The 41,779-nt window shown below is 56.6% G+C and carries 35 protein-coding genes; 7 read left to right on the top strand and 28 right to left on the bottom strand.

Annotated features, from left to right (window positions below; translation table 11 throughout):
* The 4 genes from A3GO_RS25865 to dgcN all read right to left on the bottom strand — a co-directional run.
* A partial coding sequence (locus tag A3GO_RS25865) for a transposase (protein ID WP_211245085.1) occupies window positions 1-169 on the bottom strand: 169 nt, incomplete at its 3' end.
* 330 nt (window positions 170-499) lie between these two features.
* Complete coding sequence (locus A3GO_RS0117715) at window positions 500-1,357, bottom strand: D-amino-acid transaminase (RefSeq protein ID WP_029134539.1); 858 nt, start codon at window positions 1,355-1,357, stop codon at window positions 500-502.
* A gap of 39 nt (window positions 1,358-1,396) precedes the next feature.
* Complete coding sequence (gene dgcA / locus A3GO_RS0117710; RefSeq protein WP_029134538.1) at window positions 1,397-2,377, bottom strand: N-acetyl-D-Glu racemase DgcA; 981 nt, start codon at window positions 2,375-2,377, stop codon at window positions 1,397-1,399.
* The gene (dgcN, locus tag A3GO_RS0117705) at window positions 2,371-3,375 is read right to left on the bottom strand and encodes an N-acetyltransferase DgcN (protein ID WP_029134537.1); all 1,005 of its coding nucleotides are present in this window, start codon (window positions 3,373-3,375) and stop codon (window positions 2,371-2,373) included. The genes dgcA and dgcN overlap by 7 nt, the downstream gene beginning before the upstream one ends.
* A 257-nt stretch (window positions 3,376-3,632) precedes the next feature.
* On the opposite strand from dgcN, the gene A3GO_RS0117700 reads away from it, so the two are divergent.
* On the top strand, window positions 3,633-4,970 hold the full coding sequence (locus tag A3GO_RS0117700; protein WP_157606863.1) for a multidrug effflux MFS transporter: 1,338 nt from the start codon (window positions 3,633-3,635) through the stop codon (window positions 4,968-4,970).
* Between the two features lie 125 nt (window positions 4,971-5,095).
* The gene (locus A3GO_RS0117695; RefSeq protein WP_029134535.1) at window positions 5,096-6,514 is read left to right on the top strand and encodes a protein adenylyltransferase SelO; all 1,419 of its coding nucleotides are present in this window, start codon (window positions 5,096-5,098) and stop codon (window positions 6,512-6,514) included.
* Window positions 6,515-6,921: 407 nt separating this feature from the next.
* On the opposite strand, the gene A3GO_RS0117690 is transcribed toward A3GO_RS0117695, so the two are convergent.
* A complete protein-coding gene (locus A3GO_RS0117690; RefSeq protein WP_029134534.1) occupies window positions 6,922-8,118 on the bottom strand; it encodes a methionine gamma-lyase in 1,197 nt (398 codons plus the stop codon).
* A 202-nt stretch (window positions 8,119-8,320) separates the two neighbouring features.
* Here A3GO_RS0117690 and A3GO_RS0117685 point away from each other — a divergent pair, with 202 nt between their 5' ends.
* Window positions 8,321-8,797 carry an Lrp/AsnC family transcriptional regulator gene (locus A3GO_RS0117685; RefSeq protein ID WP_029134533.1) on the top strand — a complete coding sequence of 159 codons (477 nt, stop codon included), beginning with the start codon at window positions 8,321-8,323 and terminating at the stop codon, window positions 8,795-8,797.
* Between the two features lie 216 nt (window positions 8,798-9,013).
* Window positions 9,014-9,274 carry a hypothetical protein gene (locus A3GO_RS0117680; RefSeq protein ID WP_157606862.1) on the top strand — a complete coding sequence of 87 codons (261 nt, stop codon included), beginning with the start codon at window positions 9,014-9,016 and terminating at the stop codon, window positions 9,272-9,274.
* A gap of 105 nt (window positions 9,275-9,379) precedes the next feature.
* Here the strand turns inward: A3GO_RS0117680 and A3GO_RS0117675 are convergent, their stop codons facing one another.
* The 4 genes from A3GO_RS0117675 to A3GO_RS0117660 form a co-directional block, all read right to left on the bottom strand.
* Window positions 9,380-11,257: an AsmA family protein gene (locus tag A3GO_RS0117675; RefSeq protein WP_029134531.1), complete on the bottom strand. Its 1,878-nt coding sequence runs from the start codon at window positions 11,255-11,257 to the stop codon at window positions 9,380-9,382.
* A 356-nt stretch (window positions 11,258-11,613) separates the two neighbouring features.
* Complete coding sequence (locus tag A3GO_RS0117670; protein WP_157606861.1) at window positions 11,614-11,871, bottom strand: hypothetical protein; 258 nt, start codon at window positions 11,869-11,871, stop codon at window positions 11,614-11,616.
* Window positions 11,840-12,316, bottom strand: coding sequence for a HipA N-terminal domain-containing protein (locus A3GO_RS0117665; RefSeq protein ID WP_245621777.1), 477 nt, complete (start codon window positions 12,314-12,316; stop codon window positions 11,840-11,842). The genes A3GO_RS0117670 and A3GO_RS0117665 overlap by 32 nt, the downstream gene beginning before the upstream one ends.
* Window positions 12,313-12,570 carry a helix-turn-helix domain-containing protein gene (locus tag A3GO_RS0117660; protein WP_029134528.1) on the bottom strand — a complete coding sequence of 86 codons (258 nt, stop codon included), beginning with the start codon at window positions 12,568-12,570 and terminating at the stop codon, window positions 12,313-12,315. Before A3GO_RS0117660 ends, A3GO_RS0117665 begins: the two co-directional genes overlap by 4 nt.
* Before the next feature lie 83 nt (window positions 12,571-12,653).
* Here A3GO_RS0117660 and A3GO_RS25860 point away from each other — a divergent pair, with 83 nt between their 5' ends.
* The 3 genes from A3GO_RS25860 to A3GO_RS24410 all read left to right on the top strand — a co-directional run bounded on the left by A3GO_RS25860 (window position 12,654) and on the right by A3GO_RS24410 (window position 15,463).
* On the top strand, window positions 12,654-13,124 hold the full coding sequence (locus tag A3GO_RS25860) for a plasmid pRiA4b ORF-3 family protein (protein WP_169720423.1): 471 nt from the start codon (window positions 12,654-12,656) through the stop codon (window positions 13,122-13,124).
* A 388-nt stretch (window positions 13,125-13,512) separates the two neighbouring features.
* Window positions 13,513-14,595: a type IV toxin-antitoxin system AbiEi family antitoxin gene (locus A3GO_RS24415; RefSeq protein WP_051302578.1), complete on the top strand. Its 1,083-nt coding sequence runs from the start codon at window positions 13,513-13,515 to the stop codon at window positions 14,593-14,595.
* Window positions 14,558-15,463, top strand: coding sequence for a nucleotidyl transferase AbiEii/AbiGii toxin family protein (locus A3GO_RS24410; RefSeq protein WP_051302576.1), 906 nt, complete (start codon window positions 14,558-14,560; stop codon window positions 15,461-15,463). The genes A3GO_RS24415 and A3GO_RS24410 overlap by 38 nt, the downstream gene beginning before the upstream one ends.
* On the opposite strand, the gene A3GO_RS0117640 is transcribed toward A3GO_RS24410, so the two are convergent.
* The 19 genes from A3GO_RS0117640 to hypE form a co-directional block, all read right to left on the bottom strand.
* Complete coding sequence (locus A3GO_RS0117640) at window positions 15,430-17,922, bottom strand: S8 family peptidase (RefSeq protein WP_029134527.1); 2,493 nt, start codon at window positions 17,920-17,922, stop codon at window positions 15,430-15,432. The two genes, A3GO_RS24410 and A3GO_RS0117640, sit on opposite strands and share 34 nt — an antisense overlap.
* A 3-nt stretch (window positions 17,923-17,925) precedes the next feature.
* The gene (locus A3GO_RS0117635) at window positions 17,926-18,915 is read right to left on the bottom strand and encodes an AAA family ATPase (RefSeq protein WP_029134526.1); all 990 of its coding nucleotides are present in this window, start codon (window positions 18,913-18,915) and stop codon (window positions 17,926-17,928) included.
* 347 nt (window positions 18,916-19,262) lie between these two features.
* Window positions 19,263-19,874: a type IV toxin-antitoxin system AbiEi family antitoxin domain-containing protein gene (locus A3GO_RS0117630; protein WP_037375880.1), complete on the bottom strand. Its 612-nt coding sequence runs from the start codon at window positions 19,872-19,874 to the stop codon at window positions 19,263-19,265.
* Window positions 19,875-20,141: 267 nt separating this feature from the next.
* Window positions 20,142-22,820 (bottom strand): hypothetical protein, encoded by a 2,679-nt coding sequence (locus A3GO_RS26245; protein ID WP_029134524.1) that lies wholly within the window; start codon window positions 22,818-22,820, stop codon window positions 20,142-20,144.
* A 93-nt stretch (window positions 22,821-22,913) separates the two neighbouring features.
* The gene (locus A3GO_RS26240) at window positions 22,914-23,927 is read right to left on the bottom strand and encodes a hypothetical protein (protein ID WP_157606859.1); all 1,014 of its coding nucleotides are present in this window, start codon (window positions 23,925-23,927) and stop codon (window positions 22,914-22,916) included.
* Window positions 23,928-24,163: 236 nt separating this feature from the next.
* A complete protein-coding gene (locus A3GO_RS0117615; RefSeq protein WP_051302574.1) occupies window positions 24,164-25,483 on the bottom strand; it encodes a protein NO VEIN domain-containing protein in 1,320 nt (439 codons plus the stop codon).
* Complete coding sequence (locus tag A3GO_RS0117610; protein WP_037375878.1) at window positions 25,480-25,878, bottom strand: HIT family protein; 399 nt, start codon at window positions 25,876-25,878, stop codon at window positions 25,480-25,482. Before A3GO_RS0117610 ends, A3GO_RS0117615 begins: the two co-directional genes overlap by 4 nt.
* A 142-nt stretch (window positions 25,879-26,020) precedes the next feature.
* Entirely contained in the window at window positions 26,021-27,196 is a 1,176-nt protein-coding gene (locus A3GO_RS0117605; protein WP_029134520.1) for a Fic family protein, read from the bottom strand.
* Between the two features lie 309 nt (window positions 27,197-27,505).
* Complete coding sequence (locus A3GO_RS0117600) at window positions 27,506-27,823, bottom strand: hypothetical protein (protein WP_029134519.1); 318 nt, start codon at window positions 27,821-27,823, stop codon at window positions 27,506-27,508.
* A 3-nt stretch (window positions 27,824-27,826) separates the two neighbouring features.
* Window positions 27,827-28,081, bottom strand: coding sequence for a hypothetical protein (locus A3GO_RS26235; protein WP_157606858.1), 255 nt, complete (start codon window positions 28,079-28,081; stop codon window positions 27,827-27,829).
* A 545-nt stretch (window positions 28,082-28,626) separates the two neighbouring features.
* A complete protein-coding gene (locus tag A3GO_RS0117590; protein WP_029134517.1) occupies window positions 28,627-30,972 on the bottom strand; it encodes a TOTE conflict system archaeo-eukaryotic primase domain-containing protein in 2,346 nt (781 codons plus the stop codon).
* Between the two features lie 139 nt (window positions 30,973-31,111).
* Entirely contained in the window at window positions 31,112-32,026 is a 915-nt protein-coding gene (locus tag A3GO_RS0117585; protein WP_029134516.1) for a nucleotidyl transferase AbiEii/AbiGii toxin family protein, read from the bottom strand.
* The gene (locus A3GO_RS24400; protein WP_037375877.1) at window positions 32,001-32,813 is read right to left on the bottom strand and encodes a type IV toxin-antitoxin system AbiEi family antitoxin domain-containing protein; all 813 of its coding nucleotides are present in this window, start codon (window positions 32,811-32,813) and stop codon (window positions 32,001-32,003) included. Before A3GO_RS24400 ends, A3GO_RS0117585 begins: the two co-directional genes overlap by 26 nt.
* 280 nt (window positions 32,814-33,093) lie before the next feature.
* Window positions 33,094-34,545, bottom strand: a complete 1,452-nt coding sequence (locus A3GO_RS0117575) for a nickel-dependent hydrogenase large subunit (protein WP_029134515.1) — start codon at window positions 34,543-34,545, stop codon at window positions 33,094-33,096.
* Window positions 34,546-34,549: 4 nt separating this feature from the next.
* Window positions 34,550-35,554 carry an NADH-quinone oxidoreductase subunit B family protein gene (locus tag A3GO_RS0117570; RefSeq protein WP_029134514.1) on the bottom strand — a complete coding sequence of 335 codons (1,005 nt, stop codon included), beginning with the start codon at window positions 35,552-35,554 and terminating at the stop codon, window positions 34,550-34,552.
* A gap of 161 nt (window positions 35,555-35,715) precedes the next feature.
* The gene (locus A3GO_RS0117565; protein WP_084610210.1) at window positions 35,716-37,074 is read right to left on the bottom strand and encodes a PAS domain-containing sensor histidine kinase; all 1,359 of its coding nucleotides are present in this window, start codon (window positions 37,072-37,074) and stop codon (window positions 35,716-35,718) included.
* Between the two features lie 237 nt (window positions 37,075-37,311).
* The gene (locus tag A3GO_RS24395; RefSeq protein ID WP_051302569.1) at window positions 37,312-38,808 is read right to left on the bottom strand and encodes a sigma-54-dependent transcriptional regulator; all 1,497 of its coding nucleotides are present in this window, start codon (window positions 38,806-38,808) and stop codon (window positions 37,312-37,314) included.
* Window positions 38,805-40,511, bottom strand: coding sequence for a hydrogenase maturation protein (locus A3GO_RS24390; RefSeq protein ID WP_037375876.1), 1,707 nt, complete (start codon window positions 40,509-40,511; stop codon window positions 38,805-38,807). The genes A3GO_RS24395 and A3GO_RS24390 overlap by 4 nt, the downstream gene beginning before the upstream one ends.
* Window positions 40,512-40,523: 12 nt before the next feature.
* Window positions 40,524-41,567 (bottom strand): hydrogenase expression/formation protein HypE, encoded by a 1,044-nt coding sequence (gene hypE, locus A3GO_RS0117550; protein WP_029134512.1) that lies wholly within the window; start codon window positions 41,565-41,567, stop codon window positions 40,524-40,526.
* Window positions 41,568-41,779: the final 212 nt, after the last annotated feature.

Below are 41,779 nucleotides of genomic sequence, written 5' to 3'. Positions count from 1 at the left end.
TATGACCTTCTTCGATCAGACTCTCCTTTTGCTTTGCCAATCGATGAAATACTTCACCAAGCTCTTTGCGTATTTGGCCAAAAAGCACTTTCCTACGATATTTCGGGATGAACACGATATGGTACTTACACTCCCACCTCGTGTGACTTAAACTTTCTACTCGTCTCATGGTTTCTCCTTTGCGTGTTGCTTGGCGGCTCACGCTTTGGAGTTACTATGAGACTCCCGTTACTGTCAAACTGCTAATGCCTCCCCAGCAAAGCTGGGGGGTCTCTTATATTTGTCTAGAGGGGATCAGTTAACTTCTCTTCACCGTGGTTATCGATAGTGACCGTCCAGAAAATCGGGTGCAACCGCGATTGAATAATTTGCCGTTATCAATTGCCGTTCAAGCGGCTGGCGCAAGCCGGACCGGCCGGCCCATTCGATAACAGGAAAGGCCGTATCTGTCGCCGTACTATTCCGACAGTGGCGATCACAGGCGGGGAACCACATCGTCCTAAGGTTCGATCTCCTGCAGCGCGGTACGGATGTAGAGTTCCCTTAGGCGCCGGGTGACGGGACCGGGCCGGCCGTCGCCCACCGGTTGGCCGTCGATACTCACCACCGGCATCACGAAGGTGGTGGCGGAGGTGATAAAAGCCTCGGCCGCATCCGTCGCCTCCTGAACGGTGAAGGCTCGCTCCTCGATTTTCAGGTCGCTGGTCCGGGCCAGCTCCAGCACCGCCTTGCGGGTAATTCCGGCGAGGATCTCGTTGCCCAGTTGGCGGGTCACCAGGGTGCCGTTACGGGTCACAATATAGGCGTTGTTGGAACTCCCTTCGGTCACCTGGCCGTATTCCACCAGCCAGGCGTCATCGGCACCCGCCCGCTTGGCGATCATCTTCGCCATGCTCGGCGCCAGCAGTCCGACGGTCTTGATGTCGCGCCGCTTCCAGCGGATATCTCTGGTGGTGATCACACTGATGCCACGCTCCGCCTGCGGACTCTGCAGCAGATTTTTCACCTGGGTGAACATCACCAGGGAGGGCCTGACCCCCTCGGGGTAAGCGAAATCCCGGTCAGCGGCACCCCGGGTCACCTGCAGGTAGACCAACCCCTCCTGCACGCCGTTGCGCTCGATCAGGCTATTCTGGATGGCCTCGATCCCGGCATCGCTCGCCGGGGCATCCATCTCCAGCTCCGACAGCGAACGGTGCAGACGAGCCAGGTGGCCGGCATTGTCCACCAGCCGGCCCTGCAGTACCGATGTAACCTCGTAGACTCCGTCGGCAAACAGGAAGCCACGATCAAACACTGATATTTTGGCCTCCTCTTCCGGCAGGTACTCTCCATTGACATAGACGATTCGGCTCATTGCTTCTCCTCTAAATTGATAAAATTAAAATGTCACTGTCTAGCCCCACAGGGCCGGCTCGGGCGAATGGATCATACCCCGGTCGAAACGGAGTCCGTTCGGACGGTCCCGCTCCAGCAACAGCGGTCCATCCAGGTCCACCACCGCCACCCCCTGGGCCACCAGCAGGGCCGGCGCCATGGCCAGGGAGGTGGCAAGCATGCAACCGACCATGATCCGCAACCCCACCGCCTCGGCGGCCTGGCGCAGCGCCAGCGCCTCGGTCAGACCCCCGCTCTTGTCCAGTTTGATGTTGACCATGTCGTAGCGGCCCACCAGCGTCGCCAGCGACGCCCGGTCGTGGCACGACTCGTCGGCACAGACCGGGACGGGACGGGCCATCTGGGCCAGCACCCCGTCTGCGCCCGCCGGCAGGGGTTGTTCTATCATCTCTACGCCAAGGCGCTGCAACTCCGGGACAAAAGCCTGGTAGAGATCCGCTGTCCAGCCCTCATTGGCATCCACGATCAGGCGCGCATCGGGTGCGCCGGAACGGACCGCCGCGACCCGCTCCAGGTCACCCTCGCCGGACAGCTTCAGTTTCAGCAACGGCCGCCGGGCATTCGCCAACGCCGCCTGCTGCATCTTCTCCGGGCTATCCAGCGAAAGTGTGTAGGCCGTCACCTGGGGAGCCATCTCCGCTATACCGGCCAGTATCCAGGCACGCCGGCCGGCCTGCTTCGCCTCCAGGTCCCAGAATGCGCAATCCAGGGCATTGCGCGCGGCGCCGGGAGGCAGGACCTTTTGCAGCTCCACCCGGCCCAGGCCATTTGTCAGGTCACCCTGCAATCCCCCGATCTGCTCCATCACACTATCGCAGCTCTCGCCGTAGCGGGCGTAGGGGACGCACTCGCCCCGCCCCCGGTGCTCACCCGAACGCAACTCCACCGTCACCACCTCGGCCCGTATTTTGCTGCCACGGGAGATCCTGAAGCTGCCGCGTATCGGCCAGGACTCCCGCTTGACGTCGAGGCTTACCACCGTGCCAACTCGTCCACGATCCGCTCCACCCCCTGGCTCATCGGATCTACCGTGATCAGGCCATAGCGGGCCTCGGTCTCCTCCAGGTAGGCCTTCGCTCGTTTCGGTGACAATTTGGAACTGTTCACCGCAATAGCCACGAAACGGACATCCGGATTGGTCAGGCGGGCAGTTCTCAGGTTCGCCTCCATGCACTCGCCCAGTTCCGGCAGCGGAAAGTCGGGCAGGCCGCGCATGTGGGTGCGGGTCGGCTCGTGGCAGAGCACCAGGGCATCCGGCTGGGCGCCGTGAATCAGGCCGGTGGTGACACCGGCATAGGAGGCGTGGAACAGGGAACCCTGTCCCTCGATAATATCCCAGTGATCGGGATCGTTTTCCGGTGCCAGGGTCTCCACCGCTCCGGAGATGAAGTCCGCCACCACCGCATCCACCGGCACACCGGCGCCGGCCACCAGGATCCCGGTCTGACCCGTGGCGCGGAAATCGGCATTCATGCCGCGCTGGCGCATCGCCCTCTCGATCGCCAGGGCGGTGTACATCTTGCCACAGGAGCAGTCGGTGCCCACCGGCAGCAGCCGCTTGCCACTGCGCCGCACCCCGGTCGCTACCGGAAACTGCACCCTGGGATGGCGCACATCGAACAGGGTGCGTCCCAACCGGGCCGCCTTCTCCGCCAGGGCCGGGATTTCGGTCAGCCGGTTGTGCAGGCCGGCCGCGATATCCATACCCAGATCCAGGGCATCCAGCATCACCTCGACCCAGGCCTCGGAGATCACACCGCCCCGGTTGGCGACGCCGATCACCAGGGTCCTGGCGCCGGCCCGGGCAGCCGCCTCCAGGGAGAGGTCGGCAAGGCCGAGATCAGCCTGGCAGCCCGCCATCCGGTACTGCCCGATCGCCTGCTCCGGCCGCCAGTCACAAATACCCTGGGCCACCTTGGCCGCCAGTGCATCCGGCGCATCGCCCAGGAACAGCAGATAAGGGGTCTGAATATGCATGATTAAAGTCTCACCCGGTGCTGACAGCCGGAACCGCTCGTTCCAAACCTCTGCCCATCCTGTCCAAAGACCCGGCCGAACCGGGCCCGCCCGATTGCGTATGCCACACTCTGCGTTATAGCCTACTTTTGCCGTTCCGTACTGGCGCGGCACGCAAGCCAAGGATCACTGGCATTATTCTCCAGATGAATTGCAAGTTGTAACGAAATCACCTGCTCTTTATCAGCCGCAGTAAGACACCGCTGATAAGCGCTATCGTGTATGCTACCGGACCGGGGAGCCTCATTGGTTACGCTCGATATCCCCGGAGAAAATACCGGTATCGTCAAGCTACGCTGACGACCTGCCTTTCGACCATCGACACCCGGGTATCCATGAGCCACGCTTTGCCGCCCCATCGTTTTTTGATTCCCAACCTGCTCGGCCAGATGGCCTTCGGGCTGATTGCGATGACCCTCAGCATCCCCTCGATGCAGGAGTGGGGTGCCATCTTTGGTGAAGACCAGCCCACGGTGCAGATGACACTCAGCGCTTACCTGCTGCTGTACGGCACCGCACAGCTGATCTACGGCCCCCTGTCCGACCGCTATGGGCGCAAGCGCCTGCTGATGCTGGGACTGATTCTGGCTGGCGTCGGTTCCGCACTCGCCGCACTGGCGCCCAGCCTGCCGCTGCTGATCGCCGCTCGGGCGCTGCAGGGCGCAGGCTGCGCGGCCGGCATGGTGCTGGGCCGCGCCATGGTGCAGGACTTCTTCGACGGCCCTGAGCGCACCCGCGTAATGGCTTACACCGGCATGGCAATGGGGCTCTGCCCGCCCCTGGGCACCATCATCGGCGGCCAGATCCATGTGAGTGTCGGCTGGCAGGGCAACTTCGTGCTCTCCGCCCTCCTGGCGCTGGTCATGCTGCTGGCGGCCTGGCGCGGCCTGCCGGTGCACAGGAAGCAACCGATCCGGGTCGACAGCCACTGGCTGAGCGAGATGCTCGCCGCCTACAGGCAACTTCTCAGGGCCCCGATTTTCCTTGGCTACATTGGCGTGATCGGCATGAGCACCGCGGTGTTCTACGTCTTCCTGGGTGGCGCTCCGATCGTGCTCGGCAGCTACGGCGTCGGTCCGGACGGGATCGGCTGGTACATCGCGGCTATCCCCCTCGCCTATATCTTCGGCAACTACGCCACCAGCCACCTGATCCACCGGCTCGGTGAACCGCTCACCATGACCATCGGGCAGGGTCTGGCGCTGGCCAGTATCTGGCTGTTGTTGTGGTTGAGCTTCATCGGCATACATACCCCGCTTGCCTTCACCCTGCCCCTGATGCTGCTGGGCATAGGCCACGGGTTTATCATGCCGCCCAGCCTGGCAGGCACGGTCAGTGTGCTTCCCGCGCTGGCCGGCGCCGCTGCCGCGGTGGCGGGCCTGCTGCAGCAGTTGATGGGGGCTATTGGCGGACTGGTGGTGGGACTGGTGCCTCACGAAGGGACAACCAACCTGGGCTGGATGCTGCTCGGCTTTACCCTGCTGGCAATTATCATGCAGCTGCTTCTGCGCCACGCGCAGGTCGCCGGTGCAGTGCACCCCGGGGAGACCGGTTGAGTCTGCGAACACAACCACTGGCTGCCGGACAACTTCTAGGGGTGACGCCGCTATTACCCCTCGATTGAAAAACCCCATGAATTTTGAACGGATATCTGCCGGCCCATTCGTGCGAAACTCCCGGTATGAAACTCAGCAACAGCTATGCCGAACTGCCGGAACATTTCTACGCCCGGATCCGGACCCACCCGGTCCCCAGCCCCCGCCTGCTCGCCTGGAACGGGAGCCTGGCCGCGCACCTCGGGCTGGAGGAGCTGGGCGGGGACAAGGAGCGCCTGGCGGCGATCTTCAGCGGCAGTGAGCCCCTGCCCGGCGGCAGGACCATCGCCATGGCCTATGCCGGGCATCAGTTCGGAAACTTCGTGCCGCGACTGGGCGACGGGCGCGCCGCCTTGCTGGCCGAGGTAATCAGCCCCAGGGATGGCCGTCGCTATGACATCCAGCTCAAGGGTTCCGGGCTAACACCGTTCTCGCGCAACGGCGACGGCAAGTCGCCGCTGGGGCCGGTGATCCGGGAGTACCTGCTGAGCGAGGCGATGCACCGACTGGGGGTTCCGACCACCCGTTCCCTGGCCGCGGTGGCAACCGGCGAGCCGGTGTTTCGTGACTGGTTGGAACCGGGCGGGGTCCTGACCCGGGTGGCCAGCAGCCATATACGGGTCGGCACGTTCGAGTACTTCGCCTCACGGCGTGACGGCGAGGCGCTGCAAACACTGGTCGATTACGCCATCCAGCGCCACTATCCGGATTGCGCGACAGACGAAAATCACGTCAACACCTTCTTCTCCGCAGTGGTCGCCGCCCAGGCGAGGCTGGTCGCGCACTGGATGGCGATCGGGTTCATCCATGGGGTTATGAATACCGACAACTGCGCCATCTCCGGCGAGACCCTGGACTACGGACCCTGCGCCTTCCTCGACACGTTCCATATCGACAAGGTATTCAGCTCCATTGACCATCAGGGTCGCTATGCCTACGGCCGGCAGGCGCACATGGCGCAGTGGAACCTGGCCCGGCTGGCCGAGTGCCTGATGATGATTGAGGGGGAGCGGGAAGACTACGAGGTCCGCCTGAATGAATTCCAGGCCACCTTCGAGGCTCACTACTTCGCGCTGATGGGCCGGAAACTGGGCCTCTCGCAGCCGGACCCAGAGGACCGGGAACTGGTGACCGCCTGGCTGCAGCTGCTGCAGGACAGACGGCTGGACTACACCCGGAGCTTCCGGCAACTGGCGGTGAGGCTGGAGGCCGACGACGCCCTCCTGTTCGACGATTTCGAGACCCGCTGGCTGCAGCAGATCGACCGACAGCCCGGCGGCCGGGAAACGGCAGCCGGTCTGATGGCCGCGGCCAACCCCCTTTTCATACCGCGCAATCACCAGGTGGAGCGGGCCATCCATGCCGCCTATGAGGACGATCTGAGCCTGTTCGATGAGCTGCACCAGGTGCTGTCGGCGCCGTTCGATGCACATCCGGGGCTGGAGAACTATGCCGAACCACCCGCCGAAAACGAGCAGGTTCTGGCGACTTTTTGCGGGACCTGAACAAGGGCGTCGCTTTCCGCAGCGGGGCGCCGTTCCGGGCCGAATGCGCTGTTCCCTGAAGCGGGGGCTTATTGTAGGAGCGGATTTATCCGCGACATTCGCGGCTGAAGCCGCTCCTACAGGTATGGTTGGCCACCGACGCGGGGTTGACCTGCAGGAGACCCATCCCGGTTAGTGGGTCAGGTTAGCCGAAGGCGTAACCCGACAGGTGCGATGGGCACGCTACGCTTTGCCCATCCTACTTGGCCGTAAGAGGCCCGCCCCGGGCCGAATGCACTACTCCGTGAAGCGGGGGCTTATTGTAGGAGCGGATTTATCCGCGACATTCGCGGCTGAAGCCGCTCCTACAGGTATGGTTGACCGCCGACGTGGACTTACCTCCCCTGGCCGATCGGGCTGTATCGGGATCAGACCCTGGCCAGGGCCCGGTCGATATCCCCGAGCAGGTCGTCCAGATCCTCCAGCCCCGCCGACAGCCGCACCAGCCCCTCGCTGATCAGGTGGGCGGCGCGCTCTTCCGGCGTATAGACCGAGTGAGTCATGCTGGCTGGATGCTGAGCCAGGCTCTCTGCATCACCCAGGCTGACCGCGCGGGTGACCAGTTGCAGCGCGTCCATGAATCGGCAACCGGCCTCCAGCCCCCCTTTCAAGTCAAAAGCCACCATGCCGCCCGGCGCGCTCATCTGGCGCTCGGCCAGCTCACGCTGCGGGAACGACACCAGCCCCGGGAAGTGACAAACCTCCACCTTGGGGTGATCCGCGAGGAACTCAGCGATCCCTTGCGCATTCTGGCAATGCCGGTCCATGCGCAGGGCCAGGGTCTTCAGGCCTCGCAGGATGAGGAAGGCGTCCTGGGACGAGAGCACCGCCCCGGTCATGTCCTTAAGGCCGTAGAAGCGCACCTCGTCCAGCGACTCCTTTGGGCCGACAATGGCCCCGGCGATCAGGTCGCCGTGTCCACCCAGGTACTTGGTGGCGGAGTGCACCACGTAGTCCGCGCCCAGCTCCAGCGGGCGCTGCAGGTAAGGGGTGCAGTAGGTGTTGTCGACCACCACTTTCGCATCATGGGATCGGGCAATGGCCGCCACGGCGGCAATATCCACCAGCCGCATGTTGGGATTGGCCGGGGACTCGAAGAAGACCAGCCGGGTCTTCCCGCTGATCGCCCGGGACAGATTGTCCGGTTCGGTCAGATCGACGTGGGTGATCTTGACCCCAAAACGGGCCAGGCCGTGATTGAAATAGGCGTAGGTGCAACCGTACAGCGTCTTGTCCGCGATCACCTCGTCACCCGGCTTGAGCAGGGTCCAAAGCAACGAGGCCGTGGCCCCCATACCCGAGCCCGTTACCAGCGCCGCCTCCCCACCTTCCAGATCGGCGATGCGCTGCTCCAGCAGCGCCGTGGTCGGATTGCCGACCCGGGAGTAGACATACCCGGCCTGTTCACCGGCGAAGCGTGCGCTACCGTCGGCCACGGTCGGAAAGGTATAGGTCGAGCTCATGTAGACCGGCGGATTCAGGGCGCCATCACCCGCGTAGGCATCGTAACCGTGGTGAATCGCCCGGGTGGAGAAGCCCGGCTTGTCATCTGTTGATCTGCTCATAGATCTGCATCACTCCTCAGGTGGCCGCATCGCGGATCGGATCGATGGCGAAGAATCACCGACGGGAATCCCTTACCCATGATCATTCGACCCAACATTCGCTATATCAACCTAATATAATTCGTCAATTACTGATTTAATAAGTATATTTCTCGCTGTATACTTACTTCCATGAAATAGTTTTCGGTAAACAGGGATCAAAATGACACTCGACCGAATCGACATCGAAATAATCAGGCTTTTGCAGAACAATGCTCGGCTCTCCAACAAGCAGATCGCCGCCGAGGTGGGGCTGGCGCCCTCCAGCGTGCACGAGCGGATGAAGCGACTGTGGGAAAACGGGGTGTTGACCGGCACCCATGCGGAAGTGGACCTGACGAGCCTGGGGATCGGGCTGGAGGCGCTGTTCATGATCGAGCTGGCGAAACACGAACGGGGCACCGTCGACCGGTTCATGGATGACATGCTGCAAATTCCCGAGGTGCGCTCTGCCCACCTGATCACCGGCCGCTACGACCTGGTGATCCACGTGGCGGTGCACGACACCCGGCATCTTAAAAACCTCGCCCTGGACCAGTTCACCAACCGCCCCGGCGTCACCCGCATCGAGACATCGATCATCTACGATACCCGGGTAAATCATGAACTGCCGGATCTGCGGAACAGTAGTCCGCAATAATTCTTCCTGCCTGCCCGCTGTTACCGTGCCATGACTGGCCTGATTTCTGCTGCAACTTTATCCAGCCTCGTCGGAAGTCTTGGCGAGGTACGTGCAATCAATGGGTTAGGTGTTTTGCCGGATGTTAAATGATAACAACAGACATCCTACCTTGGTGCATACCATTGAAACTGCACAAAACCAGTGCACTACGAATCAGCAATGGAGGATAAAACCATGCTTACCTTGAAAGACTGCACGGATTTTTGCGACCTGTCAGATGACGAACTCCTGGGCCTGCTGGCAGGTGCCGACATGAGTCCGATTGAAGTCTGTGCCATGGTGCAGCAGTTTGCCGACACCCCGAGCGAATGCAGAAAGATGCTGGGGTTTTTACAGACCTATCTGGAAAAGGTGGAAGGCAAGGGGGATACCAAGCGGGCTCACGAAGTCCACGAAGCGATCCACCACTTTGTCTCTAACCACTCTATGATCTAGCCATCGTTTAGACCGGATGCCCCCTCAGGGGGATTACCCCATACCGACCGGCCTCCCGGCGCCTTCGCCATCCTGATTTTCTGGCAGTTAGCTGCCGGGAGGCTATCAGTTACCGAACACACCCTTCAGCTTGTCCAGCAGACCACCCGATTCGCCGGCCCCTTTTTTCGACGATTTGCTGTCAGCGCCGCCCCCGTTCAGGGCGGTGCGGCAAGGATTCTCATCGGCAGTCGCCTTGTTCCAGAGCCCCTCCAGCAGCAGGGAGGCGCCGCCAGTGGCGATCGCGCCGTAGAGTGTCAGGCCGGCCTTGGCAGTACCCTTGGCATCCAGCCCCAGCTCCGGCTTGCTGAGCGGCCCCTTGAGGCGGGCCGCATTGACCAGGTCACCGGCGGTAATCCCCAGGTCCTTGGTGTCACCCCGGGGCATCGGCTTGAACCCCACGTCCAGCTGCTCGTTTTTCAGATCGATGGTACCGGCGCTGACGATACTCATCTGCCGGGTCAGCATGGCGATCCGCTTGTCGTATTCGGCCACGCCGTTGTTGAAGCGGAGATTGACCACGGCACACTCCATTGATGTATAGGGTTCACTCCCGGCTGCCGGGTTGAGCGCGGCAAACAGCTGGTTCAACAGATCGCCGCCCACCAGATCGAGGTAGCGGTTGTTGATTCTGCCTTCGCCCACGCTGATCAACAGCCGGCCGTTCAGACCACCCATCAGGGCGGCGACGGAATCCCCCCGTGCCTTCAGGTCGATATCGATCGAGGCCGACCCCCGCTGCATCGGTGCCTCCTTGGCGGAACCGCGCAACAGCGTCTCCAACAACACATCCTTTCCTTTCAGCCGCAGCTCCAGCGCGGCAGGACTGCGACTGCCGTTCAACACGGCACTTCCGGTGAGCGGACCACCGCCCGCCAACAGTGTCAGCGGCTGGACGGTGAGGACACCGTCCTCGAGCCGCAGGGTGGCATCCAGATCGTTCAGCGTATAGCGATTAGCCAATACCTGCTTGCTGCTGAAGCGCACATCGGCTGCGAGACCCTGCAGCCCATCCAACGGCAGTGACGCGGTAGAGAAGAGCTTGCGACTGGCGTCCTGTTTATCCGCCTCCGTCTTCTCGCTACGCAGGTCGATCCGCTCGGTGGTCAGGGTCGCCTCCAGAAGGGGTGGTTGTGCGAGCCGGTCGAACATCAGTGTACCGGTGAGTACATCCTCGCCGTGGCTGAGCTGGAGTCGCTCCAGAGTGATACGGGACAGAGCATCAGCAACTTTGCCCTCCCCCTGCCACTGCACCTTCCGCCCAGCAAGCGCGAGCTGCAGATCGAACCGCAGATCACCCCCGGAGACGATCGCCGCCAGACTCTCCAGTTCACCCTCCACGACCACAGGCTCGCCGTTGTAAACGCCCTCAAAGGCCAGGGCCAGTGGAGCACCCAGGCTGTCGGCCGAGGCTTGCAGCCGGTCGATGGAGACCTCCACGGCATCACCCGCTGCCGGGAGAAAACGGATTCGTGCATCCTCGATCAGTAAATCCTTAACCTCCGGAAGGGCGACGCCAGCGGATTGTGCGGCCTCACCGGGATCACTTTTCGTGAACTGCCAGTTGGCCTCCCCCTCGGCGCTGCTCTCAAGGAGGATATCGGCCTGCCGCACGATCAGCCGGGTTACCCGGACATCCCCGGTCAGCAACGGCAGCAACTCCACCTGCATCGACAACTGGCCGATAGAAGCCATCTGCTCCGTCGAACTCCAGGGCGCATTGGCGAGCGACGCCCCATTGACCTCGATACTGGGGCGGAGCGAGATCGACAGCTCCAGCTCCCCGTCGATGGTCATTTTGCGGCCGGTCAGCGCCTCCACCTGCGCCATCACCTGGGGCTTGTACTGGTTAAAGTCGAGCGACATCAGGATGCCGATCAGGGTCAACGGGATCAGAAGCAGCAGGATGATCAGGATGCGGAGGATGATTTTCTTGGTATTCATGGGTGGTTCAGATTACCTGGGATGGTGTTTAGTACGCATAGGGCGGATAAGCTTGCGCATCCACCGCCACCGGATCATATTGAAAGCGCCGATGCCGTTCTCGGCACGCAGGGTAATGGAAGAACCGGGAACGACGCAATCCATACTTACTCGCTGTAATCAACGTCAATAAGGCACTCATGGGCACGCTGCACCCGTGGGCTCTGACAGGGAATAAGGTTAGCGCATGACATCCACGATGTGCATATTACCGTATCTCAGACAGCAAACTTTAAGCCGCCCACACCTCCCAACAGGTTCCAATCCAATCGTCCCGGCAACGCCTGACGAAGCCTCTGGTCCGGAGCTTAAGCCCATCATGCGACCGAACGGTCACGCACGCTTCGCATACCATCGAAAACCGGACCGACAATGTGATCCGGAAAATCCCCCGGTATCAGGCCCGATACCCGCCCGATAACCTCATCCACCGAATCCATCATCTCGACAAACAGCTGTTGTGCCGTCTTTTCATTGAAGCCTACCCGCCTGGCTGTAATGCTGAAGTGCCGCGGCTGGATATTTGCCCAACGATAGTGGCGGTTACGCCCGCTCAACGGAGATTCGAGAGTCATCGCCATTCTCTGCATTCATACCCAGGGGTGCGTTTCGGTAGTTGTTCAGCAACCGCACAAATTGCCCATCGGTCGGCGGCGCCCCCTTGATGCAACGCACATCGGGTGGGGACTCATCGCTCGGAATGATTTGCAACGCGCCCACACGACCCATTCCAATCGCCGCCAACATATCGAACGGGAGTGAAGTCACCGCCTCGAATCGTGCCTGGATCCGTTCACGGATTAGCGGATTGTCCGGCAGCAGGTTGTCAAAATAGTTGAAGACAACCTCACCGATGTAGGGTTGCCGGCTCAAGCGCATCGAGAGTGAAACCGGGCGCGCCCCTTTGGTCTCCAGCCAGTTTAAGCTGTAGGTAAAGGCCAGTGCCCCGGTGGCACTCTTGGTGAGTTCACCAACCTGGATGCCGTTCATCCAGACACCCAGCGACCGGGTCTTGCTCACCACGGCTCACTCCACTGATCCTTATCCCCTTCGACATCAGATTCACCTTTCGGCACGAGATGCACCTCGAGGTCCAATGCGGAAAGGAGTCGAAACAGGGTTTCCAGGCGCACGTTATCGGGCCGGGTTTCAAACTTGGAGACGGTATCCTGGCGAACCACACCCTCCTCCGCTACTTCGGTTTGGGACAGGCCACGCGCCTTACGCTGGTCCCGGTAGTATGCCGCCAGGTCTTTCGGGGAATGAAACAGCATGATGGGCTTCTCCGTGCCGGAAGTCTCGACGCCGTTTTACACGCGATTGCAGGTATTAGAAAATATATACGCTTTCGCGTGTATTGACAGGCATCAGCAGGTTCTCCCCATCACACCAGACTCTGCAGATAGGGCTGCATCACTTTCTTTACACGGCAGATCTCCACATAGCGCATCAGCTCGTCCATGGTGAAATTGCGAGCGGACCACCCATCGCGCAGGGCCTCCAGAGCAACATCCAGACCGTATTGGGGCGAAAAAGACGATTTGAATATCTCTACGACTACGGTGATAGCTGGTGGCAGACAATCACCCTTGAAAACAGGCTGCCATTGACATCGGCATGGCCTGGTGTGGTCTGCATCGGTGGCGAAATGGCATGCCCACCGGAAGATGTGGGTGGCTTGGGTGGTTACTTCGAGTTCCTCAACGCAATGGAAGATCCACAGCATGAAGAACATGAAAGCCTGATGGAGTGGTTGGGTGGAGCTTTTGACCCAAGGGCTTTCGAACTCATCCAAATCAATAAACGGCTTAAGCAAATAAAAACATGACTGACTCGCGGCAATGACCAGCTGACGCCGGAGCAGAAAGAGATCAGAAAGCTGAAGGCCCAGGTGAAACACCTTGAAATGGAGCGGGATATCTTAAAAAAGCCACGGCATTCTTTGCACCACAAACGAAGTAAAGCACTCGTTCATCGCCCGGCATAAGAATGCCTATCCCATCAGCCCGCAATGCCATCCACCTCAACCATCGCGGCGAGGATGCCGCTCCTTGGCATACTGCTTTCGGGGCACCAAGAGCTCAAGAAAACAATTGTTCATTTTATATCCATGTACATTAATAATGTACACCATTTATTCATGAACGATACTTACTACTTCAGGGACTATTGTTCATTATTGATTAGCGTTCATTATTAATGTACATTCGCCAATTATGTACGATGATACAGATGCGCACCAGACAGAAGAGGCCATACTGAACCGGGCGATCGAGACCGTCGCCCGGGAAACCGGCCTGCGTCTGCGTATCGATAAACTCCGGGGCAAGGCTGGCCTACGGGAGATCGACGCCGTGCTGACGATCAAGGGACGCAAGGAACGCCTTGCCGCTGAAATCAAGCGCTGGGCGCCACAAGCCAATCTGGGTGCCCTGATCAATCAGGTACAGGCGCTACCCATGAAGGGGTTGCTGGTCGCTGACTATATAAACCCCAACATGGCTGAGAAATTGCGCGAGCAACATGTTCAATTCATAGACACCGTAGGAAACGCCTACTTGGACATACCCCCTGTCTACATCCTGGTAACAGGGAGACGTCAGCCAAAGCGGAAGGAGAAAACCAAAGAGGATACCAACCGCGCCTTTGACCGAACCGGACTCAAGGTCGTATTCGCGTTTCTTTGTCGCCCGGAACTGGTTGCGGCACCCTACCGGGAAATTGCGGATGTTGCGGGAGTCGCCCTGGGAACGGCGGGTGGTGTTATCAGCGGACTCAAAGCCGCAGGCTTTATTTTTGAGTATGGAAAAGACAAACGCCGGGAACTCGTCGATTACAAACGGCTACTCAACCGGTGGGTAGAGACCTATCCGGAGAAACTCCGCCCGAAAGCACATATCGGCGACTTCCACGCTGAAGATCCTTACTGGTGGCAGGACTTCGACGTTCAGGAGTTTCACGGCTACTGGGGCGGGGAAGTTGCTGCAGCACACTACACACATTATTTAAAACCAGCAGTCGTCACTCTCTATTTGCCAATAGAGGCCAAGAGCAAGTTTTTGGCTCGAACCCGCCTGCGAGCCGCACAAGCGGCGGTGTTTGAGGAAACCGGCACCGTCAGGCTGTACCAGACGTTTTGGCAAGATACGGCATTGCCCTTTTTGGATCCTGCCAAACCGGGCCTAGTGCCGCCGGTACTGGCCTATGCCGATCTGATTGCGACAGCCGACCCAAGAAACCTGGAAGCAGCGGGGATGATCTATGACGAGTACATCGCTCGACATATCCGACAAGGTTGATCCCGGCACCCTCACTGTTCTGCAGGTGGTGGCGAATGCCGCCAGAAGACTGGGCATCCCGTTTTTCGTGATCGGCGCTACCGCCCGGGATCTGGTACTCCATCTTTACTATGGTGCCCCGGTCAGTCGGGCCACCCAGGATCTCGACTTTGCTATACAGATACCTGACTGGTCGGCATTTGAAGCTTTGAAAAACCGACTTCTGGAATTGGGGTTTTATGAAACCAAGACGGTGCACCGCCTCAGCACGAGTTGGGGAGGCTGGGTCGACCTGGTTCCATTTGGTCCATTATCCAGCAACGGTAAAGCCGTCGCCTGGCCGCCAAAAGGCGATGTTGTTATGAATATCCTCGGCTTCACCGAAGCATATAGCCATACCCTACAGGTTAGGATCAACGACTCCCCGAATACTGATATTGTAGTCGCGTCACCCGTCGGGCTGGCGCTTCTAAAATTGATTTCCTGGACTGAACGAGAACATGAGAAACGCCCGAACGATGCAAAGGATTTTCTCTATCTCTGCGCCAACTACCAGGAAATCCCGGTAATTCGAGACCGGATGTACGACCAACAAGCCATGATGGAACGATATGATTGGGTGCCTGAATGCGGATCAGCGTATCTGTTGGGAAGAGATGTGCGGCAGATAGTTGGACCGGATACTCATGAACACCTGGAACAGCTGTTTAACGAAGAGATCAGAAACCGGCCACTTAAAGAACTCATTCGTGAAAGCTGCGAAATCGGGGCAACTGCAGCTCAGTACGAAGAACACGGAGTGATGTTCCAGGCATTTCTAGATGGATATCGGCAAATGCCCGTCACCATCAGGTTTCACACTTCAACAGCGGTTGCGATTTCAACCTGATTGAGCACTTCCGTATAGATATCAACTTCAACACCGGGCACGGCAATAGATACCACCAAAGAATAGCGAGCTGCCTTGTCATACCGCTCTAGTTTTGTCCGGGTACGCCACCATCCCATAGCCGGGTATATCGACAATTGTCCGCGTTCCGCCAATTCAACCGCCTTACCCTTCCAGACGTCTTTATGGATCGAACCTTTATGCCTGAACTGTGACCCGAGCAGCCAGTCTGGATCAGCAGGTCCACCGCCTGAGCCTTCTTCCGCTGCCCTGGCTTGGCGATTGATACGCTTGCGGAAATCGTCAACAGATTCCAGCGGGCGTTTCACGTCGAAACGCAGATTGTGACTTTGATAGCTGTACTTGCCACTGACTCCGCGGTTTGAAGGGTTCGGTTCGATGAAGTAGGAGAGCGTCACCGCCATCTCTACTTCGGTTTCCCCAAGTGCCTCCAGCGACTCTCGGGGCCACGGCAGGTCATGCAGATGCATATCACGGGTGACGATTCTTCCATTCCGTTTTTCGAATGGATAGAGTGCATCCTCCACGATAAGCGAGAGCGAATTGTTCAGGCTCCACAACGCCCGATCAATATTGGGGACACCAAAGCCAACGCATCGTACACGATGTTGAGCCTGCGCCCTGGGCGTAGTCCCATGGTTAAACTGATTGACCATCTCATCCGTCCATTCAGCGGAGTGGACCATCAGCGCCCGTACGGTCTCGGGCCAGAGCCCTGGATACTGAGCAAGAACCTCGGCGGCAAAATTCCCCGCCAGCGCGGTTGCCGCGCTGGTAGCATTCATTGGAGTAAATAGTCTTTCGACAGGCTGGTAATGCGTCGTAAGCAGACTAAGACTTGGTAACGAGGCGCAACCGTATTGATCCCGGCCGATATTGCCGCCCTCAAACACCACCTCAGGCTTAATCGGAGCGTGTTTGTTCCATGTCGTGGAAGTTGTACTGTAAGGTGAGAGACCGCCCGGTGGGGCCAAAGGTTTATATGCCTCTGCGGCCTCTCCGATAACCTGATACTTATGGGTATATGCACCAATCGTCAGGGCATTCCATGACTGGCCTGGATCATGGATATCCTGAATCAAATTGTGATTGGGGTAGTCGCTGATTGCGTTGAGATTCTCACCGGCATTCCCCGCGCACACCACAAATAACTTTGGGATCTCGCCTTCACCCAGATAGTCCACTGTCAGGCTATCAACTTCCGATGACCACGCCGAAGGTCTTCCACGATCTCGTCCATCTTTAGATGACAGCGCCATGCTGTAAACACGGGTGCGCTCAGGATTTGCGATGACCGCGGTCGATACGCCATCTGCAGTGACCAGTCCCAAATGTTTCCCCTGGTTATCCCCGGAGTGTCGCAGTACCTTGACCGACTCGATGCGATGATTCACCCTGATTTCGGCACCTGACTCCAGTGCCTCCGTCAGGTCCCGCCAAACGGCCAAGCCCGCCATCCCGGTACCATGACCATCACCATCAGCAACGCCCCAATTCATATCCACTGTCGTCTGGTCGTTTGCATCGATAAACGGGGCAAGCAACGGATGTCCCGAATTGACACCCGTATCCAGCACGCAGACATAGGGCGTATCGTCACCGCCAGGGATTTGAACAAGACGGCCCAATAGCTCTTGAGCCCATTCGTGTTGCTCAGCCATAGGCATCTCATCGAAGAACGCCGCCGTCTCCTTCGCCCGCCTGAGCTCGGAGACGGTATTCAACAACAAACCACTCTGTGAGAGTTGCCCCTTGGTGCCTCTTGCCAAGAGGATGGACCGTTCCGGGAAATGCAGTGCGCGTTCCGACACCGCCATACCGGCACCTCGCGCTAACCGGGTGAAGTCCCGCAAGACGGCATCCCGGTTTTGCCTGATAGGCAACCAGACCTCCCACCAAATGATCGCACCATCACCAGGAAACTGGTCTTGGGCATCCGACCAAAGCGCCTCGACGGCCGCACGGCGGAACGACTGGATGGCATCGATCAGTTTTCGATTGTCTCGCGGCCGACCGGCCTTATCGGTCTGCTCCTCCAGGTAGGCCTGGATCTTGTTTTCAAAGACTGACAATTTTCCCTCCGGCACAAAAACCGTTGCGAAGGTCTTGTCATCCCGATGGACTACATTCAACAGCTCGATCTTTTGGCGCTCGTCTGCGAGACTGGCGACCGCCAGCTCGATGTCGGGGAAGCTTTCAAACTCAATCTGGATACCGATTGCCGACTCCAGATCGAAACCTTCCGCTTCCACGCGGATCGCTTCCTGCTGTCCAACAAGGCTTTGTAGCTGGTTATTGAGATATGTAGCGTGTTGCTGACGGTTCTGAGGAGGGACCGTTTTGCCTCCATCACCGCCAGTAGAGGGGGAGGTGAAAGGCTCTGCTACACCAGTTTGGCCGAGAATAAAGTGGGGTCGCACATCCATGTTATCTGGCATTCATTATCCCTGCTTGTGGACTTGGTGGCTCATCCTCCGGCGATCCTCTATCGCTGACTGGAGATCATCCTGTGTAACTTTTTCATGGCCATGGATGAGCATCTCCTTAATGGCGTCCTGTGCGGCCTGAGTCACCTCCGCAGAACTCAACCCCTCTGCCAGTACCGCCATCTTATCAACCGGCACTGAGTTATCCATGTAGGGTTTAAGACGGTTATTGAACAGGCGTTGGATATCATCCTTGCCGGGCAGGTGGTATTGAATGACATCATCGAATCGACGGAAGAGCGCGTAATCGAGCATCTGCGCATGATTGGTGGCGCAGACAATCACACTATTGGAGTCATCCTGCTCGATCATCTGCAGAAAGCTGTTGAGGATGCGCCGCGCCTCACCCACATCATTGGATGAGGAACGCTGGCTGCCGAGGGCATCAAACTCGTCGAAGAAGTAGACACCGCGCACCTCTCGGATGGCATCGAATATCTGACGCAGCTTGGCGGAGGACTCTCCCATAAACTTGGTGATAACCGCATCCAGCCGAACCTGAAACAGCGGGTATCCAAGCTCCCCGGCCAGCACCGAGGCGGTGAAGGTCTTCCCCGTACCGGGTGCGCCCACTAAAAGAAGCCTGCGCCGAGGTTCGAGACCATGATTCTTCAGCTTGGCCAAGTGGCGCTGTTCACGGATCACACGGATCAGCTGCTCTTCGATGGCCCGGGTGGTGACCAGATCGGCGAGCCTGGCGCTGGGAGTGGTGGCGTAGAGAAGCCCCGACGCATCCTTCACCCCCTTGGCGATGGAGACCGGGACAGATTGCAACTTTTTGCTTTTCCTGGCCTTTTCAACCAGATCGCGGAGTTCAATGGCCAACTTGCCATGACCGATCTTCGCCTCATGGGCCGCCACCTGCAATGCGACAGACAAAAAGCGGTCATCATCCCCGGAGAGATGCGACTTAATAAGAGCTTTTAGCTGTTCTGAGCTCGCCATGACAATAAAATCAATATGTTATCGTGTTTCTAGAGGATTTATTTCTGTCGCTCAGTCTACAACAGATAACTGATCAGGTCTCTGGTTGTCGAAATAGTTGAAGACTCCCCCGCCGGTGCAGGGTTGCCGGTAGAAGCACATCGCGCATGAAACCGGGTACGCGCCTTTTGTTTCCAGCCAGATTAGACTGTAGGTGATGGCCAGTGCTCGGGTCCCAGGGAATGCGGGGGTCTTGGTCGATCCCGGGACAGCACATAGTCGAAACCTCGCCCCGTACACGGGCCAGCATCAGCAGTCGTGCCCTAACCGAGGCTGCCATATCCTTGGGCATCAGCAGGCTCCCTCCATCACACCAGGCTCTCCAGATAGGGTTGGATCACTTTCTTTACACGGCAGATCTCCGCATAGCGCATTAGCTCGTCCATGGTGAATTTGCGACCAGACCACCCCTCGCGCAGGGCCTCCAGATCAACATCCAGGCCGATTTTATTACGGTACTTGAAGCAATCGGCCACGGTTTTGGCGGGGGTGAAGACCTTGATCTCCACACCCCCAATATCGTGACTCTCCACACCGGCCCGAAGCGCTTCGCCCGACATGGTAACAAAGCGCACCGGAGGGTAGCTGATCTCGGGTCGCCAAGCCTTGCGGTCGATAGCCAGCCAAATCTTGCTGGGGTTTTGGGTGGTCAGGTCATGGAAACTTAGCGCCGACAGCAGCGCCACAACCGACCTGGGGGCCTGCTTGGCGACCTCGACCAGGGAGTGAAAACGCCCAAGATCCTTCTCGGGCCACTGGTACAGGCCACGGCCAATTTTCTCAATAACACCTTGATTAGCCAGACGATTAAGATAGGAGCGCGGTAAGCAAAGCCGGTCCATATCCCTGGGCCGAACCACGGAGTGGGCCTTTAGATAGGCCACCACTTGCTGCATTTTGGTGTCTGAGGATGCTCGCATGTCACATTACCTAGGCTTACGTGATTATATGCCTATGTTTTGTGGCATTTTAGTGTTCTCAGGAACGCTTCTTTAGCTGCCTCGCATTGCGAATCGTACGGCTGTTACGATCAGCTTTAATCTAAGTGGGGTCGCTAAGTTGGGAAGTAAGTAGATTTCCGAATGTCCTTGCCATTAAACGAGCCTTCTTCGGATCTAATTGAATCTTGGTGTCCCGTTATTGCGCGGTCTATCATAAGTGAATCTTGGTTCCAGTTATCGCCTCTTTCAAAACCCTTCCTTTCTTAGCCCCGCTTCATAGTCTTCACGTCTCGCATCAGATTCATAACTTCTGGCAATGCCTTCAAGCATCTCACTAACATTTGGATATACATATTGAAACTTTTCTGCCTGTTCTCTGTAATACTGCGCCAAGTCACGTTCCTGTGCACCCCCTTCACAAGGCGAACGACTGGTAGTTCCTCTCTTGTTGTGGGTACCAATTACAAACCCCCTTCGCATCTGATCCAGCTCCGATCGATCAAGCAACTTGGCGACCGAGGTCATTGGCCACGTACCATCTTCATCAGAATTACAATGAGCGAGAATTTCGCCCAAAGTTTCTTCGCACACACTTAACCTGTCGTCAACTTGGCCTTGTTTTCGGACTGCATCAATGAATTCCAACATCGTGGCCTCATTGATGGTGCCGTCATCTTGTAATCCGGGGATTCTTTTGCACCTCCGCAAGATCTCCCAAGCCGTTTCAGCAGCCATACGAGAAGCATCAGTCGGCTCCTCAACCTCTCCATGTGCAGGTTTATATACTAAACAAATCAACTCGTTAAAAAGTTCTGGCTCGGTCATAACTGCTTCAAATAATAATTCCGCATCTTCTTCGTTCCCATATCCAAGTGCTGGAAAAAGACCAAACTCTAACCGCACAAGATCCATTCGTTCAATTTCACCAGAGTTTTCCATATGCTTTAGCATTTCACCCAAGTGCCATGAATTTATTCTTGGACCATCAACTTCCTTTCCCTGCAGGACCAGTCGCAATAAGTCGTAGAGTTGTTTCGCAGATGTCTTACCTATGGAGTATTGGCAATATTGCAGTGCTGTGAGTGGCCTTTCTGCTATAAGCATTTGGTCTAAAACGAACTCAGTATCTTCATCATTCACCCACTGCTGAGGCGTTACCAGTTGCCAGTAGCGGGCTTTTATTTCTTCGCCACATAAGTCAAGCACATCCCATGTTTGTTTATCTGCCCGTGCCAACACTAAAAATCGAGCAAACTTCTCTTGTTCCCAACGTTGATCTTTGCCAAGCGCAACAACGCTTTCGAGTAATTCAGCTGCTTTTTCAGGCGAGAGCATTCGTAGATACTTTGACAAGCACCTACTGACTTGAGAACTCTGAGTGAAATCCCCCCCTTTCTCAATAATCCAATCCGGCCATGAGAATCCACTCCATGAGGCCTGTGAAAACACTTCACCAACAGTGCCAGGCTCACCGCAGGTCCCTATAAGGTTATCTAACCCCGCATCCCCCACTGTCGTGAAAATCTCATTGACTGCAGATATCCTTTCTTGACTGAGCATATCTTGCCGTTCTTTGTATCCATCATTGTGATCTTTATATGGAAGCTCTACCCAGTGGTTATCGAATAGCCAGCGGTGGCGGACCACGATATCTCTTGGTGCAAGCTGCTCATAATATGACTCTATTGGCCCTAACCAATCATTAAGATCTGCTTGATCGGCATCATCATAGTTGCGATGCCAATGAATAATATTTCTCAATGAAGCGCGTATTTTTTCACGGTCACCATCATTGTCATCCTCTTCCAAGATTGGCTGTATCAGTGGCAAGACACCGTGCAGTTCCGCGCGATTTCCAAGAATTGTATTTTTTACAAGGGAAGCGATGCACTCTGCTCTGTGATCAGCTATCCTTAGCAAGCGTTCCTTCGCGGCAATTAGCATTTCATAGTGTTCGTAAGTAGAAACTCCATGCCCAGCTCCAGCATCCTCATCTCGCCAATCAGGACGATTAGCTGGTGAAGCCATATGATGCCCTTTGGTCAAAAGTTTTTCCAAGAGTTGATACGCTGCTTCTGGTTCCTTCTCGATTAAGAGATCTAACACTTGTATTCGTCCCCCCAAATCCGTGGAGGTTTGAGGAAGCCATGACCGAAATATACCTAGTAGACTCGAACTTGGTTTATTCCCCCAGTTACCTTTCATGGGAACGTGTGTAAGCTTGGCGAGAATCAAAGCAACTCGTGCGAGTCTTCGCGGTGACCAAGCCAGCTTCTCCAGCGCCCACAATAAGCCTGAATGCCAACAGCGCCCTATTAAGCCGCCTGAATCACCGGTTTCTGTAATTAATCTCGTGACTGACTTTTCTTCTGATATGAGACTTGTCTCAATTGCCTTCAAAAACGCGTCTGGTGCAGCTTCCGCAAGTGTTGGCAGATATGAAGCTAAGGATAGCCATCGCACTTCATCTGCACTATCAAACAATTCATCAACAAATCGAGATACTCGTTCCTCAACATTCAAGGCTCGAAGCTCGGAGTCTTCGGAACCCCGAACAGCTAGTTTCACCAAGGAGTCGCATACAGATTCAAAAAGCAGCCCAGAGTACGGGTGGGTCTTCCCATGCACTTGAGCCATCCATCGTTCCTCATCAGGCAGATCCAACTGGGGATCAGGGGTAGACAGCATTTCCCTTGCCACATCAAAAAAACGATCAAGCTGATCAGATGGTATTCTTCCTCCAAAAATACTTAGGAGTTCTAAAGCTGATTTAGCCTTCCAGACGCTCCCAATGTGCAAAACTGGTGAATCGTCTTGAGAAGAAAGTTGACGCAGATCTCTCTCGACTTTTTCGTAATCTCGTCCAGTAATCCGCTCAACAATTCTCCTATCGTCCTCCTTGCGATCATTCCACGCATTAATCAAACATAGAACTGATAGGCTTTCCGGCTTGGTGGATTCCAACCATACGGGGTTTTTTAATGATGGATTTGTCGACAGTTGGCGACGAAAAACTGTCTATGATCTCCCTGAACTAGCTGCAAATCGCTTAGCATCTGATTCTTCCATGCCTATAGAGACCAGCGATTTTTCAAACTCGTAGATATCTGGTCTTTCGAGTACAATTTCCGCACCACTGATTTTCTCTGCAATGTCTCCTAAAGCATGCGGCAACACAACCAACAAGCCTTCTCTAACTATAGCATCGGAAGCCACCTTTCCATTGACTGCTACTGCAATTCGTAGCTGTGTGTTCGCCTCCACAAAGCCCCATCCTTGAGATTCTGTCACTACCAGCGTGTGACATGATGCTTCAACAGTTTCAAGTAAGGTTACTGCTGCAAATGCTGCCGCTTCTTCAACACTATCTGCTCTAATAACTATAGTCTGCGGAGTTTGTACCTGAGATATGGCTTTGCTTATTTTTTCCTTTAAGTTATCTTTAATTTGATTGCGGTCACCGATAAATGCATCTGGCAGGATCGGAGGAGCACATTGACATGACCAGCTCTCCCAATATCGCCAAGGGCTCATGACACCCCATCCAGCCAAACCGAGTTCTTCCGAAAACTGTAAGGCCACAGCTGGTGTTTGTTCTAGCCATTGTTCCAGGTCATCGGCATCATACGCCCGAACATCCCCCCATCTTCCTTCAGCAAGCATAGTTTTAATCCAGTCCACCTTTTGGATCCATCGCCGAGGGGTAACAAATATAAATGTAGAATTTATTCTTATTGTCTCATCTGTTTCATTTGTTCGCTTTATGTAATCTCCGTTGGCTTTCGATCGAATATCTTGATCGCATCCAATTTCCCAGCGAGCATCACCTGGCGGCACCCAAGCGTTTCCTTTTACAGTGGTGGTCACGCCATCCCAACCAGGAACAAATGTGGAATCACCCGAGGGGAATGCTATCTGCTTGGTTAGCGTAGGGTCGAAACAAAGTCGTCGAATAAGCCTTGGAAGATTTTCTTGGGACTCTTTCGCTTGAGTATTAGCCCAGTTAACAATTTGAGAAGCAGTAATTCGCATAAAATACCTCCGCATTTAATAAAATTGAGCGTCCATCAATAATGAATACTAAATACAGCGGCACAGTAACTCGAAAGCATCATCAATATTAATTTCCCTGACATAAGAGATAGCTAGCTCATCTTGAAGATCAAAAAGATCTACCAATGCATAAGCTAAAATTTCGAAAGGTGAATAGGCGAGAGAAATTTCATCGCCAACCTCTCACAGAACTGTAGGAAGACTGAAGGACAGCCTCACCACCAAGCCTTATACAACTGAGGGCTAAGATTTACTTGGGCACCTAAATTACCTTCCAATACAAAGAGCCGGGGCATTTTTCTGAATTCGAACACCCTATAGAGGGCAAAGTCTTCGGCACGCGCCTTGGAAAATTCTACTTCGTTCTCCGATATAAGAAACGGCTGGTACTTTCCACCGTTGGTCGTCTTGACCTCGATAAAGAGCTCTTCCTCACTCTCCGGCCTAAACGAGCGGATATCGTAACCGGCTCCATCCCCCTGCTCTTGACTGGTCCATTCAATCTCAGAAACAAGATCCTCCCTACCTGCCATTTTCATCCGGAACCGCTCGAACTCGAGCACAAACTTTTCCCCGGCAAGTCCTAACTGACGGTTACTGGCCTCCCTTTCACTAAAGTTGTACTTTTTCGGGATAAACTCCCGCTTGGTATCCGTTTTATCAGATCGCGTATCATACGGCGCTGGAGGCGACTCTTGAACACGCCCCCACTGAGCTGTGGGGCGGGGCACAATCGCTTCTCCCAGAGACGCCTCGGCTTGCTGAACCAATAGGCCATGGCGATGGGCCAAATGAACCTCGACAACCTCGCGCAAGATTCGCTGGTAGTTGAAGGCCGGTTTATAACCAGCAATATAGGGGTAACCCAAGTCGATCAGGATAGCCGAGATGTTTTGGTGCTTGTATTCTACCGAGCCTTTACTGCGTTTCGGTAGCTGCTCAAGCAATCGATTACGGAAGTCTGTCTTGCGGTAGGTCTCACCCTGCAACTCATAATCAAGCATCTCCAGATAGGAATGAACCGCCAACTCACACTCTATCCAGCCCCAGGTGTTATCGCCCACCTCCAACTCTTGACCCAGAATACCGTTCAGCCGCGTGCCTTCTACAATCAATACCTCGCGCAGTCGATCCCGGGTGATCTGGTGTAGAAGCAATTCATAGAGGGGCTCATCCAGGTAGGCATAGGCGATGTGCTTTTCAATTTGCCCCGGCCCCCACGTCGTCGTCATCCGCTGGTATGACGCCTCTTGGCGGTCACGAATACGATGATGCCAGAAATCCTCGGAACGCAAGTGGAAAAATGGCAGATGGGGATTTTCGCGATCCTTGGGGCCGCGATAGTGGTTAAAATGGCGTCTAAAATATTCGCGCAACGATTCATCAAAGTGAATCCGGTTACGAGTGATTGCGTTTCCCTCGAATAAATCCAATACAGCCAGCAGCATGCATAGCTTGTGGGGACTGGCATGGCCGCCCGATTGGTTCATGCGCAATCTGGTGAACTGACGCTCATATTCGGTCAACCAGATCACGATACTGCATCTTCCCTGTCTGACCAATAGTCGGCATTTTTTGGAATCACCCAACGGACACCGCCGCGTGGATCTGGCCGATCGCCTTTATATCGTGGTATCAAGTGGATGTGAAGATGAGGTACGGTTTGACCGGCGGCAGCACCATCATTAATTCCGATATTGTATCCATCAGGACGGAGTTCGTAATCCAGGTATTCTTTTGCCGCATTCAGCGATGAAAAAATATCCACGCGCTCATCATCGGTAAGCTCAAAAAAACTATTCACGTGACGTTTTGGAATGATTAATGTGTGTCCTCTGGATACAGGAAAGCCATCACGAATAACAATGGCATGATGGGTTTGGCGAAGAATGCGTTTTGCATCTAGCGTACAAAAAGGACAAGACTGCATCTGATAACCCAGGTTAACCCCATATCATATAAAGAAAGAGGACACTCATCATTTATACCGCAATTCCCTGTGGTGTAACGGGACATTGTCAACTGATTCCTGAAGGCTTAGTCTTAGCCATTTCGTTATTGATAGTTGCCAACTATTCATCACTGGCCGTGGCCGTATTCACATATCCAACCCAAAGACTATTCGTATCATCCTGCCTCACGATACCTAACTCCCGCAATCCTTTTAAATCACGCTGCCTGGTTTTATCTGTCAGTTTGATGTAAAGCGCTTGATACCAGGGCGCTTTCCTCAGGTCCGACAGCGATACCGGCTTACCCGTCGCCATTGTCTGGCTAACGATGGCATATTGTCTGGCGTTGATCGCTTTTTCGTCATGCAGGCGTTTCACTTCGTTTTCAAACAGGATCTGGGCGATCAGGACGTTAACCCGATCATGCAGTGCATTGATGCTGGCCAGCATCCCTTCCAGGAAAAAGGCGACAAAATCGGTATTCGGTACCTCGCTGTTTTTCTCCGCCTTTTTGCGGGTCGTGTTGAACAGAGTGAAGTAGGCGTGGATATACTCCAGGTAGTAGCGGGCCTGGGCAAAGGGGGCATATTTGTACCCCTCCGCCTGAAGCAAGGTCGCTTCCAGCACCCGGCCTACACGGCCATTCCCGTCCCAGAAGGGGTGTATCAGTTCGTAATAGAGATGCACCAGCGGTGCGCGGACCAGTACGGGGACCCCGTGCTTCACCAATTGCTGGTGCCATTCAATCAGACCATTGAGCAGCCGCGCCACATCTTTTCCATCCTGTGGCGGCTTGTATGTCCCGCCGTGTTCCTGGCTGCCCACCCGTGTAGTTATCCCCTTGGGATTATCTCTGAGCAGCCCCGGCCGGTTGTATTCGTGGGGGAGCTGATCGGTAACGGCGATATGGATCTGTTTGATAAACGCTGTATCGAGCCGCCAGCCGGGGTGCGCGGCCACTCGTTGAGCCAGTTCATAAGCATTTTTAAGATTGATGGCACGGCGTTGTTCTATATCCTTCACCTGGACCGGTGAGAGATCCAGGGCCTGCTCCGTCTCCTCGACAGAAAGGGTGCCACCTTCAATAGAGTTGGTGTCATAGATGCTGCTGACCACCACCTCCTTCTCCAGGCGGCTTGCTACCTGGGATAAAGGCGAGGTTTTAAAGCGCTTGTGGGCATCGTCGACGCGCATCAGCAGACTTTCCAGGCAAGGCATGTCCACGCCGAGCTGAAAGGTGAAGGGACCAAACCGGTCGGTTTCGATCCTTAGCTGGATTTGATTATCCCAAGCCACGCAAAAAGTCCTTAAAAATGTCCACCCGTAAAGTTTATTTTATTTGTTTAATATCAATTTGTTAGATATTTTTACCATTTAACAATGTCTTGATTTATGTCCGTCTAGCATACCCATGGCGTAGCGTAAATACCAGCAGGTTTGGTGGATGCGCCTGCCGGCTTATCCGCCCTACCAGATACCGATGTGCCCATGGAAAATCGCTGATAAAGGAGTGGCCGGAGAGGTAGGATGCCGGTGAGCTACCTCACGTGCGCATGAATTGATCAGGTTGTTACAGTAAAAGTTATAACCAGCATCCAGCCAGGTTTATCCAGGACCCGGCAGCCTCATTCTCGCTATCAGGATATCTATCTCTTTAGCCGGGATGCCGTATTCATCGCCGATGGGTGGAAACTGCTCTATGGCCTCCCTCACCTCGTTCATGATATTTTTCACCGCACCCGCTGCAATGCCAAACTGACGGCCAAGAACATCAAGTGAATTCAGCGTTGGTGTATTGCCCACAGTACCGAAATGCAGAACGTGCTCCCGATTGTTGGCCGTATCGGGATCAGCCACCACGATCTCCCCTGCCAGAATGGGTTCGCCCACCGGAGGGCGCAGCCAGACCCGGAGATGTATCATGCGCTATCCCCCGGCAACTGGTAAAAAAAGTGAGCCGCTAAAGAGTGCTTCGAGTTGCACCAGGTCTCCGTACAGGCGGATGGCCCGAACCCAGCAGCCCACACCTGTCCCTGGATTGCCCCGCTCCATTTGGCGAAAGGTTTCCCGGCTGACGCCACGCCGGGCGGCCGCATCCAGCTGGCTGTCTCCCCGACGCTTGCGCTGGGACCTTGGCCCCTCACCGAGGCGCTCAAGTACACCTGCCTCATGCTCTGTCATGCCAATCACACTACGCAAAATAGGCGATATAATGCCATTGTGACTAGTATTTTAGGGAATGTACCCAGCAACCACCGGTTAAAGCTGGTCGGTTGGCTACATATGGCTCAGGACTGGGGTCATGGGGCGCTAAAGGTGAGTTAACGCTTTGATTATTCAAATCCCCTCATCCTGTCCTTCTCCCTGAGGGAGAAGGGGCCCTTCGTTCAAGATTTCGTAAGGCATCCATTATCCCGGAACTCGCATATCCCGCCATCCGTCGCCTAACGGCCAGGGGCTTACAGATCCCCTTTCGGGGACTCTAAAGCTAGTGGGTTAGCGTCAATGCACGGTACAGACCATGCAGAAATTCCGAAATCGCTCACTGGCCTTTTTATACAGTCACATAGCTCGCCAAACACCACTCTAACGCCCGCCCATTATTGGTGTTTACGGGCTCTTTAAATCAACATCTTACAGAACCATTTTGGGAAGAACTGGCTCATCCTGAAGCAATAACTTAGTCGGTAATACTGGATGAGATGACCTGCTCACGAGGCCCACTATCAACCGGAAACCTCCACATAGCCCAGCGCCTTATATCCCTTCTCACGCCGCTGAAACATACGTTTCAACGTCGGCAAACCTGACTCCACATAATCATATACCAATACCCGCTCTTTGCCTTCGGCATTGCGGTGAATCCGACCGACATACTGCGCCAGAGAACCTTTCCAGGAGATCGGCAGCGCCAGAAAGAGCGTGTCCAGCCTCGGCAAATCAAACCCCTCACCGATATACTTTCCAGTCGCAATCAATACTTGAACCTCATCCAGGCTATCCAGCACGGCGCTACGCTCCTTGGCACTCATGGCGCCCCGCAGGGTTGCGACACGGTACCCTAACCCTGCTATGCGCTCGCTTAACCGTTTGGCATGCTCCCGGCGTTCAGTCAGCACCAGCGGATTCCGTCCCGCTTCTACCGCCTTGGAAACGTCATCAATAATCGTTTGATTACGCACTTCATCCTCCGACAACCAGCGATATACATCGGCAATATGTGGTCGGCCATTATCCATGACCAGTTCATGAGGTGGCAGATGATCCCGCCAACGCACTATGAGCTGCTGTTCGAATTGTACCTGTCGGTCATCTCTGACTTTGTGACGAACCGGTCCTGCCGCCATGAAAATAATTGGCTGATGACCGTCTTGGCGCTCAGGTGTTGCGGTCAGTCCCAGTACGTATTTGGCATGTATGGCATTGAGCACCATCTCAAACCGAGGCGCGGAAACATGATGGCACTCGTCGACAATAATCTGGCCGTAATCATGCACCCACTCACGGACCGTGTTGTCCTTGCGATCAATCAGACTTTGATAGGTTGCCACATCGATTTCGCCGGACGGTTTTTTCCTTCCTCCACCAATCACACCGATCTTGGCTCCTTCCGCGAATGCCCCGAGACGCTCGCGCCACTGGTCCAGCAGTTGGCGGCTATGGGTCAAGATCAGGGTATTGGTCTTGCGTTTGGCGATAATCCCGATGGCAGTGACCGTCTTACCAAAGGCCGTTGGGGCATGAAGTACGCCCACGTCATGCCTTGTCATGGCGGCCACCGCCTTACGCTGTTCTTTTCGAAGCTCCCCCTGAAACCGAAACTTCTTCAGGGGTATCCCCGGATTACGCTTATCGTCTATTTGTAGCTCCACCCCCTGCTCCTTCAGCAACGCACTGGCACCATCCAGGCAACCTCTTGGAATGGACAGATAATCCTGCTCGATTCGGGCGCAACTGATAAATCTGGGTATCCCCTGCGTGGAAAACCTCAGCGCCTGAGTCTTGAAAAAGACCGGATTGGAGAAGCTGGCCAATCGCTTCAGTCGCGCGATCAACGTCGGAGGCAACTTGTCGATGGGCACGTAGAGTTGGTTGGCCAACACCACGGTCAAAGAAGCGGGGCAATTCTCCAGCTTCTTCGGTTTCACTGGGAGACCCTCTTCCCAAGGCTTTAGCGCAAAGGTCGCCTCACCAGCACGATCCTGCGCGACCTTCAGCAGTTCCGTTAGTGCATTGGGCATCACCAAACCGATTTGCTGGAGGAACCCCCACTGATCTTGATAGGGAACCAGATCCATATCAACAAAGACGCTATTACCACTCTGCCGCGGACTATGTTGAAGAGGCAGCGCTATCAGGTTGCCAAATCCACCCTCCGGAATCCTGTCCTGATTGGGGAACAGGCGATCATAGGATTCAAAAGAGAGTCCCGGATGGATCTCCATTGCGCGATCCAGCAGTAGAAATCCGAGGCGCCTGGCCTCCTTCGCCGGCACCGGCTCCGAAAAGAAGATCCAAACATGGGCCCCGTTTCCGGAGCGAGAACGCTCAATCGCATAGGGGATTTGCAGGCTTACACAGGCCTGCGCATAGGCCTTTGCGGCTGACTGCCAATCGGCCTTGTCGAAATCTGCCGCCAATAGGTGGCAGCTGCTGTCCTGAAGTAGCGAATAGAGACCTACGGTTTGCTTTCCAACCAGATGATCGTAGATCGCCTTGGCGTCCAGCGCCTTGAACGACCGATGGGGACACTCTCCACATTTAATCTTGGGCTTACGGCACAGGCCGGCCTGCCACTCGTTGTGGCAGGCCACGGTATATCCACTTCGCCCGGCTTTGTTCTCCCAGCGAAGAGCAAATATGTCACTACGCCCCTGGAAGAGTTCCCGAAACAGACTCATTTTCTCTTTTGTCGTAAGTGGCGTACCAGCCTGGTTAGCCCCGAGAGCCAGCCTCTGTTGCAAAACGGCTTTACGATCCAGCAGGTCGGACTTCTCCTTGCTAAGTTCAACAAGTCGCTGCTCAATCGAGCGCAGCTCAGCTTCAAACCGTCCGCTTGGATATACCGACATCTAAAACTCGCTGAATACTGATTGCATGCTCTTGTTCAGGTCCAACGGCATACCAGACTTTGAACCATGACTATTCGACCTGCGCTGCCAACTGAATCCACGGGGACATGCCACCGTCGGATACTTGACCGCGCGTACATCACTTTAATACGGCCTCTAGATTGCCTACGGCCTTAATTCTCTTGTCCCTCGCCATCTTGGCAAGATTCAACAATTTCCACCGCACCGAGGGGAGCTGCTCGATATGCGGTATGCCCAAATGCGCCCAATTGGGCTTACCCGCCTTAAAGGAGAGCAGAAACGCTCGATCATCATCAGTAAGATTGGCGTGCAGCGCTTCTACCAATCGGGGCAGCGTCGCATCAAGCGTCTCAACGTCGACCTCGTCAAATGCCATGCCACTAAACTCGGCAGCATAGCTTTCCGCCAGTGGCTTGGGCCTGGGAGCCAACAGCTCTGCCATGGGTCGATTATGACCTATTAGATAGACGAGAAAGGCTCGCATAAGGTCGCGACTGAGCCCCTCGTTCTCCAGTAGCAGCCGCGTGTCATACAGATCACGTGGATGCTGGCGATCCAATGTCGCACAGAGCTTACCGGCATAGAGATCGTTAAAGCTGACCAGTTGAACCTCGGCAAACCCGAACTGTTTCTCGACAACAGGCCGTACCAAACACACCTCCGGTTCATAGACTGCCCCGCGCAGAACCGGTGTCACCTCAATCTTCACCTGGGCATCGGGGAGAGCAACATTCAGCTTGAGTAGGGTTCCGGTCGCGCGATTGGGCTGTGCGGTTACCTGGCAGCCAGACAGACGCTGCCTCACCTCATTGGCTATGGCCTGTAAGGCCGTATCGATCTCCATTAGCGCCTGATATCGATCCGCGGTTGGCAGATAGGCAAGGTCAATATCCACCGACAGACGTGGCAGGTCCCGCACAAAGAGATTAATGGCGGTACCGCCTTTCAATGCGAAACACTCCTGCCGCCCGACGATGGGCAAGAGCTGAACCAGCAGGCTCACCTGCCTATAAAAAGGATTGCCCGGGTCCATCTGCCACCTCGCTTACCATATGTCTGGGTACCGTGATCTGATACTTGTTATTTAAAGCACCACCCTTCTCGATAACCCGTTTCCCACTGCCTAGGTTGATGAGATCCACCTCCAGGCGGTCAAACCAGGCAAAGCCGTGCCGTTCGGCAAACCAGAGAAACAGGCGCTTGGCCTTGATCTGGCGGCAAGTAGTCAGCAGTTTCATCAACAATTGGGGGCGCAGTGCGGTGGCCGATTCAAACAGCTTGTCCATCACCTCAAAATCGGAGGAACGCTTTACCTCGGCGGCCAGTTCCAGCAGGGCAAATTCGGGGGTTGCATAACTGAGCGGCCAGTCCCAATGACCAAAGGGCTTAGTGGTCAGGTACTCCGGCAACAACCGATCAAACAATCGGGAGCTGTGCAGAGTGAACTGATAGGGGGCCTCGAGCTTCTCAATCCAACCGGGGAGCCTCTCAGCGCTATACAGGTGAATCTGTTGCACCCCCTGCATCGAGAGGTAATGAGCAAAACCCTGAAGCTCCAACGCGGAGCGCCCACCCACATGGGCCCGATAGCCTGACTCCTGTATGGAATAGACCACATGCTCCCATTTAAGCGGCGGGCCGGGTCGACGGTAGGCCCCGCGGGCTACCGGCACCAGGGCACCGGAACGAAGGTAATAATCCACCAGGGGACGATCAAAGCCCCGGTCCGCCAGCCAGGCACGGTCAACGACCAGCCCGTCAAGAAGCAGGTCCTCTAGCCTGGCCCTAGAGCTGAAGCCGCCCATTAGTTTACTATACATCCACTTAGCATAGCCATACTATGCATTATACGCACTATCAAAACCACGCGCGAGTTTATTTTTATATATTATTGCATAGTTTTACAATGCAAATAGTGTGTACTTATAAACCACTAGACTTAAAATGGACTGCATACCGGACGTTATTCAGATCAATTGACAACAAGGAATTTAATGCCCGATACGCCAGACTGGTACGGGTTTAGCGACTAACTCTTCCCCAAAATCGCACAGTACATTAGACAACATTTAACTATTTATTATCAATGACTTGCGCTGGTTAATGCACGGTACAGACCATACAGGGATCGAACGACCGCACGATGTGCTGCACCGCTACCGGCTCCTTTTCACCCTCACGCACCGGCGCGCCGATCAGCGCCTGCTCCAGTGGGCCGCCAATGCCATTTTGATCTCTCGGTGAGAAGTTCCAGGTAGTCGGGGCGATGATCTGGTAGTTGAGGATACGGCCGTTTTTGATCCGCACCCAGTGACCCAGGCTACCGCGGGCCGCCTCGGTTAGCCCGAAACCTTCCGACTCGCGCTTCAATTCACTGCCTACACAAAAGTGATCCTTCGGTTTCAACTGTCGTACCCACTGCTCCATCTCGATCAGCACCCGGGGGATCTCCAGCAGCCGTGCGATCATGCGGTTGCGTACATTGCTGCCACCGGTCGTAACCAGATCATTGATCAGGGGTTGACCATCAATCAGTTGGCGGGCCAGTGCGCCGACCTCGACTACCTGGCCATCCAGGCGCGGTGCCTTGCACCAGGTGTAACCGGAATCGGCATCAGCGTCGGGCAGGGTGACGCCGTGATAGGGGTGTTGGGGTTCGGCCTGTCCCTCCATCCAGCTGTGACTGATATCCTCGGTAATACAATCCGAATTAAGCTTGCTTCGCTTGCCCTGATACCAGACACCGGAGCGGAATGTGCGTTCGCCTTCCAGTGAATAGACGCCGTAGCTCATGAAACGGTTGTCGGTCTTGCCCAGCTGATCCAACTGAAGATCCCGGGACAGCTGCAGCAGGCGACGGAAATCACTCTCAGCCGGATCGCCCGCCGTCAGCCAATCATCCAGTTGCCGTTGATTGTCAATCTCCAGCATCTGCTCCAGCGGCGCGCCGAACAGGCGCTGTTCCAGAAAACGCCGGAACCCGCTCAGGATGGATAACAGCCTTACCTTCTCCGTCGCCTCAATGCCGCGGGTGCTTCCACCAGGCTGGATGCCCAGGGTGTGAGGCCACTTGCCGGCCATGATGCCCATCAGGTGCATGAACTCGGCGCGCGCCTGCATCACATCAGCCGCCGCCCTGCCCTTCACCGCCTTAAAGCGCTCCGCCACCGCATCGAACCAGGGTTCACCGCAATAGATCTCACGGGCGAAGTCCGGCATGAAGAAAAGATAGAAGTGAGTGAAATGATCGGCCAGGTTTTCGCAGGCGTGAATCAGGTTGAGCGCCAGTTCACCATTCTTCGGACGCATGATCCCGCCGGCATGGGCCAGGGCATCGGCGGCGGCAATGGATTGGGAGACCGAGCAGATACCGCAGATACGCGGCGTGTAGATCAGCGCATCGCGCGGGTCCTTGCCGTGCAGAATCTGTTCAAAACCGCGATACATGGGGGAGACCACCCAGGCGTTGCTGACGACGCCCCCGGCAGTTTCGATCTGCACTTCCAGATCACCCTCGACCCGGTTAAAAGGCCCAACAATGGTTCGACTCATGCTATCACTTCTTTTTGCTATGGGGAGGGACAACAATATGGTCCGACACGGCATTCTGTCTCAACCGCTTCGGTGTCGCCGCCTTGGAGAGTGAGGCCAGCGCCACAAACCAGGCCTTGGGCATATCCGTCGGCAGACCTATCGGAATACCGGCGATTTTCGGTGTCTCCTGAAAACGGTGGCCCGGCTCCTGGAAGCCGGGTGCGGTGCAGTTGATACAGGCGTAACCACCGCGCAGACAGGAGCCCTCGCCATTCCACAGCCGGGTGTTGCAGTCGGCATGGGCCTGGGTACCGAGACAGCCCATGTGTTCCATCATGCAGCCGAGTTGGGAGTGCTCCTCGGCACTCGCCTTGAATTCATAATACTCATTGCGCGGACAGCCATGATGCACCAGATGATCGGCATAGCCCCTGGGGCGTTGCCACTCATCCAGATCGCTTTCGGAAAAATCTCCCAGGGTCAGTTGCATCAGGGTCTCGGTGATCCAATTGGGATGGGTCGGACAGCCGGCCACATTGATTACCGGCATATCGTATGCTGAACGGTACGCTTCACCCAGAACGCCGCCCCGCTCGGTTTCGGCAAACTGCAGACCACAGGCGTCGGTGGGATTGTCACCGCCGGCAGTGATGCCGCCAAAGCTCGCCCCGGTACCGATCCCCAGGGTATAGCCGGCAACAGCAGCGAGATCGCGCACCCAGTCGAGCATGGGGCGACCGGTGCCGGCCAGAATATGAAAACGGCCGCTATCCTTCGGACCTCGCAGGATCGCCCCCTCTATGCAGAGCGCATCGAGTTTGATCTCACCGGCGATAACCGCCTGCAGAATCCGCACCATCTCGGAGCCTGACTCTTCGCTCAGCATGGGATGCCACAACAGATTGATGCCGGCACCTTCCAGGGTATGCACTAGATTCGGTGACTCGGCATTCAGCAGTGACAGGCTGCAGCCGCCACAACCGCCGGACTGCAGCCAGAGCACGTTGAAACCGGATTGGCTGTTCATCGGTTGCTCCTTTGTGTGAAGGTGTGCGTTTTCAAAATACCTGCACCGTCAGTTGATTTCGGTCACCCTGCAGGAGACCCGCCCCCGGGCCGATCGGTCGCGGCACCGCCGCCGGCCCGATCTCTTCGCGGCGGGGGCGCCGCTCCTACAGCTCATCCAATTCAACCGGTCGCCTTCAGGGTCAGGGTGAACATGGCCCCTCCTTCCGGATGATTGGAGGCGACCAGCGAGCCACCCTGATCATTGGCCAGGCCATAGCTGATGTAGAGCCCCAGCCCGGTGCCCTTACCCACATCCTTGGTGGTAAAGAAGGGATCGAACACCCGCATCAGGTCCGCCTTGGGAATGCCTGGCCCGAAATCCCGCACTTCTATCCTGACCCGGTCCCAGTCCTGCCAGCCGCGAATCGCCAGTCGGGGCTCTTCCATCTGCTCCATTACATCAATGGCATTCTGCACCAGATTGACCAGGATCTGGTGCACCAGTCCCTTGATGCCGACGGCCTGGAGATCGCCGGGAATCTCCACGCTGACATCCGGCTTCCTGCGGGCTGCCTTGACCACCCAGTCGACGGCCGTGGTCACCACCGGCGCCAGCAGGAACGGCTGGATATCCTCTTGCTGATTGCCGGAAAAGCGCCGCAGATCCATCACAATATCGCTCACCCGCTCGGCGCCCTCCAGGGTGCCGTCGATCAGCGAACCAATGTCCGACAGGATATGGTCGATCTTCAGCTGTTTCCGCAGCGCCTCCCGCTCTTCTCCTTCGGCATCTTTATGGATCACATCCAGATAGCGGGTGATGCGCTCACCGTAACGCTTCAAGGCATGCATGTTGCCGAACACGAAACTGATCGGATTGTTCAGTTCATGCGCCACGCCCGCCACCAGGCGCCCCAGGGAGGCCATTTTCTCCGAGTGGACCAGCTGTTCCTGAGCCTGCTTCAACTCCTTATGAGTCGCGTGCAACTCTTCATAGGCACGGCGCAACTCGCCCACCGGGCGGCCGATCAGTACCATGCCCACCAGACGACCGTTGTGGTCATAACGGGAGCTGCAGTTCATCGCCAACGGGGTCGGTGTACCATCGGCGCTGATCAGGTTGACCTCGCAGTCATACACCGTCTCGGAACGGATCTTGTCGGCAAAACCGTCCACCAGATATTGCGACGATTCAACGAACAGCGCCTTGAAAGAGTGGTTCAACAGCTCTTTTTCACTGCGTCCGGTAATCCGTTCAAGCGCGGTATTGGCTTGCTGGATACGGCCCTGAATATCGCAGACGATCAGCACATCGGTCATTGCCGCCTGCACGCTTTCGATAAACCGCTGCGCCTCTTCCAGCGCGCTGTTCTTCTCTTCCAGCTCCACCTGGTAGCGCACCAGATCGGCGTAGACCAGATCCATTTTCTGGATTACCTCGATCCATGCCTCTTCGCTGCTCGAGGTCGACATCTGTTCATCCGATCCCAGCCGGGAGATCAGGCTGCCGGCACCCTTGATGCCCGAATCGGTCACCATCCCGCCCCCTTCGCGAATTTCGCAGCTGAAGCCGCTCCTGCCCCACCTGTAGGAGGCCCGCCCCCGGGCCGATTGGCCGGGGCTCTGGCCTCTGCACGACCATCGCGGCGAGGCGCCGCTCCTACAAGGGCGCAATCAGTGCGTAGGGTGGATAAGCGACAGCGCATCCACCGCAATAATGGTGGATGCGCCTGCCGGCTTATCCACCCTACCTCACAGCCGGACTCTGGGAGAAAATCAGCGGCCGGTTTCACGCTCGACATCCTCGTCACAACAGGCATGCGCCCGGGGCGTCTGCTCCAGACCATAACGCTCCAGCTTGCTGCGCAGTCCGACCCGCGACAACCCCAGGTCACGCGCCGCCTGGCTCTTGTTCCAGCGGTGCCGGATCAGCGATTCACGCAGGATGCGCGCTTCAATCGACTCGATACGCTCCTTCAACGACCCATCCAGGGAAGCCAGCAAATCGAGTTGCGCCTCATCCTCACGAGGCGCGGCACGCAACACCCGTGGTGATAGCAGGTCGGCGCCCAGCGTTGGCTCATTACTCATCACCAGCATGTGCTGTATCTCGTTCTGCAGCTCCCGCACATTGCCTGGCCAGTGATACGCCTGCATGCACACGAGGGCTTCGGTAGTAAAACCTTCCACCTGTTTGTTGAGGGAGCGCATGGCCGACTGCAGCAGCGCATGGGCAATCGGCGGAATATCCATCTTGCGCTCTCGCAACGGCGGCAGATGAATGGCGATGGTGGAGAGCCGGTAGTAGAGATCCTGACGAAAACGTTTCTCCCGCACCTCGGCTTCCAGATCTTTATTGGTGGCGGCAATGATGCGTACATCCACCTTGCGGCGGCGGGCACAACCCAGGGGACGGATCTCCCCCTCCTGCAGCACCCGCAGCAGCTTTACCTGAAAGGCCGGCGACACCTCACCGATCTCATCCAGAAAAATGGTGCCGCCATCGGCCCGCTCGAACAGGCCGGCCCGATCCTCCACCGCGCCGGTAAAGGCGCCGCGCTTGTAACCGAACAGCTCGCTCTCCAGCAACTCGTCCGGCAGGGCGGCACAGTTCTCCACCACAAACGGCTTGTCGCCGCGCAGGCTGTTGTAATGCAGGGCACGGGCGCACAGCTCCTTACCGGTACCCGATTCGCCGGAGAGCAGCACGGTGACATCGTAGGGCGACACCCGGTTAACCTTGGCGCAGACCAGATCCATGGGACTGCCATCGGCACGCACAATGCCGTCATCACAGTGGTGCTGCTGCTTGAGCTGTTTGCGCTTGTCGCTGACCTTCTGCTCCAGCAGGTCGGGATTGCGTTTCAGCTCGATATTCAGCAACTCGTTCTCGCGCTGTAGCTCAAACAGATGGGCGGCATTCTTCAGGGTCAGCAGCAGGCTGTCGGGGTGCCAGGGCTTGGTGATGTACTGATAGATGCCCGCCTCATTCACTCCCTGGATGATATCCTCGGCATCGGTATAGCCGGAGAGGATCATGCGCACCACATCCGGCCACTGCTGCCGTACCTTGGTGAGAAACTCCACCCCGGTGGTCTCCGGCATGCGTTGGTCACAAAGCACGATATTGATCCACTCCCGCTCCAGGATCTGTTCCGCATCCCGTGCATTGGTGGCGGTCCTGACCTCAAAATCGTCATCCAGGATACGTACCAGCGCCTCCAGGCCACGCACCTCGTCATCCACGATCAGCAGGGTGGGTTGTCTGTTCATGAGGCCTGGCTCCAGTCATCTCTGGGACGTTTGGAAATGTCGCGGTGTCCGGCAATGGTGATCGGGGTTCTGGACTTGGGCACCTTGTAGACGAAGTTGTAGCGCGCCACGTGATAGCTGGGATCGAAGCCGTAGAAGTTGAGGTTCATGCGTTCCAGCTCCTCACGGCGGTATTCGTCCAGTGGTTTCTCCTGCTCATCAGCCTGGCGGGTCGCCACCTTGTCACGCAGTATCTGGTCGAAATCCGCATCATCTGCCAGCGCCTTTGCCCGCTGTTTCAGCTCGACCAGAAACTGCGGGTTGTCCTGCCCGAAATATCCGTCCAACAGCCCCAGCTCGCCCGCCTCCTCGGCGCCCATCGGCAGGCGCGCCTGGGTGATGCGTCGGGCACGCTCTTCACCGACCCGTTTCGGCAGCAGGTAGGTCCAGTACTCGGAGCCAAACAGGTTGCCCATGTCCTTGTAATGGGGATTGAGTACCACGCCACGGCGCGCCCAGACACGGTCGGCGGCACGGGCCAGGAACACGCCGCCGGCTCCGGCATTGCCCTGCAGTGCGGAGACGGTCAGATGACTTTCGGTGGTGATAATCTCCCGCGCCAGATCATTGATGGCATTGATATTGGCCCAGGACTCGTCGGCCGGACTCTCGGCCGCCTCGATGGTGTTGAGATGGATACCGTTGGACCAGAAGTCCGGTCCGCCCATCAGCACGATCACACGGGTGTCACGTCGGCGAGCAGCGACATAGGCTTCGCGCAGCCGGTTGCACTGATCCGTGCTCATGGCGCCGTTATAGAAGGGAAAGTGCAGATAGCCGACCCGGCCCTGCTCCTCGTAGTGGATATCGCTGTAGCCAGCGACTATCTTCGGCAGATCAGCCAGTCGTTTACCCAGCACCCGCATAGCCGGCAGCTTGAACGGGTGGACTCCCTGCTTGTCCCGCAGATGACCGATCCAGACCGCGCCATCCACCGTGGCCCGACAGATCGCCTGTTCGCTGTGGCCCAGCAGCATGCCCGGTTCGCCGTACAGCCCATCGGCGGCATGGGCGTCATAGAGCATCACCTCCTGCCCGTAGATCCAGTCCAGCACGCCGGGAAAGCCGTCGGCGCTGCGGATCTTGCGCAGCACGGTTTCAGTCGTGTCCTGCTGCCAGTCGATGCGTCGGTCGGACTGGCGCATCAGCGGCTGCAATGTGCCTTTCACATCGGCCTGCGCGTAATCCAGCGGCTCCGGCTGGAAGCTGGCCTGCTCCATGCGTTCGACCGCCAGCAGCACCCCCTGCAGCGCCGCGTCCGTCACCTCGTTGCGATAGAGGCTCGCCTTGCTGGCGGCACGCATGGGGAAGTTGACAGTGGCCCAGATATCGCCGGCATCCATCTCGGCGTTGGCCTGCAGCACCGTGACACCCCACTCCGGCTCGTCATTGAGAATCGCCCAGTCCAGGGCCGACGGACCGCGGTCACCCTTGATGCCGGGATGCACGATCAGGCAGGTGTGATGACGCCAGATCGACTCAGGGATAGCGCGCTTGAGAAACGGCGCCACGATCAGCTCGGGCTGGAACAGCGCCACCGCCTGCTCGCTCACCGCATCATTGATATCAAACTCCACCGAAACCGCATGGCCGCGTTTTTTCAACTCGATGTGCAGCCGCTGGCTGAGGCTGTTGAAGGCGTGGGTCAGTAACAGGATCTTCATGGTTACTCTCTGTCAGCAGATTCGTGGCAACTGTTCACCGGCCAGCCAGTCGACGATGCGGCTGCCGCCAAAGCTGGTCTCCATCTGGATAAAGTTGTGCTCATCCTCGATCACCTCGCCGATAATGGCGGCCTCCACCCCCTTCGGGTGGTCGCGCATAACCGCCAGTAGCCGCTCGGCATCCTGAGCGGCGCAGATGGCAATCAGCTTGCCCTCATTGGCCACATAGAGCGGATCGAGCCCCAGCAGTTCACAGGCGGCATGCACCTCCGGCTTCACCGGGATAGCCTCCTCGCGCAACTGCATGCCGACGCCGGATTGCTGGGCCAGCTCGTTCAGGGTGGAGGCCAGGCCGCCGCGGGTCGGATCGCGCAGGCAGTGGATATCCGGCACCGCCTCCACCATCGCGGCCACCAGGTCGTGCAGCGACTGGGAGTCCGATTCAATGGTGGTCTCAAAGGTCAGGTTTTCACGCTGCGACATGATGGCGACTCCATGATCGCCCATGCTGCCGGAGATCAGAATCTTGTCGCCCGGTCGAGCCCGGTCACCCGAGATATTGATCCCCTCGGGCACCACGCCGATGCCGGTGGTGGTAATGAATACGCCGTCGCCCTTGCCCTTCTCCACCACCTTGGTGTCACCGGTCACCACCGGCACACCGGCCCGGTTGGCGGCCGCCGCCATGCTCTCGACGATGCGTTTCAGATCGGCCAAGGGAAAGCCCTCTTCCAGGATAAAACCGGCCGAGAGATAGAGCGGTTTGGCGCCCGACATGGCCACATCGTTGACCGTGCCGTGTACGGAAAGAGAGCCGATATCACCGCCGGGAAAGAACAGCGGCGAGATCACATGCCCGTCCACGCTCATCACCATGCGCCCCCTGGGCGCATCGAAGGCGGCCTGGTCATTACCCTGTCGGAGCAGCTCGTTATCCAGGCTGCCGATAAAAATCTCGTCAATCAGCTGGGCCATGGCACGACCGCCGCTGCCGTGGGTCATGTCGACGGTACCGTTCTTCAGGTCCAGTCGGCTGGTGTAGCGTTTTTTGTTCATGGTTTTCAATTCATCTACAAAAAAATAATCGGTCCGCAGGGTGGGCATGTCGTCCGTCCCCACAATCCATCTGCAGGAGGCCCGCCCCCGGGCCGATGGCAACCGGCACCCATCCAACCCGCCCTCTTCGCGGCGGGGGCGCCGCTCCTACAGGTTTTCTCAACCGCAGGGTGGGCATGTCGTCCGTCCCCACAATCCATCTGTAGGAGGCC

This window comes from Sedimenticola selenatireducens DSM 17993 (genome assembly GCF_000428045.1).
In the GTDB taxonomy this organism is placed as follows: Bacteria; Pseudomonadota; Gammaproteobacteria; order Chromatiales; family Chromatiaceae; genus Sedimenticola; species Sedimenticola selenatireducens.
The sequence above is the reverse complement of the archived record's forward strand: the minus strand, read 5'-3'. Positions and strand labels throughout refer to the sequence as shown.

What these genes read in the sequence shown, in the direction of transcription:
- A3GO_RS0117715 (WP_029134539.1), bottom strand. Translation starts at nt 1,357, where the DNA reads ATGAGCCGAATCGTCTATGTCAATGGAGAGTACCTGCCGGAAGAGGAG.
- A3GO_RS0117630 (WP_037375880.1), bottom strand. Translation starts at nt 19,874, where the DNA reads ATGCGAGCATCCTCAGACACCAAAATGCAGCAAGTGGTGGCCTATCTA.
- A3GO_RS0117590 (WP_029134517.1), bottom strand. Translation starts at nt 30,972, where the DNA reads ATGTCGGTATATCCAAGCGGACGGTTTGAAGCTGAGCTGCGCTCGATT.
- A3GO_RS0117675 (WP_029134531.1), bottom strand. Translation starts at nt 11,257, where the DNA reads ATGAATACCAAGAAAATCATCCTCCGCATCCTGATCATCCTGCTGCTT.
- A3GO_RS0117565 (WP_084610210.1), bottom strand. Translation starts at nt 37,074, where the DNA reads ATGGTGACCGATTCGGGCATCAAGGGTGCCGGCAGCCTGATCTCCCGG.
- A3GO_RS0117680 (WP_157606862.1), top strand. Translation starts at nt 9,014, where the DNA reads ATGCTTACCTTGAAAGACTGCACGGATTTTTGCGACCTGTCAGATGAC.
- A3GO_RS0117610 (WP_037375878.1), bottom strand. Translation starts at nt 25,878, where the DNA reads ATGCAGTCTTGTCCTTTTTGTACGCTAGATGCAAAACGCATTCTTCGC.
- A3GO_RS0117685 (WP_029134533.1), top strand. Translation starts at nt 8,321, where the DNA reads ATGACACTCGACCGAATCGACATCGAAATAATCAGGCTTTTGCAGAAC.
- A3GO_RS0117585 (WP_029134516.1), bottom strand. Translation starts at nt 32,026, where the DNA reads ATGGACCCGGGCAATCCTTTTTATAGGCAGGTGAGCCTGCTGGTTCAG.
- A3GO_RS0117640 (WP_029134527.1), bottom strand. Translation starts at nt 17,922, where the DNA reads ATGCCAGATAACATGGATGTGCGACCCCACTTTATTCTCGGCCAAACT.
- A3GO_RS26235 (WP_157606858.1), bottom strand. Translation starts at nt 28,081, where the DNA reads ATGACAGAGCATGAGGCAGGTGTACTTGAGCGCCTCGGTGAGGGGCCA.
- A3GO_RS0117695 (WP_029134535.1), top strand. Translation starts at nt 5,096, where the DNA reads ATGAAACTCAGCAACAGCTATGCCGAACTGCCGGAACATTTCTACGCC.
- A3GO_RS0117600 (WP_029134519.1), bottom strand. Translation starts at nt 27,823, where the DNA reads ATGATACATCTCCGGGTCTGGCTGCGCCCTCCGGTGGGCGAACCCATT.
- hypE (WP_029134512.1), bottom strand. Translation starts at nt 41,567, where the DNA reads ATGAACAAAAAACGCTACACCAGCCGACTGGACCTGAAGAACGGTACC.
- A3GO_RS24410 (WP_051302576.1), top strand. Translation starts at nt 14,558, where the DNA reads ATGACGAGTACATCGCTCGACATATCCGACAAGGTTGATCCCGGCACC.
- A3GO_RS0117690 (WP_029134534.1), bottom strand. Translation starts at nt 8,118, where the DNA reads ATGAGCAGATCAACAGATGACAAGCCGGGCTTCTCCACCCGGGCGATT.
- A3GO_RS0117635 (WP_029134526.1), bottom strand. Translation starts at nt 18,915, where the DNA reads ATGGCGAGCTCAGAACAGCTAAAAGCTCTTATTAAGTCGCATCTCTCC.
- A3GO_RS0117570 (WP_029134514.1), bottom strand. Translation starts at nt 35,554, where the DNA reads ATGAACAGCCAATCCGGTTTCAACGTGCTCTGGCTGCAGTCCGGCGGT.
- A3GO_RS26240 (WP_157606859.1), bottom strand. Translation starts at nt 23,927, where the DNA reads ATGCGAATTACTGCTTCTCAAATTGTTAACTGGGCTAATACTCAAGCG.
- A3GO_RS24400 (WP_037375877.1), bottom strand. Translation starts at nt 32,813, where the DNA reads ATGTATAGTAAACTAATGGGCGGCTTCAGCTCTAGGGCCAGGCTAGAG.
- A3GO_RS0117575 (WP_029134515.1), bottom strand. Translation starts at nt 34,545, where the DNA reads ATGAGTCGAACCATTGTTGGGCCTTTTAACCGGGTCGAGGGTGATCTG.
- dgcN (WP_029134537.1), bottom strand. Translation starts at nt 3,375, where the DNA reads ATGCATATTCAGACCCCTTATCTGCTGTTCCTGGGCGATGCGCCGGAT.
- A3GO_RS0117660 (WP_029134528.1), bottom strand. Translation starts at nt 12,570, where the DNA reads ATGCTGTTTCATTCCCCGAAAGACCTGGCGGCATACTACCGGGACCAG.
- A3GO_RS24390 (WP_037375876.1), bottom strand. Translation starts at nt 40,511, where the DNA reads ATGAAGATCCTGTTACTGACCCACGCCTTCAACAGCCTCAGCCAGCGG.
- A3GO_RS0117670 (WP_157606861.1), bottom strand. Translation starts at nt 11,871, where the DNA reads ATGACTCTCGAATCTCCGTTGAGCGGGCGTAACCGCCACTATCGTTGG.
- A3GO_RS24415 (WP_051302578.1), top strand. Translation starts at nt 13,513, where the DNA reads ATGTACGATGATACAGATGCGCACCAGACAGAAGAGGCCATACTGAAC.
- A3GO_RS24395 (WP_051302569.1), bottom strand. Translation starts at nt 38,808, where the DNA reads ATGAACAGACAACCCACCCTGCTGATCGTGGATGACGAGGTGCGTGGC.